Annotated in this window: 56 protein-coding genes (1 of these 56 cut by a window edge); 18 read left to right on the top strand and 38 right to left on the bottom strand. The window is 64.0% G+C overall.

The genetic code is table 11. The features are described 5' to 3' along the window. The 4 genes in view from Q0X62_RS00865 to Q0X62_RS00850 are tightly spaced (at most 25 nt apart) and all read right to left on the bottom strand, a layout consistent with a single transcriptional unit that may run on beyond the window. A protein-coding gene (locus Q0X62_RS00865; RefSeq protein ID WP_297730598.1) for a DUF1178 family protein crosses the window boundary here: on the bottom strand, positions 1–85 show its beginning. 338 nt of this gene lie to the left of the window's left edge; only the first 85 of its 423 coding nucleotides appear in the window; it begins with the start codon at positions 83–85; its stop codon lies off the left edge, out of view. A 25-nt stretch (positions 86–110) separates the two neighbouring features. Continuing rightward, positions 111–929: a carbon-nitrogen hydrolase family protein gene (locus Q0X62_RS00860; RefSeq protein ID WP_297730596.1), complete on the bottom strand. Its 819-nt coding sequence runs from the start codon at positions 927–929 to the stop codon at positions 111–113. A gap of 6 nt (positions 930–935) precedes the next feature. After that, positions 936–1,193, bottom strand: a complete 258-nt coding sequence (gene grxC / locus Q0X62_RS00855; RefSeq protein WP_297730594.1) for a glutaredoxin 3 — start codon at positions 1,191–1,193, stop codon at positions 936–938. Between the two features lie 22 nt (positions 1,194–1,215). Further along, entirely contained in the window at positions 1,216–1,974 is a 759-nt protein-coding gene (locus tag Q0X62_RS00850; protein ID WP_297730592.1) for a ComF family protein, read from the bottom strand. Positions 1,975–2,039: 65 nt separating this feature from the next. Between Q0X62_RS00850 and Q0X62_RS00845 the strand changes: the two genes are divergently transcribed. After that, positions 2,040–2,957: a methyltransferase domain-containing protein gene (locus tag Q0X62_RS00845; protein ID WP_297730590.1), complete on the top strand. Its 918-nt coding sequence runs from the start codon at positions 2,040–2,042 to the stop codon at positions 2,955–2,957. A 1,181-nt stretch (positions 2,958–4,138) separates the two neighbouring features. Here the strand turns inward: Q0X62_RS00845 and Q0X62_RS00840 are convergent. The 3 genes from Q0X62_RS00840 to Q0X62_RS00830 are packed head-to-tail and all read right to left on the bottom strand — an operon-like array spanning position 4,139 to position 5,642. Continuing rightward, complete coding sequence (locus Q0X62_RS00840; RefSeq protein WP_297730588.1) at positions 4,139–4,297, bottom strand: Flp family type IVb pilin; 159 nt, start codon at positions 4,295–4,297, stop codon at positions 4,139–4,141. Beyond that, entirely contained in the window at positions 4,297–4,713 is a 417-nt protein-coding gene (mutT, locus tag Q0X62_RS00835; RefSeq protein ID WP_297730586.1) for an 8-oxo-dGTP diphosphatase MutT, read from the bottom strand. The genes Q0X62_RS00840 and mutT overlap by 1 nt, the downstream gene beginning before the upstream one ends. 50 nt (positions 4,714–4,763) lie before the next feature. After that, positions 4,764–5,642, bottom strand: coding sequence for a peptidylprolyl isomerase (locus tag Q0X62_RS00830; protein ID WP_297730584.1), 879 nt, complete (start codon positions 5,640–5,642; stop codon positions 4,764–4,766). Positions 5,643–5,908: 266 nt separating this feature from the next. Between Q0X62_RS00830 and secA the strand changes: the two genes are divergently transcribed. Both secA and Q0X62_RS00820 read left to right on the top strand, forming a co-directional pair. Beyond that, positions 5,909–8,776: a preprotein translocase subunit SecA gene (secA, locus tag Q0X62_RS00825; protein ID WP_297730582.1), complete on the top strand. Its 2,868-nt coding sequence runs from the start codon at positions 5,909–5,911 to the stop codon at positions 8,774–8,776. Between the two features lie 18 nt (positions 8,777–8,794). Continuing rightward, on the top strand, positions 8,795–9,256 hold the full coding sequence (locus tag Q0X62_RS00820) for a GNAT family N-acetyltransferase (protein ID WP_297730580.1): 462 nt from the start codon (positions 8,795–8,797) through the stop codon (positions 9,254–9,256). Here the strand turns inward: Q0X62_RS00820 and Q0X62_RS00815 are convergent. Next, positions 9,253–10,158, bottom strand: coding sequence for a LysR family transcriptional regulator (locus tag Q0X62_RS00815; protein ID WP_297730578.1), 906 nt, complete (start codon positions 10,156–10,158; stop codon positions 9,253–9,255). The two genes, Q0X62_RS00820 and Q0X62_RS00815, sit on opposite strands and share 4 nt — an antisense overlap. Before the next feature lie 110 nt (positions 10,159–10,268). On the opposite strand from Q0X62_RS00815, the gene Q0X62_RS00810 reads away from it, so the two are divergent. Both Q0X62_RS00810 and Q0X62_RS00805 read left to right on the top strand, forming a co-directional pair. Then, on the top strand, positions 10,269–11,252 hold the full coding sequence (locus Q0X62_RS00810) for a cyclase family protein (protein ID WP_297730577.1): 984 nt from the start codon (positions 10,269–10,271) through the stop codon (positions 11,250–11,252). A gap of 5 nt (positions 11,253–11,257) precedes the next feature. After that, entirely contained in the window at positions 11,258–12,139 is an 882-nt protein-coding gene (locus Q0X62_RS00805) for an EamA family transporter (protein WP_297730575.1), read from the top strand. Between the two features lie 51 nt (positions 12,140–12,190). On the opposite strand, the gene Q0X62_RS00800 is transcribed toward Q0X62_RS00805, so the two are convergent. The 4 genes from Q0X62_RS00800 to Q0X62_RS00785 form a co-directional block, all read right to left on the bottom strand. Then, positions 12,191–13,162: an acetyl-CoA carboxylase carboxyltransferase subunit alpha gene (locus Q0X62_RS00800; RefSeq protein WP_297730574.1), complete on the bottom strand. Its 972-nt coding sequence runs from the start codon at positions 13,160–13,162 to the stop codon at positions 12,191–12,193. 92 nt (positions 13,163–13,254) lie between these two features. Then, entirely contained in the window at positions 13,255–14,226 is a 972-nt protein-coding gene (locus Q0X62_RS00795) for a site-specific tyrosine recombinase XerD (RefSeq protein ID WP_297730572.1), read from the bottom strand. Next, positions 14,223–15,872 (bottom strand): hypothetical protein, encoded by a 1,650-nt coding sequence (locus Q0X62_RS00790; protein ID WP_297730570.1) that lies wholly within the window; start codon positions 15,870–15,872, stop codon positions 14,223–14,225. The genes Q0X62_RS00795 and Q0X62_RS00790 overlap by 4 nt, the downstream gene beginning before the upstream one ends. Then, positions 15,841–15,981 carry a hypothetical protein gene (locus tag Q0X62_RS00785; protein WP_295695401.1) on the bottom strand — a complete coding sequence of 47 codons (141 nt, stop codon included), beginning with the start codon at positions 15,979–15,981 and terminating at the stop codon, positions 15,841–15,843. Before Q0X62_RS00785 ends, Q0X62_RS00790 begins: the two co-directional genes overlap by 32 nt. A gap of 107 nt (positions 15,982–16,088) precedes the next feature. Between Q0X62_RS00785 and Q0X62_RS00780 the strand changes: the two genes are divergently transcribed. Genes Q0X62_RS00780 through Q0X62_RS00770 form a run of 3 tightly spaced genes read left to right on the top strand, consistent with a single transcriptional unit; the run spans position 16,089 to position 19,011 of the window. Beyond that, on the top strand, positions 16,089–16,628 hold the full coding sequence (locus Q0X62_RS00780) for a shikimate kinase (protein ID WP_297730568.1): 540 nt from the start codon (positions 16,089–16,091) through the stop codon (positions 16,626–16,628). Next, positions 16,625–17,728, top strand: coding sequence for a 3-dehydroquinate synthase (gene aroB, locus Q0X62_RS00775; protein ID WP_297730566.1), 1,104 nt, complete (start codon positions 16,625–16,627; stop codon positions 17,726–17,728). Before Q0X62_RS00780 ends, aroB begins: the two co-directional genes overlap by 4 nt. Then, entirely contained in the window at positions 17,725–19,011 is a 1,287-nt protein-coding gene (locus tag Q0X62_RS00770; protein ID WP_297730564.1) for an HlyC/CorC family transporter, read from the top strand. The genes aroB and Q0X62_RS00770 overlap by 4 nt, the downstream gene beginning before the upstream one ends. Here Q0X62_RS00770 and Q0X62_RS00765 read toward each other — a convergent pair. Together Q0X62_RS00765 and Q0X62_RS00760 are read right to left on the bottom strand one after the other, a co-directional pair. Then, a complete protein-coding gene (locus tag Q0X62_RS00765) occupies positions 19,008–19,817 on the bottom strand; it encodes a hypothetical protein (protein WP_297730562.1) in 810 nt (269 codons plus the stop codon). The two genes, Q0X62_RS00770 and Q0X62_RS00765, sit on opposite strands and share 4 nt — an antisense overlap. Before the next feature lie 60 nt (positions 19,818–19,877). Continuing rightward, positions 19,878–20,147, bottom strand: a complete 270-nt coding sequence (locus Q0X62_RS00760; protein ID WP_297730560.1) for a BolA family transcriptional regulator — start codon at positions 20,145–20,147, stop codon at positions 19,878–19,880. Positions 20,148–20,212: 65 nt separating this feature from the next. Between Q0X62_RS00760 and Q0X62_RS00755 the strand changes: the two genes are divergently transcribed. The 4 genes from Q0X62_RS00755 (at position 20,213) to cobS (ending at position 23,552) form a co-directional block, all read left to right on the top strand. After that, positions 20,213–20,827: a DnaJ domain-containing protein gene (locus Q0X62_RS00755; RefSeq protein WP_297730558.1), complete on the top strand. Its 615-nt coding sequence runs from the start codon at positions 20,213–20,215 to the stop codon at positions 20,825–20,827. Between the two features lie 100 nt (positions 20,828–20,927). Beyond that, the gene (locus Q0X62_RS00750; protein WP_297730555.1) at positions 20,928–21,941 is read left to right on the top strand and encodes a hypothetical protein; all 1,014 of its coding nucleotides are present in this window, start codon (positions 20,928–20,930) and stop codon (positions 21,939–21,941) included. Between the two features lie 85 nt (positions 21,942–22,026). Continuing rightward, positions 22,027–22,446: a hypothetical protein gene (locus Q0X62_RS00745; protein ID WP_297730554.1), complete on the top strand. Its 420-nt coding sequence runs from the start codon at positions 22,027–22,029 to the stop codon at positions 22,444–22,446. A 119-nt stretch (positions 22,447–22,565) separates the two neighbouring features. Continuing rightward, positions 22,566–23,552, top strand: coding sequence for a cobaltochelatase subunit CobS (gene cobS / locus Q0X62_RS00740; protein WP_297730552.1), 987 nt, complete (start codon positions 22,566–22,568; stop codon positions 23,550–23,552). Here cobS and Q0X62_RS00735 read toward each other — a convergent pair. The 3 genes from Q0X62_RS00735 to Q0X62_RS00725 are packed head-to-tail and all read right to left on the bottom strand — an operon-like array spanning position 23,549 to position 26,612. After that, entirely contained in the window at positions 23,549–23,884 is a 336-nt protein-coding gene (locus Q0X62_RS00735) for a copper-binding protein (protein ID WP_297730550.1), read from the bottom strand. The genes cobS and Q0X62_RS00735 overlap by 4 nt on opposite strands. Next, complete coding sequence (locus Q0X62_RS00730) at positions 23,881–25,260, bottom strand: copper oxidase (protein WP_297730548.1); 1,380 nt, start codon at positions 25,258–25,260, stop codon at positions 23,881–23,883. The genes Q0X62_RS00735 and Q0X62_RS00730 overlap by 4 nt, the downstream gene beginning before the upstream one ends. Further along, a complete protein-coding gene (locus tag Q0X62_RS00725; RefSeq protein WP_297730546.1) occupies positions 25,260–26,612 on the bottom strand; it encodes a TolC family protein in 1,353 nt (450 codons plus the stop codon). The genes Q0X62_RS00730 and Q0X62_RS00725 overlap by 1 nt, the downstream gene beginning before the upstream one ends. A 48-nt stretch (positions 26,613–26,660) precedes the next feature. Between Q0X62_RS00725 and Q0X62_RS00720 the strand changes: the two genes are divergently transcribed. Continuing rightward, positions 26,661–26,957 (top strand): metal-sensitive transcriptional regulator, encoded by a 297-nt coding sequence (locus tag Q0X62_RS00720; protein ID WP_297730544.1) that lies wholly within the window; start codon positions 26,661–26,663, stop codon positions 26,955–26,957. On the opposite strand, the gene Q0X62_RS00715 is transcribed toward Q0X62_RS00720, so the two are convergent. The 3 genes from Q0X62_RS00715 to Q0X62_RS00705 all read right to left on the bottom strand — a co-directional run bounded on the left by Q0X62_RS00715 (position 26,945) and on the right by Q0X62_RS00705 (position 29,241). Then, on the bottom strand, positions 26,945–27,889 hold the full coding sequence (locus Q0X62_RS00715) for an FAD-dependent oxidoreductase (protein ID WP_297730542.1): 945 nt from the start codon (positions 27,887–27,889) through the stop codon (positions 26,945–26,947). The two genes, Q0X62_RS00720 and Q0X62_RS00715, sit on opposite strands and share 13 nt — an antisense overlap. A 67-nt stretch (positions 27,890–27,956) precedes the next feature. Then, positions 27,957–28,805: a flagellin gene (locus Q0X62_RS00710; RefSeq protein WP_297730540.1), complete on the bottom strand. Its 849-nt coding sequence runs from the start codon at positions 28,803–28,805 to the stop codon at positions 27,957–27,959. A gap of 157 nt (positions 28,806–28,962) precedes the next feature. After that, positions 28,963–29,241 carry a hypothetical protein gene (locus Q0X62_RS00705; protein WP_297730538.1) on the bottom strand — a complete coding sequence of 93 codons (279 nt, stop codon included), beginning with the start codon at positions 29,239–29,241 and terminating at the stop codon, positions 28,963–28,965. A gap of 179 nt (positions 29,242–29,420) precedes the next feature. Between Q0X62_RS00705 and cobT the strand changes: the two genes are divergently transcribed. Beyond that, positions 29,421–31,319: a cobaltochelatase subunit CobT gene (gene cobT / locus Q0X62_RS00700; protein WP_297730536.1), complete on the top strand. Its 1,899-nt coding sequence runs from the start codon at positions 29,421–29,423 to the stop codon at positions 31,317–31,319. Positions 31,320–32,172: 853 nt separating this feature from the next. On the opposite strand, the gene Q0X62_RS00695 is transcribed toward cobT, so the two are convergent. Further along, positions 32,173–32,742, bottom strand: coding sequence for an acyloxyacyl hydrolase (locus tag Q0X62_RS00695; protein WP_297730534.1), 570 nt, complete (start codon positions 32,740–32,742; stop codon positions 32,173–32,175). A 65-nt stretch (positions 32,743–32,807) separates the two neighbouring features. Beyond that, entirely contained in the window at positions 32,808–34,001 is a 1,194-nt protein-coding gene (locus Q0X62_RS00690; protein ID WP_297730532.1) for a phosphoserine transaminase, read from the bottom strand. Positions 34,002–34,090: 89 nt separating this feature from the next. Here Q0X62_RS00690 and Q0X62_RS00685 point away from each other — a divergent pair, with 89 nt between their 5' ends. Then, complete coding sequence (locus tag Q0X62_RS00685) at positions 34,091–35,239, top strand: aminotransferase class V-fold PLP-dependent enzyme (protein ID WP_297730530.1); 1,149 nt, start codon at positions 34,091–34,093, stop codon at positions 35,237–35,239. Next, a complete protein-coding gene (locus tag Q0X62_RS00680) occupies positions 35,236–36,138 on the top strand; it encodes a DMT family transporter (protein ID WP_297730528.1) in 903 nt (300 codons plus the stop codon). Before Q0X62_RS00685 ends, Q0X62_RS00680 begins: the two co-directional genes overlap by 4 nt. Here the strand turns inward: Q0X62_RS00680 and thiD are convergent. The 16 genes from thiD to Q0X62_RS00600 all read right to left on the bottom strand — a co-directional run bounded on the left by thiD (position 36,135) and on the right by Q0X62_RS00600 (position 52,177). Next, on the bottom strand, positions 36,135–36,944 hold the full coding sequence (gene thiD, locus Q0X62_RS00675; RefSeq protein ID WP_297730526.1) for a bifunctional hydroxymethylpyrimidine kinase/phosphomethylpyrimidine kinase: 810 nt from the start codon (positions 36,942–36,944) through the stop codon (positions 36,135–36,137). The two genes, Q0X62_RS00680 and thiD, sit on opposite strands and share 4 nt — an antisense overlap. 33 nt (positions 36,945–36,977) lie before the next feature. Continuing rightward, on the bottom strand, positions 36,978–37,859 hold the full coding sequence (locus Q0X62_RS00670; protein ID WP_297730525.1) for a tetratricopeptide repeat protein: 882 nt from the start codon (positions 37,857–37,859) through the stop codon (positions 36,978–36,980). Between the two features lie 68 nt (positions 37,860–37,927). After that, on the bottom strand, positions 37,928–38,785 hold the full coding sequence (locus tag Q0X62_RS00665; protein WP_297730523.1) for a hypothetical protein: 858 nt from the start codon (positions 38,783–38,785) through the stop codon (positions 37,928–37,930). A 139-nt stretch (positions 38,786–38,924) separates the two neighbouring features. After that, on the bottom strand, positions 38,925–39,815 hold the full coding sequence (locus tag Q0X62_RS00660; protein ID WP_297730522.1) for a LysR family transcriptional regulator: 891 nt from the start codon (positions 39,813–39,815) through the stop codon (positions 38,925–38,927). Between the two features lie 111 nt (positions 39,816–39,926). Next, entirely contained in the window at positions 39,927–41,003 is a 1,077-nt protein-coding gene (locus Q0X62_RS00655) for an ankyrin repeat domain-containing protein (protein ID WP_297730520.1), read from the bottom strand. Positions 41,004–41,070: 67 nt separating this feature from the next. Further along, positions 41,071–42,186 carry a glutathione S-transferase family protein gene (locus Q0X62_RS00650; protein ID WP_297730518.1) on the bottom strand — a complete coding sequence of 372 codons (1,116 nt, stop codon included), beginning with the start codon at positions 42,184–42,186 and terminating at the stop codon, positions 41,071–41,073. A 72-nt stretch (positions 42,187–42,258) separates the two neighbouring features. Continuing rightward, complete coding sequence (locus Q0X62_RS00645; RefSeq protein WP_297730516.1) at positions 42,259–42,483, bottom strand: hypothetical protein; 225 nt, start codon at positions 42,481–42,483, stop codon at positions 42,259–42,261. Between the two features lie 876 nt (positions 42,484–43,359). Then, positions 43,360–45,576 carry a 3-hydroxyacyl-CoA dehydrogenase NAD-binding domain-containing protein gene (locus tag Q0X62_RS00640; RefSeq protein ID WP_297730514.1) on the bottom strand — a complete coding sequence of 739 codons (2,217 nt, stop codon included), beginning with the start codon at positions 45,574–45,576 and terminating at the stop codon, positions 43,360–43,362. Beyond that, positions 45,576–45,833, bottom strand: a complete 258-nt coding sequence (locus Q0X62_RS00635; protein ID WP_297730512.1) for a hypothetical protein — start codon at positions 45,831–45,833, stop codon at positions 45,576–45,578. Before Q0X62_RS00635 ends, Q0X62_RS00640 begins: the two co-directional genes overlap by 1 nt. Positions 45,834–45,835: 2 nt before the next feature. Then, a complete protein-coding gene (locus Q0X62_RS00630) occupies positions 45,836–47,041 on the bottom strand; it encodes an acetyl-CoA C-acetyltransferase (RefSeq protein ID WP_297730511.1) in 1,206 nt (401 codons plus the stop codon). Positions 47,042–47,113: 72 nt separating this feature from the next. Continuing rightward, positions 47,114–47,719, bottom strand: a complete 606-nt coding sequence (locus Q0X62_RS00625) for an FMN-binding negative transcriptional regulator (RefSeq protein ID WP_297730509.1) — start codon at positions 47,717–47,719, stop codon at positions 47,114–47,116. Then, a complete protein-coding gene (locus Q0X62_RS00620; protein ID WP_297730507.1) occupies positions 47,719–48,144 on the bottom strand; it encodes a hypothetical protein in 426 nt (141 codons plus the stop codon). The genes Q0X62_RS00625 and Q0X62_RS00620 overlap by 1 nt, the downstream gene beginning before the upstream one ends. After that, the gene (locus Q0X62_RS00615; RefSeq protein WP_297730505.1) at positions 48,137–48,520 is read right to left on the bottom strand and encodes a hypothetical protein; all 384 of its coding nucleotides are present in this window, start codon (positions 48,518–48,520) and stop codon (positions 48,137–48,139) included. The genes Q0X62_RS00620 and Q0X62_RS00615 overlap by 8 nt, the downstream gene beginning before the upstream one ends. 2 nt (positions 48,521–48,522) lie before the next feature. After that, on the bottom strand, positions 48,523–49,689 hold the full coding sequence (locus tag Q0X62_RS00610; protein WP_297730503.1) for an acyl-CoA dehydrogenase family protein: 1,167 nt from the start codon (positions 49,687–49,689) through the stop codon (positions 48,523–48,525). Between the two features lie 146 nt (positions 49,690–49,835). Further along, the gene (locus tag Q0X62_RS00605; RefSeq protein ID WP_297730501.1) at positions 49,836–51,626 is read right to left on the bottom strand and encodes an acyl-CoA dehydrogenase C-terminal domain-containing protein; all 1,791 of its coding nucleotides are present in this window, start codon (positions 51,624–51,626) and stop codon (positions 49,836–49,838) included. Positions 51,627–51,694: 68 nt separating this feature from the next. Beyond that, positions 51,695–52,177 (bottom strand): MerR family DNA-binding transcriptional regulator, encoded by a 483-nt coding sequence (locus Q0X62_RS00600; RefSeq protein ID WP_297730499.1) that lies wholly within the window; start codon positions 52,175–52,177, stop codon positions 51,695–51,697. 133 nt (positions 52,178–52,310) lie between these two features. On the opposite strand from Q0X62_RS00600, the gene Q0X62_RS00595 reads away from it, so the two are divergent. Together Q0X62_RS00595 and Q0X62_RS00590 are read left to right on the top strand one after the other, a co-directional pair. After that, positions 52,311–53,957, top strand: coding sequence for a hypothetical protein (locus tag Q0X62_RS00595; RefSeq protein ID WP_297730497.1), 1,647 nt, complete (start codon positions 52,311–52,313; stop codon positions 53,955–53,957). A gap of 322 nt (positions 53,958–54,279) precedes the next feature. Further along, positions 54,280–55,921, top strand: a 1,642-nt coding sequence (locus Q0X62_RS00590) for a hypothetical protein (RefSeq protein WP_297730495.1), incomplete at its 3' end; no start/stop codon positions are given.

Here is a 55,921-nt window from a genome sequence, read left to right as displayed (position 1 = left end):
CCGCCTGATCGTCAAAGCCGTCAGAATTCGAGAACCAGGCCTCGAACTCATGGTCGGCATCACACAGGAGCGAATAGCGGATCATCTGGGTGGTCGTCTCTCAGCCGGCGTCACAGCGGGCCCGTCAATGCCCGGTCATGCTCCAGCGCCGGCACACGACGGCGGGCCTCGGCGACCTTGCGCAGATCGAGCGAGGCCCGCAGCAGGCCGGGATTGTCGTGATCGAGCTCGGCAATGGTCTCGCCCCACGGGCCGATGATGATGGAATGCCCCCAGGTCTTGCGGCCATCGGCATGGAGCCCGCCCTGGGCCGGTGCGAGGACAAAACTCCCCGTCTCGATCGCCCGGGCCCTCAAGAGCACGTCCCAATGGGCGCGGCCGGTCGGCCTGGTGAAGGCGGCGGGGACGGTCAGGATCTGCGCGCCTGCCTGGGCCAAACGCCGATAGAGATAGGCGAAGCGGATATCATAGCAGATTGACAGGCCGAGCCGGGCCCCGTCGACATCCTGTACCACCAACCGGTCGCCGCCCTCGTAATTATCGCTCTCGCGATAGGTCTCGCCCTGGCCCAGCCCGACATCGAACATGTGCGCCTTGTCATAGGTCGTGGCGATCTCGCCAGCGGGTGAGAAGAGATAGCTGCGATTGGCGGCCCGGCGCTCGGCAATGCGCACGGCGAGCGACCCGATCAGGAGCCAGATGCCCAATTCCTTCGCCAGGGCGGCGAAGACCGGTATGGCCGGGTCGGTCTCCGGCGTGCACATGACGGCGAAGGCCGCATCGGCATCCTTCTGGACCAGATGGGTGGTTTCGGGCGTGGCAATAAAGGTCGCACCATCGGCAGCGGCCGCACGGATCAACGCGCTGGCCGTGGCCACATTCTCGGTCGGGTCGATGCCCGAGCGCATCTGGACGAGGGCGACTTCCATGCCGGATCAGGCCTTGAGCAAGGCGTCGAGCTTGTTGCCACGCTCGAGCGCCATCAGGTCGTCGCAGCCACCGACATGCATGTCGCCGATGAAAATCTGCGGGAAGGTGCGACCGCCGTTCGAACGCTGGATCATTTCCTGGCGCTTGGACTGGTCAAAGCCGGCATCGATCTCGTCAAAGGTGACGCCCTTCTGCTTCAACAGCGAAACCGCGCGCGAGCAATAGCCACACATGGGGCGGGTATAGATGGTTATGTCAGCCATGAATCACTCCAGATGATCCGTCTTAGATAGTCGGATCGGTTTCGCGTACAACTCGGCACAATGCCACAACACGCACCGAGGCGGCACCGGCCCGTTTCAGCTGCCGTGCACAGGCCGACATCGTGGCCCCGGTCGTGATCACATCATCGATGAGAACGAGGTGGCGGTCGCGGACCTGCGCGGGGTCCGGGACGTGAAAGGCGGCCGCCATATTGCGCCGTCTCATGCGGGCTGTAAGACCCGCCTGACTCGGCGTGGCGCGGCGGCGCAAGAGGCTATCGGTCCAGACTGGCAAACCGGTCAGTTCACCCAAGGCTCGCCCGAGCAGGGCCGACTGGTTGTAGCGCCGCGAGACCAGGCGCCGCCAGTGCAAGGGCACGGGGACCAACGCGTCGGCCCCGTCCAGACAAGCCTCCCCCGCCCGCGCCATCCAGCGGGCAAAGGGCGCGATCATCTCGCGCCGGTCGCCATGCTTGAAACCGACCACGAGCGGGCTGGCGGCTTCGTCATAGGCCAGCGGCGCCCGGGCCCGGTCATAGCGCGGCGGGTTGGCGACACAATTGGCGCAGATCGCCGCGGCGCTACCACCTGCCCCACCCGGATAGGGAAAGGGCCAGCCACACAGATCGCACCAGGGCGCGTCAAGAAAGGTCAGGCGCGACCAGACCGGGGGCGAGACATGTCCGACCCGGTCGACCGGGTCGCCGGCCAGCGGGCAGACCGGTGGCCAGACCAGATCCGCCAGGTAGCGGCCCGCTCCGTTCAGCCCTCGCCAAGCCATCGCGCCCTCCCCTTTTAAGCAGCGCCCCTCTTTTCCTGACCCGGGCTTGGGGGCATATCCGCTGCATGACACCGCAAGCGCCTCCCGCCCTGTTCGACCGCACATTGCTGCGCCAGCGCCGCAAACGATCAGCGGGCAGTGTGTCAGATTACAACTTCCTCGCGCAACGGGCTTTCGAGGATATTGGTGACCGGGTGGCTGGAATCACGCGGAATTTCGACCGTGGCGCTCTTCTGGGTGGCGGCCCGGGTCTGATGTCTGCCCCTGCCGGCGCGTTGGTCCGGGGGAAGGTCAGCTGGCTGTGTCGCGCCGACCTTGCTCCCTCCATCGCCGCGCAGCTGACCGGCCCGGCACTCACCCTCGACGAGGAGGCCCTGCCCTTTGCCAGTGAGAGCCTGGACATTGTCCTCGCACCCTGGGGCCTGCACTGGACCAATGACCTGCCGGGCGCCCTGGTCCAGATCAATCACGCCCTCAAGCCGGACGGTTTCTTCGCCTGCGCCCTGCCGGGCGGATCGACCCTGACAGAGCTGCGCCAATGCCTGATGGCCGCCGAGAGCGAGCTGACGGGTGGTGTCGCGGCGCGTGTCTCGCCGCTGGCCGGGACTTTCGACCTGGCCGCCCTGCTCCAGCGCGCGGGCTTTGCCATGCCGGTGGCCGATGTCGACCGCGTCACCGTGCGCTATGATCATATCTTCGCGCTGATGGCGGACCTGCGCGGCATGGGCGAAACCTCCATCCTCGCCGACCGTCCCCGGACCCCGGCCACCCGCACCCTCTTCGCCCGCGCCGGCCAGATCTATGCCGAACGCTTTGCCGATCCCGACGGCCGCATCCGCGCCAGTTTCGAAATCATCCACGCCGCCGGCTGGACCCCGCATCCGGACCAGCCGAAGCCAAAGCGACCGGGGTCTGCCACGCACCGGCTTGCGGATGCGTTGGGGGTTCAGGAAAAATCGCTGGGTGAGAAGGCGGGGGGTTAGGGGGTTGGCGTCGCTTGAATTTTAGACGGTGAGCCACTTCGAATAAATCCAACTTCACCCAAGTGAATCGCTTGCTCCCATGCGACATTTCGGCCCACCTCAACAGGGCAAGGCCTATTGAGGTGGGGCACTTATCCTGTCGAAAGCCCCACTCTCCGAAAATCTCAGCTGGAGAACCCCAGCACGTTGGCCCCGCCGAGCTGCGGGCAACCGAACAAGGGTGTTGCCCACCTCTTTCCAAAGTTCCGTGGCGTCAGTAGTGTAAGAGACGCTCATTAGACGCGTATAGGGATAGGTGTTGAGATGGCTCAGCCATAGATACTCGCCGTTCACGACAAGGGTGTCCTCAGCTACGCGCCCATCTTCGGTGTAGACGCGAATGACCCCATGAGAGCGCGGCTCCTCAGGCCTGACATCAGCGCTTTGCAGCTCCCACGGATAGTTACAGATAACGCTTGCAAACGTGGGGGAGCGGCCAAGGTCGATAGATATCTGGTCGGGATTGAGGCACTGGAACTGGTCCACCATATCATAGCCCTCCGAAGAGCCGTAACCAACGCGAACATTAGAGCGAAGCGGCTGTTCGTCCGGGAAATCAGTACAAACCTCGAAATGGTCCGTCGCAGGCGCAAGCCGCGAAGCATAGTGCTCTTCGAGACAGTTGACTTCGTGTTGGCCTACAAGTTCGGCGAGTTGCGGTTGCGGCGACATTTCGTCATCCGTCCGGCTAGATACGTTGCAAACAATGGTCCAACGCCCACAGTCCAGCGCCAACCAGAATGAACCCACTGCAGCGATAGCTCCGAGAGCGGTGAACGCAAGAATGGCTCGTGACATAGGCTCTCCCGTAGATGCGAAGCATTGTGCTTCCACATTGCCACGATGCAAGCCGGTTTAATCGATAGCGTGCAGAGGAATAGGGGGCGCGCGCGGGCCCTCATTTTGTTAAAGGCGCTCTAATCTTAGACAAAAAATAGGCCAGCCTGAAGTACAAAATCGATCGAGCATCAGCATGTACCGCGAGAGGTCAGCGCACTTAACATCCCGAAATAAATATGCTATTCACATCCCTTCGACTTCGGCGCGACCTTCTCCTGAGCACCATCCATGAGCCGCACCGAATATGAAGACAGGCACGCGCCTCAGACCACAATCAAATCTAGAATCGTGAAGCCGCCCGCCTAGAACGGCGCCTGCGCGTTCGTGAACATGTCCATCACGGCCGGGCCGATGACCGCCAGCGCACCGATCCCGATGATCGAGACAAGAACCGCAATCATCGCATACTCGATGGCTGTGGCGCCGCTCTGTTCGCGGGCGAAACGGGCAAGAAGTTTCATCACAGACGATCCCTCAGCTCGGCGGCCAGGGAGATGTCCGCGGCGGACATCTGATAGTCGCGCAGTCGTTCCTTGCGGACCCAGGCCAGTTCCTGGCCTTCATTGGGGTGCGGGAAGCCGTCCCAGGTGCGGCACAGGAAGAGCGGCATGACGATGTGGAAGTCGTCATAGGGGTGCGAAACAAAGGCAAAGGGGTGCAGACACCGTTCGCACGGCTCGACACTCAGCTCTTCGCGCAATTCACGCACCACAGCCTGCTCCGGTGTCTCTCCCGGCTCGATCTTGCCGCCCGGGAATTCCCAAAGCCCCGCCATGGCCTTCCCTTCGGGTCGCTTGGCGATGAGGATGCGGCCATCGGCATCCAGCAAGGCACAGGCGGCAACGAAGAGCACCGGTTTGGGGCTACAAGCGGTCATATTCCCACATCTCCCTTAAGGACGGGTGCAGAAAGGCGGTTAATACGCACCTAGCCAGGCTGGTCGGCATTCAGGTTTTCTTCAGCGCCCGCAGTCGCCTCGTCTCCGGACATGTCCAGTGCGCCATCCTCCCCCTCCGGGGCAAGCGTGAGCGACAGGTCGGGACGCTCAATGACCGCATTGGTACGCAAGCCGTCAATCAGGGCCTCGATCTGATCGAAGGTGTAGAAGCGTGTGATATTCGGGCGCAGCGCCTCCAGCGAGGGCGGAGGCTGCCGGCGCCGATCCACAACGGTCAGCAAATGCCACCCGAACTCGGTTCGGAACGGTTCCGACACCGCGCCCTCGGGCGTCGCAAAGGCCACCGCTCCGAAGGCTGGCAGGATACCCTGGCGCGAAAAATAGCCCAGATCCCCGCCCTCCAGTCGGGTCGCCTGGTCCTCACTGAGGGCAACGGCAAGTTCCGCGAAATCCCGGCCCTGGTCGATCAGATCCTTGATGGCGACCGCCTCATCCTCGGTCTGCACCAGAATATGGCGCGCCCTGACCTCCTCACCCAGGGGAATCAGCCGGATCTGTTCCTCATAGATGCGCTGGATTGTCTCTTCCGGCACGGCCTCATCCACCGCAGTCTCGACCAGGACATTGGCCAGGATGCGCTCCTCGGCCAGCGCCAGACGGCGGCGGGCAATCTCGGACTGGTGCAGGCCGCGACGGCGCGCTTCCAGGGCCAGCAGGCGCTGGTCAACCAATTCGTCGAGAATACGATCGAAATCCTCGCTGCCCATTTCCGGCACCGGCTCACCGGTTTCCGCCGACTGGGCGGTCGCTTCACGCGTGACATCAGAGCGCCGGATCAGCGTACCGTCGACCCGCGCAACGACCGGATCCGCTTCATCGAGGGACAGGTTGGGCGCTTCATCGGACAAATCCTCCACCGTCCGCCGCGGCTCGGGGCCACAGGCGAAGCAAGTTGCAGTCAGCACAAAAATGCAAAAGAGCCTGAAAACAGACACCTATAGCGCCTCACCTGTTGAAGTGGCGGGACTTGATTGCCGCGCCGCTTGATTGACAGTTACACCCCTCATCCTTAAGTCACCCTGACGTTTCAAAGCAATGCTGTCGTCCCCGGCGAACGGAACGAAACCTGGGCGCCGGACGCCAGCTGCCCAGTAGTTCGCAAAGCCTGAGCCACATGCTGTCCATTGCCCGCAAGATCTTCGGTACCGAAAACGACCGTAAAGTCCGCCGCCTGCGTCCGATCGTTGAGAAAATCAACGCGATGGAGCCGGATTTCGAAGCGCTCTCGGATGACGCGTTGAAAGCCAAGACGGTCGAATTCCGCGAACGCCTGGAGAAGGGCGAAAAACTCGACAATCTCCTGCCGGAAGCCTTTGCCGCTGTTCGAGAAGCGTCAAAGCGCGCCCTCGGCCTGCGCCCCTATGACGTCCAGATGATGGGCGGTGTCGTTCTGCACGAAGGCGCCATTGCCGAGATGAAGACCGGTGAGGGCAAGACCCTCGTCGCCACCCTGCCTTGCTATCTCAACGCGCTGGAAAACAAGGGCGTGCACGTCGTCACGGTCAATGACTATCTGGCCACGCGCGACAGTGAATGGATGGGCCGGGTCTTTGCCCAGCTCGGAATGACGACCGGCGTGATCGCCCACGGCATGACCGATCCGGAACGCCGCGCCGCCTATGCCTGCGACATCACCTACGCGACCAATAACGAGCTCGGCTTCGATTATCTGCGCGACAACATGAAATACTCGACGGACGAGATGGTGCAGCGCGGCCATGGCTTCGCCATCGTCGATGAGGTCGACTCCATCCTGATCGACGAGGCGCGCACGCCGCTGATCATTTCCGGCCGCACCGAAGACCGCACGGAATTCTACAAGACCATCAATGAGCTGATCCCGCTTTTGGGCGAGGATTGCTATGAGATTGACGAGAAGGCCCGCTCGGTCCTCCTCACCGAAGACGGCAATGAGGAAATCGAGCGCCTGCTGAAAGAGCGCGAACTCCTCGCGGAAGGCGATCTCTACGATGTCGAGAACATCCAGGCCGTCCACCACGTCAACCAGGCCCTCAAGGCGCACAAGATCTTCGTGCGCGACAAGGATTACATCATCAAGGACAATGCCGTTGTCCTGATCGATGAATTCACCGGTCGCATGATGCCGGGCCGCCGCCTCTCCGATGGTCTCCACCAGGCCATCGAGGCCAAGGAAGGCACCGAGATCCAGCCGGAAAACCAGACCCTGGCCTCCGTCACTTTCCAGAATTACTTCCGCCTCTACAACAAGCTGGCCGGCATGACCGGTACGGCGCTGACCGAAGCGGACGAATTCTTCGACATCTACAAGCTCGGCGTGGTCGAAATCCCGACCAACAAGCCGATCGCGCGGATTGACGAGGAAGACGAAGTTTATCGCACGCTGGAAGAGAAATACGCCGCCATCATCGACGAAATCGTCGACTGCAAGGAGCGGGGTCAACCTGTCCTCGTGGGCACGGCCTCGATCGAGAAGTCCGAAGTCCTCGACCGGCTGATGAGCGACAAGGCCCTGTTCAAGAAGATGTTGGGCCATCTCTATCCGAAAGACGAAGCGGCGAAGGCCGAGTTCGAGAAGTCGGCCCGCCCGTCAAGCCGGACCCTGCCGGAAATGCTCAAGCTGATCCCGCTTGACCATCAGGTGCTCAATGCCCGCTACCATGAGCAGGAAGCCTTTATCGTCGCCCAGGCCGGTGTGCCGGGTGCAGTGACGATCGCCACCAATATGGCCGGTCGCGGTACCGATATTCAGCTCGGCGGCAATCCGGACATGCGTCTGGACGCCTGGAAGGCCGAACAGGAAGAAGCCGGCAAGACCCCGACCCAGACCGAGATCGACCGCGAGATGGACGCCATCAAGGCCGACATCGCCGAGAAGAAGCGAAAAGCGCTGGATGCGGGCGGGCTCTACGTGCTCGCCACCGAGCGCCATGAAAGCCGCCGCATCGACAATCAGCTGCGCGGCCGGACCGGTCGCCAGGGCGATCCGGGCCGTTCGAAATTCTTCATCTCCGTCCAGGACGATTTGCTGCGCATTTTCGCGCCGGAGCGTCTGGACGGGATCATGCGCACGCTGGGCATGAAAGAGGGTGAGGCCATCCAGCACCCCTGGATGTCCAAGGCCCTCGAGACCTCGCAGCGCAAGGTCGAGCAGCGCAATTTCGACATCCGCAAGAATGTCCTGAAATACGACGACGTGATGAATGACCAGCGCAAGGCGGTCTTCGAACAGCGCATCGATTTCATGCTGTCGGACGACGTTGCCGACGTCATCAAGGACATGCGCCAGTCCACCGCCGAAGACCTGGTCACGGCCCATATCCCGCCCAAGGCCTTTGCCGACCAGTGGGACATCACAGGCCTCAAGGAAGAGCTGAAGAATACGTTCGGGCTCGATTTGCCAGTGGAAGCCTGGGCGGACGAAGAAGGCATTGCCGACGAAGAAATCCTTGAACGCATCAGCGATGCTGCCGACAAGGCCTATGCCGAGAAAGCCGCCAATGCGGGCCCGGACCTGATGCGCCGGATCGAAAAATCGATCCTGCTCCAGGCCATCGACATCAATTGGCGCGAACACCTGCAAAATCTCGACGCGATGCGCTCGATGATCGGCCTGCGCTCCTACGCCCAGCGCAATCCGCTCAACGAGTTCAAGACCGAGGCCTTCAACCTGTTCCAGCGCATGATGGACAATCTGCGCGGCGAAGTGACCAAACAGCTCATGCTGATCCGCTTCGAGCGGGCCCCGGCGCCGCCCAAGGCTCCGGAAGACATGACAGCGACGCATATCGATCCACGTACCGGTCGCAATGAAATGGCCGATCCGGGTGACGGACCCGTCGCACCGCGTGTCTCGCCGACCCAACGCCGCGTCTCCACACCTGCGCATCCGAACAAGCCGGAGACCTGGGGCCGCGTCGCCCGCAACGCGCCCTGCCCCTGCGGTTCCGGCAAGAAGTACAAGCAGTGCCACGGCGCCATCAGCACCGCGCCCGGCGCCTGATCCGGCAAAGGTGACGCGATGAGCGAGGTCCGCCTTCGTCCTGCCTGTGCCGGTGAGGAAGATGCGCTCTCTGAACTCTGCCTGAAATCCAAGGCGCATTGGGGATATGACGAGGCCTTCATGGCCGAAGTCGCGCCCTATCTGCGTGTCACTGCCGAAGCCATCGATGCGGGTCTGACCACCGTCGCGGAGCTCGAGGATGGCACGATGCTGGGTGTGTGCCAGATCGATCCGGGCGGGCACCACGGCACGCTGGACCTGCTCTTCATCACCCCCGCCGCCATCGGCAAGGGCGTCGGCCGCGACCTCTTCGAGGATGCCAAGGCCAAGCTCAAGGCCCGCGGCGAGACAGTAATGACCATCCTCTCCGACCCCTATGCCGAAGCCGCCTATATCCATATGGGCGCCCGCCGTGTTGCCATGCGCCCCAGCGATGTCTTCAAGGGCCGCGAACTGCCCTGGTTGGAAGTGACGCTCTAATCGCGACCCAGCGGGCGATTGCGGTAGGACTCCACCAGAAAGTCGATCAGGGCCCGTACGCGCGCCGAATGCTCGCGATGGCCTGGATAGAGCACATGCAAGGCGCGCGGCTCGCTCTCCCAGTCGGCCAGAACCCGTACCAGTTTGCCTTGTGTCATTTCTTGCTCCGCAAGAAAGGCCGGCACCAGACCAATGCCCTGGCCCCGGGCCAGAGCCCTGACGATGGCGATCGAGTTACTGATCCGCATCGGCCCGGAAAATCCGACTTCGACTGCTCGGCCAGCTCGATTGAAGCGCCAGACATCCGGTGTTGCCGCATGGCTGTAGGCCAGACACGCATGCGCGGTGAGTTGGTCCGGCGAGGCCGGTGTTCCGTGCGCTTCCAGATAGCCCGGTGAGGCGAGTAGCCAGCGGTCCATCGGCGTCAAACGGCGCCCGTGCAGGGAGGAATCCGCCATCGGGCCCGCCCCGCGTATGGCCAGGTCCAGTCCGTGCTCGACGAGGTCGACCTGGCGATCATCAAGCAAGACATCGAGTGTGATGTCGGGATGCCGCTCGCGGAAGTCCACGAGCCGGTCGGTCAGATCAGCCAATCCCAGCGACATCGGCGCGGTCATGCGAATTCGCCCGCGCGGCGCAATGCCGGCCAGACCGGCCTGATCATCCGCCTCCGCGAGCGCCTCGAGAATGTGCACCGCATTGCGATAATAGTCGCGCCCGGCATCGGTCAGGCTCAGCCGTCGCGTCGTTCTGACCAGAAGCGCGACCCCCAGCCGGGCCTCAAGCTGGGCGACATGCTTGGAGACCGACGCGTTGGAGAGGCCCAAATCACGCGCGGCGGCCGCGAAGCCGTCCAGTTCGACCACACGTCGAAAGGTTTTGAGCACAAGAAAGCGATCCATTATTCACTCTTACGAAACATTGAGGTGAGTAATTACCCAATTATTTAATCCATGCCAAACCCGTATCTCTCCCGGCAATGCTGCCCCGCCGCCAGCCAAAGGAGAGTCAAATGCGCCTATCCCTTACCCCGCCCCGCCTCGCCAGCCTCGCCCTGTTCGCGCTTGTCGCCACATCGGGCGGGCAGGCCCAGAATGCTGGTCAGAGCCCCTGGGGCGCTGACGACGAGATCGGTCGGCTCAATCAGATGACCGAGACAAGCCGCGCCGCCATCCTCTCGCGGATTACCGGCGGGGCAAGCTATGACCTGTCGGTGGAATATTTCATCGGCATGCCCAGCTGGCAGGCCGCCGGCGATCCGCACTATCGCCTTTGGATGACACACACACCGCACGGCACCACCGTGGATGATCCGCTGGGCGTTGGTGGGAGCGTGAACGCCCATGTCAGCTATTCCGGCTCGGCCATCAGCCTCTACACCCACACCGGCACCCATATCGATGCGCTCAGCCATTTCGGACTCAACGGCCAAATCTGGAATGGTTTCAGCGCCGACGAACATCTCGGCGATCGTGGCTGGCATCGCGCCGACGCCGGAGCCCTTCCGCCCATCATCGCCCGTGGTCTGCTGGTCGACCTTCCAGCCCTGTTCGACGTGGACAGGCTGGAACCGGGCTATCGGGTGACCACCGCCGATATCGAGGCCGCCCTGGAGCGGGCAGGTCTGGCCATCCATACCGGCGATGTTGTCCTGGTGCGGACCGGCTGGATGCAGGATTTCGAAGACGCAGACGCCTATATGGGCAATGCGCCCGGGCTCGGCATGGACGCCGCCCGATATCTCGCCGAGGCCGGCGCCATGGTCGTGGGAGCCGATAATCTGAGCTTTGAAGCTTTCCCGTCAGAGGTCGACGGCAATTACGTCCCGGTCCACACCTTTCTGTTGGCCCAATCGGGAATACCCATCCTGGAAGTGGTCAATCTTGAGGGCCTGGCCCGTGACGGTGTGCAGGAGTTCGCCTTCATCGCCGCCTCCCTGCGCCTGCGCGGCGCCGATGCCGCGCCGATGCGGCCCATCGCCCTGCCGGTGGAGTGATCGTCATGCCGCGACTGTCGGATATCGCGCTCACGGCGCTCGCCCCGGCGATCTGGGGCTGTTCCTACCTCGCCATCACGCTGAGCTTGCCGCCAGGCCACGCCCTGGGGATCGCCGCCCTGCGTGCCCTGCCGGCCGGCCTGCTCCTCCTGATGCTCGTGCGGCGCCTCCCCCGTGTCGACTGGGTCGTGAAGCTTTTCGTACTCGGCGGACTCAATTTCACGATCTTCTGGAGCCTGCTCAACATCGCCGCCTATCGCCTTCCAGGCGGCGTGGCTGCGACGGTCGGTGCCATTCAGCCCCTGCTCGTCATCGGGCTCGCGCATTTCGCGTTGGCCAGCACGATCCAGCTCAGGCATGTCCTCGCCGGTCTGGCGGGTCTGGCGGGTGTGGCACTTCTGGTCATGACAGGTGAGGCCCGGCTGGACGCGTTCGGTCTCATGGCGGGACTGGGCGGCGCGGCGGCGATGGCGGCCGGCAGCGTGCTCACAAGGCGTTGGCATTTTCCGGTCTCACCGCTGACGCTGACAGCCTGGCAATTGACCGCGGGGGGCCTCCTGCTCCTCCCCCTTGCCTTGCTGACGGAGGGTGGGCTGCCACCGATCACGCCAACCTCGCTGACCGGCCTCGCCTGGCTGGCCATCCCGGGCGCCGCAATGACCTATTGGGTCTGGTTTCGCGGCCTCGCGGTGATCGGCCCCGCGCGAGCGACACTGCTCGGCTTTCTCAGCCCGATGACCGCGGTTTGCCTGGGCTGGATCGTGCTCGGCCAGACCCTGTCCGCGCTGCAGATCGCGGGGGTTCTGATTGTGTTCGCCAGTCTGTGGTTGAGCCAGGCATCCGCGCCTCAGAGCGCGAAGCCTGCCAGTCTCGTCACGAAGTCATGAGATCAGGACGTCTGAACGAACCAACCGCGCCGGACCGCGCAATGTCGGGGCTCAGGCCCCCGGCAGGGTCCGGCCGATGGCGAGGAAGCGCTCGCGGCGTTGCTGGCGCAGGGCCTTGGCATCCATCTGCTCGAGCTGGCCGAGATGTTTCTCGATGGCATTGCCGACAGCAGTCATGGTCGCCTGGGCGTGACGATGGGCACCGCCGACCGGTTCGGGAATGACCTGGTCGACGATCTTCATCGCCAGAAGGTCCGGCGCGGTGATTTTCATCGCTACAGCGGCATCCTTGGAGCGGGTTGAATCATTCCACAGGATGGAGGCACAGCCTTCCGGCGAGATCACCGAATAGATGGAGTGTTCCAGCATCATCACCGTATTGGCACTGGCCAGGGCCACAGCCCCGCCGGAGCCACCTTCACCGGTAATGGTGGAAATCAGTGGCGTACCCAGCGTCAAGCAGCGCTCGGTCGAGCGGGCGATGGCTTCGGACTGGCCGCGCTCTTCCGCGCCAAGGCCCGGATAGGCGCCAGCCGTATCGACAAAGGTCAACACTGGCAGGTTGAACTTCTCGGCCAGATCCATCAGGCGGATCGCCTTGCGATAACCTTCCGGGCGCGCCATGCCGAAATTGTGCTTGATGCGGGTTTCGGTGTTGTGGCCCTTCTCATGGCCGATCACGACCACGGACCGCCCGCGGAAGCGGCCCAGACCCCCGACAATCGCGGGGTCTTCGGAGAAACGGCGATCTCCGCACATTTCCTCGAAATCCTCAATCAGCGCCTTGCGATAATCACGGAAATGCGGCCGCTCGGGATGGCGGGCGACCAACGTCTTGCGCCAGGGGTCGAGCTTGGAATAGAGCGCGGCGAGCTGTTCGCTGGCCTTTTGACGCAGGCGCGCCGTCTCTTCCGCCGTATCGGGAGCGTCATCACCCGCGAGGGATTCGAGCTCTTCAATCTTGGCTTCCAGCTCGGCCAGCGGCCGTTCGAAATCGAGATAGGTACGAGTGGGGTCGGACATGTCCTGCCAACGCCTGTGATCACAAAAGTGGAGGGCAACCTAACGACCCCGCACCGGGGCTACAAGCCTCAAAAGCCGCACTTACGCATACGTCAACCGGCGCTCCCATCCTCGCCGCGCCGGGCCAGGGGGTGCGCCGACTGGACGAGGGATTTCAGCCTTTCATCAAGCACATGCGTGTAGATCTGCGTGGTCGAGACATCGGCATGACCGAGCAGCATCTGGACGCTGCGCAGATCCGCGCCTCTCGCGAGAAGGTGTGTCGCGAAGGCATGGCGCAGAACATGCGGTGACACCTTTGTCGGGTCCATTCCCGCCGCCAGGGTCAGTTCACCGAGTATCTGGGCGAAACGTTCCCGGGTGAGGTGCCCGCCTTTCGCGGTTCGCGAGGGAAAGAGGAAGCGGCCTGCCTTGCCGGCCTTGCTCTTGTCGGCAGGCAGGTGAGCCTCACGCACGGCCTTGTACGCCGCCACAGCGTCGAGCGCGGCCTCGGTCAGCGGAACCAGCCGCTCGCGTCCCCCTTTGCCGGTGATCTGGATACAGCGCTCGGCCCGCACGAATGCCCCCAGCGGCAAGGAGACCAGCTCGGTCACCCGCAACCCGCCGGCATAGAGCAATTCCATCAGCGCCCGGGTTCGCGCCCCGGCCGGACCGGGCAGATCGGCGGCTGCCGTGAACAGCGCATCGACATCGGCCTCGGAGAGAATCTTCGGCAGGGCGCGACCCTGTTTCGGCGCTCGCAAGGGCGTGGCCGGATTGTCGGTGCGGACACCATCGGACAGCAGGAAGCGGTAGAAGCGCTTGATCGCTGAAAGGCGCCGCGCGGCGGTGGAGGCGGCCAGGCCGTCGGCTGCAATACCGGCCAGAACGGTCTCGAGATTCGGCGTCGTGGCCGACTCCAGCTCCACGCCCTGGCCGCTCAGCCGCCCGGCGACATCCATCAGGTCCCGCCGGTAGGCATCGAGCGTGTTGGCGGCGGCGCCGCGCTCGGCCGCCATCATGTCGAGAAAGAGTGCGATCAGGGTCCGGTCCTGGGACCGGCGTGCTGACGGCGCGTCACTCACCGCGCCCTCGCGATCACCCGCTCCAGAACGAGAGAGAGGGCATTGCCGCGCAGACCAGCCGCGTCCAGCGCCGCGATGGCGCGACTGAAGGCGACCGGGTCGGCGGCGGTCTCCGGGCGGTTGAGCAGGCTGACCGCCAGCATCGCGGTCTCCGCGCGAGCGCCGGCCCGCTGACTCATCTCCATGGCGGCGAGTTCCGACGAGGCGACCGGCGCGTCAAGGCCGAGAACCGACAAACGGGGCGAGGCGGTCAATTGCGCGCCGAGTTCGGCAAGGGCCAGGCGTTCGCCGAGCGCCTCATCGCCCTGGCTTTCCAGCCAGGCGGCCAGGACCGCATCGAAATTCCCGCCGCCCAGCGCATCGCGGGCGATGGCCAGGGAGAGATCAAGCGCAACCATGCGGCGCGGCGACGGTGCTTCCCAATCGATTTGCGGCTCGACCGCATCGACCGGCGTGCCATCGGCATAGACCAGCTGACCATCGGCTGTTTCCAGGATTGGCTGACCGACCCGCTCGGCCGGTCCGGGACGTTGGGGCGGACCGTCAATCAAGGCATCGCGCCAGCGCACCGCGGATCGCAAATCGCCGATGATCACCGCCGCCAGGGCGATGTCATAGCCGTGCTCGAGCGTGGCCGCCGTCACCGGCAGGGTTTCGATTTCACGGCCATGATGACGCGCGACATGGATAAAGCGGGCGGCTTCACTTTCATCGGACAGGAGATAGCCAAGCGCCTGACCGGCCAGCTCGCGGTCACGGGCCCGGGCCATGAGATCTTCCAGCGCGTGATGCCGGTCGCGACCGGATAGGGCCAGCGCCGCGTCAAGCGCCGCTGCGCCGTCTTCAACCGGCACGGGTTCATACATCGGCCGGTGAACCAGCGAGGCCAGCCAGGCCGGCGCACGGTCGGCGACTTCCGGCATGAAAGCTTCCGGATCGACCAGATAGCGTGACATTGCGAAATCCAGCCCGCTATCCGGCGCGGAGACGCTATCCGCGACCGGGGTTCCCAGCGTGATGGCAAACAGACGCGCGTCGAAATCATCATCCTCGGAGCTCGCCCGCGCCAACTCCGCCGTCAGTTCGGCTGCGGCGCCCTGGTCATCGAGCGCAAGGCAGAAGGCGCGTCGCCGCAGCCAGTCCGGCGCGTCACGGTTTTCGATCAGCGCATTGGTGGTCTGGCAGGCACGATCCGTGTCCCCCAGGGCAAAGCCAAGTTCAGCATGACGCTCTGCCAGCGCCGGACGGCGATGAATGCCCGGCGTGCGCTCGAGCAGGTCAAAGGCATCATGCGGTCCGCCCGCTGCAAGCAGCCGGTCCACGCGCAGTTCGGCGAGGCGAGCATCGCCGCGGCCCCCGACCGGCGGACGACCACCGGTCAACAGGATGAGCCGGGCGATATCGCCGAGCGCTTCGCTGGCATAACCATTGTCACCAGTCCCGGGCAAACGGGACAACACGGCTTCGGCCATGTCCCGGTCGGAGCGGGACCATAGCCGGTCACCCAGACCTCGATCGGTCAGCGAGACCTCAAGTGGGTCCAGCGCATCCAGTTGCTCGACTTCGATCGGGTTTTGGGCTGCGGCGGTGCCGCACAGAAGCGCTGCCAGCAGGCTAGCGCGGGAAATCGTCTTCCAGCTCGACACGCACATTCTCCCGGGTCGGTTCAAGGCCGTTGGCAATCAGGACCAGCGTGCCGAATCCGATCGCGACGAGACCGGCGATAACCGCCACACCCACCAGAAAACCACGCATGAAACCGACTCCTTGACCCCGTGAAGACCCGCCTTCGCACTGCGGGTCGTAGCGCGCACGAGCCTAACCCTGATTGCGGCGATTTCCAGACCGTTTATACCGCTAGCATGTCGTGCGTTCACAAACCGCAGAAATCGCTGGTCCTGATCGGCCTGATGGGGGTGGGAAAAACGACCGTTGGTCGCCGCCTCGCGCATGCGCTGAAGCTGGACTTCCGCGACGCCGATGAGGAGGTCGAACAGGCCGCCGGTCGCAGCGTGTCCGAGATCTTCGAGGATTTCGGCGAGGCCGCCTTTCGCGATGGCGAGCGCAAGGTGATCGCCCGCCTGCTCGAGGAACCGCCCATGGTTCTGGCCCTGGGGGGCGGCGCCTTTGTCGATCCGGAAACCCGCGCACGGGTAAAGGCCGAGGCGACTTCGATCTGGCTGCAGGCCGATGTCGAAACCCTGGTCAAACGCGTCTCCAAGCGCGATACCCGCCCGCTTTTGAGAGAAGACGATCCGGAAACCGTGCTGCGCGCCTTGCTCGACAAGCGTCAGGCCGCGTATGCAGAGGCCGACATCCATGTGGATGCCTCCGGCGGCTCGCACAATTTGACGCTGGATTTGATTTTGCGGGCGATTGAGGCCCGGGAGACGTCAGCGTGAGCGAGATCTTGCGGGTCAATGTCGGTCTGGGTGAGCGCGCCTATGACGTGCTGGTCGGGTCCGGGGCCCTCGCGGCGGCAGGCGCTGAGCTGGGCGAGCGCTTTCCGCGGGGCCGGGCCATTCTGGTGACTGACCGCCATGTCGCCAACCTGCATCTCGAACGCGTCAGCGATCAGCTTGCCGGCCTTGGCCTGCGTGTCGATCCGATCATTGTCGAACCGGGCGAGACCTCGAAAAGCTGGGCCGGGCTGGAAAGCGTCGTCGACGCCCTGCTGGACCGCAATGTCGAACGCTCGGAAGCCATCATTGCGCTGGGCGGCGGTGTTATTGGCGATCTGACGGGCTTTGCCGCCGCCGTGACCAAGCGCGGCGTGGACTTCATCCAGATTCCAACCACGCTATTGGCCCAGGTCGACAGCTCGGTCGGCGGCAAGACCGGTATCAATACGCGTCACGGCAAGAATTTCGCCGGTGCCTTCCATCAACCGCGCCTGGTGATCGCCGACCGCGACTTGCTCGCCACCCTGCCCGATCGCGAACGCCGCGCCGGCTATGCCGAGATCGTCAAGGCGGCGTTGATCGGCGACGCCCCGCTCTTCGATCGCCTTGAAGCGGCGGGCAAGGACGTGCTCGACGGGGCCGCCCTGGACGCCGCCGTCGCCGCCGCCATCGCCTTCAAGGCCCGCATCGTCGCCGAGGATGAGCGTGAAGGCGGGGTCCGCGCCCTGCTCAATCTCGGTCATACATTCGGGCACGCCTTCGAAGCCGACGCCCCGAAAGACATGATCCGGCACGGGGAAGCCGTCGCGGTCGGCACCGCGCTGGCCTTTGCCTATTCCGCCCATCGCGGCGACTGCCCTGCGGTCGATGCCAACCGCGTGAGCGCCCATTTGCGCGCCGTCGGCCTGCCGGCCAGCCCGGCCGAGCTCGCCCATACCGATTGGGATGCCGCAAGCCTTGTTGACCGCATGCGAGACGACAAGAAAAACCGCGACGGTCGTATCACCCTCATTCTCGCCCGCGCCATCGGCGATGCCTGGATTGACCCGGCCGCTGATGAAGCCGACCTTCTTGCCTTTATGGAGACCCAGCTCTCATGAGCCTTGACTGGACGATTATCGGACCGGCCCTGACCATTGTCGGCCTGCTCCTTCTTTCAGCCTTCTTTTCCGGTTCCGAGACCTCGCTGACGGCGACCTCACGGGCCCGCATGCTGCAGCTGGAGCGTGACAAGAACCCGGCCGCGGCGCGGGTCAATATCCTGATCTCCGACGGGGAAGGCCTGCTCGGCTCTATCCTGCTCGGCAATAATCTCGTCAATATCCTGGCCTCGATGATCGCCGGGCAATTGTTCGAAACCCTGCTGGGCGGCAATAGCGTCGTCTGGGCGACACTGGTCATGACCATCCTGGTCCTGGTCTTCGCCGAGGTCATGCCCAAGACCTATGCCCTGTCCAATCCGGAACGCTTTGCGCTCGCGGTTTCTCGCCCCATCCTGCTGGTCGTCCGCGTCTTTGCGCCCGTAGTCGGGGCCGTGCAATTCGTGGTGCGCAATGTGCTGCGCACTTTCGGTGCCAATGTCGACGGGCCGGTCCTGTCCTCGCATGACGAATTGCGCGGCGCGATCGCCCTGCATCACGAAGAAGGCGGGGTGGTCAAGGATGACCGCGACATGCTCGGCGGCGTGCTCGACCTGCGTGACCTGACCGTCGACGACATCATGGTGCACCGCAAATCCATCCTGATGATCGACGCCGACAAACCCTCCGAGGCGATCGTCACCGAAGCCCTGCACTCACCGCATACGCGCCTGCCGATCTACAAGGGCGACACCGAGAATATCGTCGGCATTCTGCATGTCCGCGACATTGCCCGCGCCCTTCATGAGGCGGACGGCAATGCCTCGGTGATCGATATCGATGCCCTGCGCCGTGAGCCCTGGTTCGTACCGGAGACGACAGAAGTCCTCGACCAGCTCAATGCCTTCCGCGAAAAGCGCGAGCACTTCGCCCTGGTCGTGGATGAGTATGGCGCCCTGATGGGTCTGGTGACGCTGGAAGATATTCTCGAGGAAATCGTCGGTGCCATCGAGGACGAGCACGACGTCACCGTCGAAGGCATCCAGCCCGATGGCGATGCGGTGTGGATTGTGGATGGCACGCTGCCGATCCGCGATCTCAACCGGGCGCTGGACTGGGAATTGCCGGACGAAGAGGCTGTCACCATTGCCGGCCTCGTCATCCATGAAGCCCAGACCATCCCGGAACGCGGCCAGGTCTTCGGCTTCCATGGCGCCCGTTTCGAAGTCGTCGAACGCCGTCGCAACCAGATCACCAAACTGCGTGTCTCGGTCAGCCCGGATGATGTGGGAACGGGCGGTTAAGCCGGCGACATCTCCGGCTGGGGCGCGATCTCCGCGTCGATCAGCTCGCGATACGCATCGCAGGTCCCGCGCGGCGTCTCGGACTCGACCACGTCCTGGCCCGCGCGGGCTTCTGCCACCAGATCGCCCAGCGCATCGGCGAACACGCTGGACAGGTCCATGACATCGGCCAAGTTGGTAAAAGCGTCAGGGCCGTCCAGGATGGTCGTGACGCCGCCGCCCGAAGCGAGATGGTTGCGCGACGCCCAGCGGATCGCGGCGACCTGACGGCCTTCGCGGTCGAGGATTTCCGCCTCGACACCCAGAGCCCCGATCCCCAGCGGGACGCGCGGATTGAGCGGACCCGGCACGGCCGCACCGAGAAGGCGCGAGACGCCGGTCGTCGCGACATTATTGCGGCGGATGCCACTGACGGATGCCAGGACCTCGCCATCAATCTCGACATCGGGCATCTCGCCGCTTTCACCCGCTTCTGTCGGCACCGGGCGAACATCAAAGCCGGCCCGCGCCAGGCGCTGGCAGACATCTTGTGACAATTGCCGCCGCACATCATCCAGCCGGGCCGGTGGGATATCGCCATCGATATCAGCTTGTGGGGCGATACTGACCGGCGGCAGATAGAGCACGCCCATCTCGGCCAGGGCGGCGCTGTCGGCATATTCCTCGACAGCCAGAAGCCGCCGCTCACCGGCCGCCAGACGCTCGGTCGAGGACAGGGTGGTGGGCGTCTCGAAACTGGTGCTGCAAGCTGTGCTGCCAGCGGCGACAAGCATTGGAAGCGCGAGCGTGCGCAAAGAGCGAAGCATGTGTCAGTCCCCGATTGCGAAGGCGCCGCCTCGCCTGACCCGGGACTTGGCACCTGTGGCTTATTCGGTGGAACCGCGCGCCCGGATCACCAGGGCATGGACCGGACCGGCCAGTTCCTCGGCGAGGGCCTCATTGACCAGCCGGTGACGCGCGACCCGGTTCAGGCCATCAAACCGGCTCGCGGCGATGTCTACGGTGAAATGGCTTTGACCGCCGGGCCGCGCACCGGCATGACCGGCATGCAGATGGCTGTCATCGGTCACCGTCAGGGTGGTCGGCGTGAAGGCTTTTTGCAGCTTGCTCTCGATCCGCGCGGCGACGTCGCCCATATTCACACCTCTTTGTTCATCGGCTTCATTGCCGCTTTACTGACGCATGACCATAATTGGGGATCATGTCGGAAGCTTACAATTACAAACCGCGGTTCAAAGACATCCGCATCAAGCCGCCCAAGGACGAGCCGGCGCCGGAAGAGCGTGTCTGCGAGTGGCCGGGCTGCCGCAAGCATGGCGACAGCCGGGCGCCGAAGGCGAATGACCGGCTGAATGACTTTTACTGGTTCTGCCAGAGCCATGCCTCGGAATACAACAAGTCCTGGAATTTCTTCGAGGGCATGGGCGAGCAGGCGGCCCAGTCCTTCCGTGAGAGCGCGGCCTATGGCCATCGCCCGACCTGGAATTGGCGCAATACGCATTCCGCCTCCGCCAAGGCTTCTCGCGCCAGTCGCGATTTCGCAGACGGGTTTAACGACCCTTTCGGCATGTTCGGCGACCGCAAGGACCCCCACAAGGAAGCTCCGCGGGAAAAATCCATGGGCCGACTGCAGACCAAGGCACTGGAAACCATGGCGCTGGATCCGGACGTGAAACCGTCCATCGTGCGCAAACGCTATGCCGAACTGGTCAAGCAATTCCACCCGGACGCCAATGGCGGCGACCGTTCCAGCGAGGAGCAATTGGGCCGCGTGATCGCCGCCTATCAGATACTCAAGAGTGCCGGGATGGCCTGACGCCGCCGTCGGCGCTGAATTACAGCCACTTCATCACTGTGAAACACCGCAGCAATCCCGGATTTGCATGCTGCGCCATGTTTGGTTTGGGGAATGACACATGGTGGACTGTGGAGCGATCGCGGCGGCATTGCTGGCGCTGAATGCACAAGGGGGCACGGATTATGCCTGCAAGGCCAGCCCGGCGGGTCTCGCCGTGGCACGGGATGCAGACCAGGCCAATCACTATCTTGCCGCCCTGGACAGTGGTCACGCGGCCTTTGTCGCACAATTCGGCGAAACACCGGGTCCGGCCGCCATCATTCAGGGCAATCAGGCCCGCGCCGCGCTAGCCGGGCCGCTGGAAGCCGCTGGCTATGGACGTGTCCTGCCCTGGGTCGATGCGGTCGAGGAAGCACAGCGGCGGCGCGACCGCATCCGGGCCCAGATTGAAGACCAGGCTCCGGGTTTGCCGGAGGCGCAGCTGAATGCGCTCGTTGAACGCGCCCTGGGCGGCCAGGGCGCGACGGACGAGCCACTCGATCCGGCCGTCGAGCAGGCCGCGATTGCCCACGAGCTTGGCCATCTCTGGTATATTGACGCCTTCTGGCCGGACGATCGCGATGCCCCGGCCCATTATGGCGGTCACGCGCCGGACTGGCTGGACGAGATGGCCGCAGTGGCCATGGAAGAGGGCCCCCTGCTGGAAACCCGGCGCGAACAATTGCGCGATGCCGACGGTGAAACCCCGATCGCCCTGGATGCCTTCCTCGCGATGGAACACCCGCTGGCCAGCCTCGGCCAGGCGGCGCGAGCCAATCTGGCCGATCGCAATAACTCAGCCGACACGGCAGCCAGCGGCGGGATGCAGGTCTTGCGACTGAGCGGCGAGGAGGCGGATGAGTTCCTCTCCCAGGCCGCCATCGACCCCGGCAGCTATTACGTCATGGCACGCGGCTTTCTGGACTATCTCACCGCCCGGGCCGGTGCAGCGCCGCTGGGCGAGCTGTCCACCTGGATGCGAGGTGGTGGCACGATGGAAACCTGGCTGGCCGAACACGGTGCCGCCCATGGCCTGCCCTCGAATACCGACTTGCTGGTGGCCGATTGGCAGGTCTGGCTGGACGGGGCGTGAGTGCGAACCGGCGCGGTCGTCCTCCTAACCCTTTATTTGCCAACTGCGTAGAAGCTGTACGTGGGCAACGTATCGGGGCGACGTCATGAGCAATGAGGACAAGGGTTTCGGCCCGGTTCGTATTATCGCGTTCGTGCTGGTCACCCTTCCCCTGCTTTATATGGGTCTCTGGTCCGCGATGATCATTGGCACTTTCAGCGGTCTCTGGCGTCCGGTTCTGGGCGAGGTCGATGTCGGAACCGCGATTGCCCGGTCCGAACCGATCGAGATCATCGGGTTTGCCGTGATGAGCCTCGCCTGGCTGGCCGGTGTGGCCCTGCTGGCCCTGTCGCGGCGGGCTGCCGTCTACGCCCTGGCAGCGGGTTCGCTGGTTCATATCGCGGTGTGGCTGAAAATCACCGACGGACAGTATTATGCCGGCCAGTTCGGCATGATCATCATCATGCTGGAAATGCTGGCGATAACCCTCGCCCACTTTGTTACCCGCGGTCGCCGACTGATCTGAATTGCTTGCAGCAACCGGCCTTGACTTGAAGGCGGTGCGGACGTGCGATACCTCCCATGTGTCCGATGATCACGCACCGCAGCAAATGACGTGTGCGTCCAGCCATAAAGACCGGTTCGATGAGCGATAATTTCCCCCTTGCCCTGCCCGACGCCAAAGCCGATTGCAAGGAGCTGTTCGGCTTTGATCCGGGCTTCGAGGTGGCGATGTTCTCGACGCCGGACGAACACACGCCCATCCTGGACCCGGACTATGTTTTCGACCCGGCGACCACACGCGCCATCCTGTCGGGCTTTGCCTTCAATCGCCGCGTCATGGTCCAAGGCTATCACGGCACTGGCAAGTCGACCCATATCGAACAGGTCGCGGCGCGCCTCAACTGGCCGATGGTCCGGGTCAATCTGGACAGCCATGTCAGCCGGATCGACATGGTCGGCAAGGACGCCATCGTCTTGAAGGATGGCAAGCAGATCACGGAATTCCAGGAAGGCATCCTGCCCTGGGCCCTTCAGCGCCCGGTCGCCCTCCTGTTTGATGAATACGATGCCGGCCGACCGGACGTGATGTTCGTGATTCAGCGCGTGCTGGAAGCCTCCGGCTCGCTGACCCTTTTGGATCAGACCAAGGTGATCCGGCCGCACCCCTCCTTCCGCCTGTTCGCGACCACAAACACGATCGGCCTGGGCGACACGACCGGCCTCTATCACGGCACCCAGCAGATCAACCAGGGCCAGATGGACCGCTGGTCTATCGTCGCCACGCTGAACTATCTGCCGCGCGAAACCGAAAACGCCATCGTGCTGGCCAAGATGAAAAAGCTGGCCGCCACCGAAGACGGCCGCAAACAGGTCGCCGACATGGTCAAGGTCGCCGACCTCACCCGCGAAGCGTTCATCAATGGCGATATCTCCACCGTGATGAGCCCGCGTACCGTTCTGACCTGGGCGGAAAACCAGGAAATCTTCGGCGATCTCGGCATGGCCTTCCGCCTCACTTTCCTGAACAAGTGCGACGAGCTGGAACGCCCGGTCATTGCCGAGATGTATCAGCGCGTCTTCGCCGAGGATTTGCCGGAAGCCCCGGTGAAGAGTGTCAGCGCGGCTTAGCCCACGCTCTCATCGACTTCAGCCGCGATCACCACCAACTCGCCATCGCGGCGGGTCACGGTGACGATCAGTGCGGCGCCCGGCTGGAACAGCTCGATTTCCACGCCCTCATCGATCGCGAAGGGCATGACCATGGCGCCCATGCCCAGTTCCGGCATGGCTTCATGTCGCAGGAGCGTGGTGCGGGCCTCTGTGTCGACCGTGCGAACATCAGCGGAGACGATTGACTGCGCCATCGCTTCGGCATCGGCCATGGCGTGACCGCCATGATGGCCATGATGATCAGCGGAGGCGGTGGCAAGCAGGAGGCTGGTGGCGAGAAGCGTGATCATGGGTGATGTCCTTGATGCGGGTTGGCGGAGGCCGGAGCCTCCGAAGCCGTCGTGTTGATGCCGTCGCGGCTGAGTTCGTCAGCACGAGCCAAGCGGGCCTCGCCCTCGGGATTGTCATACCAGCCCGGATCGCCATCGCCGGTGAGACGGTCGCGGACTTTCAGGATGGTGAACATGCCGCCCATGGTGATGTAATCGCGCGGGCCGGGAGCCCCGACCATGGGCAGAGAGTTTTCCGGCACCGGCATATGGCCCATCTCGATGTGCTGGCCCATCTCGCCCATCCCGTCCTGGCCCATCGTCATATAGGTCGGCAGGAGGGCGCCGACGGCGCGGTCGATACGGCGGGCATTGACGCCGGTGAGATTGGGAATGCCATGGCCCATCTGGTTCATGACGTGATGGGTCATGTGGCAATGCATGGCCCAATCGCCCGGATTGTCGGCAACGAAGTCGACTGTCCGCGTCGACCCCGTCGGCACCAGCACGGTGGTGTCGGGATGACGCGCCGAGACCGGGATCACGCCGCCATCGGTTTCCGTGATGGTGAAGGCATAGCCGTGCAGATGGATCGGATGATGATCCATCGCCGACAGATTTCCGAAACGGATCCGCACCCGTTCGCCGCGCTCGGCGATGAGCGGCGAAGTGCCGGGATAACAGCGCGCATTCATGGTCAGGATGTTGAAATCACCCATCGCGTTGGGATCGGGCCGCTCGGCACCGGGATGCAGCACCCATTCCGACAGCATGATCGCATAATCACGATCCGGGCGCGGACCGACCGGCTGGCGCGGATGAACCACGATCATCCCCATCATGCCCAGCGCCATCTGGGTCATCTCGTCATGATGCGAGTGGTACATGAAGGTGCCGTGCTGGCGGAAGGTCCACTCATAGACGAAGGTCTCGCCGGGATGGATGGCACGCTGGTTGAGACCGCCCACCCCGTCCATGCCGGAGGGCAGGATGACGCCATGCCAGTGCACGGTCGTCGGTGCCGGCAGACGATTGGTGACATAGACCCGCACCCGGTCACCCTCGACGGCCTCGATTGTCGGCCCGTGCGTGCGGCCATTATAGCCCCAGGTCTTCGCATTGAGGCCCGGCGCGAAACTGTGCTCGACCTCTTCGGATATGAGGTGGAAGACCTTCACCCCGTCGACAATCCGGTAAGGCAAGGTCACACCGTCCGGTGTGACCACCGGCGTGTAGTCGCGGCCGGGCCGCCCCGGCGAATAGGTCCGGTCATGCGCAACTGAGGCGCTGTGGGCGCGCGGCGCAACCGGCTGAGCCGAGGCCGAACCGGTGGCCAGTCCGGTCGCGGCAAGGCCGGCAGACCCGGCGAGCAAGGCATCCCGTCTGGAAATTCCCATCAATGGTCTCCCTCGCCCCGGCTCGGAGCTGTATCCGAGGCCTCACTGACCGCCACCATCGCCGGAGACCCGCCAGAGCGGATCTGGTCGAGCGCGATCCGGGCCCGGTGCCAGTCCGCCAGCGCGTCAACATAGGCCTGACCGGTCCGGCTGCGCATCTGCACGGTCGCCATCAGATCAAAGACGCTGACCTGCATCGCATTATACTGGCGCATCGTCGCATCCATCAGACGCTCACTGGTCGGCAGGGCGTCATTTTCAATATGCGTGACACGCCGCTGAGCCAGCGTCGCCACGGCCTGGGCGGATTCCAGGGCATTGCGGATTTCATAGGCCAAGGCGGCATGGCGATGGATCGCCTGTTCCGCCCGCAGCTGCGCCGCCGTGCGACGGGCCGATCCGGTATCGAAGACCGGCAGGGCAAATTCCAGCATCCAGCCTCGCGACCAGTCGCCGTCCTCGCGCTCGAACACCCCGCCCAGTTCAACATGCTCGAGCAGGCTGGCCCAGTTTTCCAGACCGGCCTCGCCAGCGGCAGCCTCGACATTGGAGCGCGCGGCGGCCAGCGGCAGGCTGGCGCTCAGCGCCGTTTGCGCATCAAGCGGCGCCAAAGGCCCCTCACCCGCTTCCAGCCGCGTGGGCAGCTGGTCTGCCGACACCGGAACACCCAGCTGGCGTGCAAGGGCGAGCCGGGCTTGCAGAGCGGCGTGTTCCGCATCCAGATAATCCAGCTCGGCCTGCTGGGCGAAAATCCGCTCACGTTCAAGTTCAAGCACCGGTGCATTGCCGGCCGCACGCATTTCCTCGGCCACGACCAGGCTTGCCGCCGCCGCGTCACGGATGCGCTGTTGCAAGTCCAGACGCTGGCGGGCCGCGACTGCCTCGACCCAGGCAAGCCGCGTTGCGGCCACGAAGTCCAGCGTCGCCAATACGGTCTCCGCCTGCCGGACCTCATAGCGATCCTGAGCGACCGCCGCCCGCCAGGGCGTAGCGGCAATGCCAAGCAGGGAGGCGCGCAGATCAACGTCCCAGATGCGCCCATGACCATCGCCCGGCAAGGTCACGACCTCGACGATCGGATTGACCGGACGCGACGCCATCACCTGGTCGGCCCGGGCCAGACCCGCTTCGTTCAGACGTGCCAGCAAACGATGATTATTGGCGAGGGCCAGAGAGACCGCCATGGCCTCGCTGACAGTTTCACCCTCGCGCGGCAGGACCGGATCGGCGACCGGGCCGGTCCGCTCGGTCAGGCTCGCCATCACTCCGGCTCGCTCTGCGGCCGGATCGACCGTTGTGCAGGCCGAGACGATGAGAAGGCCGGCCAGCACCGGCAAGACGTTCAAACGCATTCGTGTCATAGGCTTGCGCTAGCATACCCCCCGGGGGTATACAAGCGCATGTCCGATCTCCACACGCCCCTCACCCCGGCTCGGGAAAAATCACTGTCCCGCCTCAAGCGCATTGAGGGTCAAGTGCGCGGCATAGGCCGCATGCTGGAAGAGGATCGCTATTGCATTGACGTGCTCACACAATTGTCAGCGGTGAAGTCAGCCCTGGCCGCAGTCGAAGGCGAAATCCTGCGCGATCATGCCGGCCATTGCGTCGCCCACGCCATCGAAAGCGGCGATGCCGAGGCCCAGAAGGTCAAGATGGACGAACTGATCGGATTGCTGGCCAAGCATTACCGGCTCTGAGTCGCCAGCATGCGCCCGGCCAGGGCGCGCCCGGACAGATACGCCGCTTCGACCCGCGGACCAAGACACCAGTCGCCGGCCAGGCCGATACCGGCCTCACCATCCCACAGACAGGGCGCGTCGAGGGCTTTGAGGACACGGGCATAGCGCCAGCGGTGGACCTGGCTGGACCGAATATCGGGCAAGGCGCCAGCCCAGGACTCAAAGGCGTCGTGAAGCAATCGGCTGACGGTATCGGAGGAGTCCTCGAGATGGATTTCGCTCCAGCCCGGCCCGGCCTGAATCACCCAATTCTCCCCGTCTGCCGCACGGCCCGGCTTGGAGGAGTCGCAGGCGATCCAGGCACAAGGCCCGTCCGAGGCGCGATAGACGCGCGGGGCGGTCTCCAGCGGTTCGGCGAGCGCGACCATCAGGGTCCAGCAAGGCGCATAGCGCACGACATCAAGGCCATCGGCGAGCGGCGTCACGCCGGCGAGAAGCGTCGCGGCCTGGGGCGCCGGGATCGCGATGGCGAGGTGATCCGCCTGGACAATCTCATCGCCCTCACACGCAACCGTCCAGCCCGGCGCGTTGCTCCGAACCGCCTCGACGCGGCAGGCCTTTCGGACGTCGAGCCCCTCAGCCAGCGGGGCGACAATCCGGCTCATGCCCGGGGTTCCGACCCACCAGGTCCGGTCCACGCCCAATTGCTGCCAGGGCGCGGCCGAGCTCGCGAGCTCGGCTTGATCGAGCCAGGCGGCAAAGCCAGGGTTTCGGGCGGTGATATACTGGGCGCCATGATCAAAAGCCCCATACTCGCTGCGTCGGGTCGCGAGGCGGCCGCCCAGCCCCCGCCCCTTGTCGAGCACGATGACATCCTGCCCCGCATCGGCGAGGTGACGGGCACAGGCCAGGCCGGCCATGCCGGCTCCGATCACAATGGTTGAAGTCACGCTACCCGCTCCGCCTGTTCGACCGCTCAGATAGAGCGGCCATCCAACAGCGACAAGCCGGGCAAGCTTACTGGAAGAAATTGAGAATGACGCGCGGCGCCTGATTGGCGATCTGCAACGCCTGAAGGCCCAATTGCTCGCGCACCTGGAGCGCCTGCAGCCTGGCGCTCTCGCGGCCGAGATCCGCGTCGACCAGATTACCGATGCCCGCGCTCGTCGCATCGCTCTGCTTGACCAACAGCGTCTTCTGGATTTCCAGCGAGCGCAGCCCGACACCCAGGCGCGAGATCGCGGAATTGACGTCCGTCATGGAGCTTTCAAACGCGGTTACATCGGCCGAGGTCGGCTGGGTGACGACGGTGCTGTTATCGCTCTGCGGCAGGGTCGCGGCGAGGCCGGCGTCAAAGATACCGCCGCCATCGGTGAGGTCTTCGGCCGCGATTGTCAGGGTCTGATCCGGTCTGGCGCCGATAAGGACGGACAGGTCTTCACCGCCACTTTCCAGCAGGTTGAGGTCATTGAAGCTGGCATTCTCGGCCAACCGGACCGCCTGATTGCCCAGCTCGATATAGTCCGTCATCAGGCTGCGCCAGCTCTGTTCGTCCAGCGTCGTATCGGTTGCGGCGACAAGTTTGGAATGCATCTCCACCATAAGATCGGAAATGCCTTCGGAGGCCGCCAGGGCCGTCTCGACAACGCCGGTTCCCAGATCAATGGATGTGAGGGCGCTGGCCCGGGACTCATTGTCCGAGCGCATGACCTGGGCCATCGCCCAGACCGTGCCATTATCACTGGCACTGCCAACCTTGAGCCCCGTCGCGATCCGGTCCTGCACTGCGGCAGTCTGGCTTTGCAGCATGCTCATATGCTGCAGCGCGGAGTTCACGGAGGCCATGGAATGGACCGAAAAGGTCATCCTGCCGACACTCGCCACCATCGTTACGGCCCGGCAGGCATTTTTGCCTGTACGGGTCCGGGTTCGAGTTTTCCACGATTGGGTTAGCGAGAGGTTGACGCCGCGATCCCGCTTTAACCTGCGCATGCTCCGGCAGCACGGTACAGGGCGGCGCCTGTCAGGACACGCCGTTTTGCTTGTTGGCGGTACCCGTCCGGTCGCCACCATCATCGCCCAGCGACTCAAGCGCCAGGGCCACCCGGCGTAGCAGGGTCGGCGTTTCACCCGACATGCCCTCCTCGACCGCCACGGCTTCTTCATGCGCGGCGTATTGCCAGCGTCGCAGGAGTTCGATCTTCTGGTTGCGGCTCAGTTCAGCGCTTTCCAGAACAGCCTCCGGCGTTGCAAAAACATCCGCCGGATCGAGAAGCGCGTCTTGATAGTCCGATTTCGACATCAGCCTAACCCCTCTCATCTGCATGCCGGCAACTGGCCGACATGAAGGAGGAGGATAACGCAGATCGGACGGGAAAGCACGGGAAGTCGGCAAAAACTTGGTCTCCGCGCCTGTGCCAGCTGTGGTTTTTGCGGTTGTCCGCACTCGCAATTCCGCCTGAATGAATTACCCTTGCAGCCATGAGCCAACCGCCTGCCGATCCGGACGCGTTCAAGCGTGCCCTGTCCATCACCACCCGCGCCATTGCCGGCGACCGGGAGCTCGACGTGCGCTTTGGTGGCGAGATTGCCGGCCTGTCGGGCGGGCGCATGGTCCTGCCCAATCCCGGCAGTGAACCCTCGCCGGAGGCGGCAGCTGCCGTGCGCGGCCGGGCCGATGCCCTGGCCCTGCGCCTGGCCCATCATGACGAGGCCGCCCATGTCCGTGTCCTGCCGCCGGGCGCGACCGCACGCGCTATCTTCCATGCGGCCGAACAGGCCCGCGTCGAGGGTCTGGGCGCCCGGGACATGCGCGGTATGGCGGGCAATCTCGAAGCGGCCCTGGCCATGCGCTGCAAGCAGAAGGGCTGGCAGCGGGTCGAGGACCGGCAGTCTGCCCCGATGGAGGAGGCCCTCGCCCTTCTGGTCCGCGAACGCATCACCGGTCAGCCCTCCCCGCGCGAAGCGGATGGCCTGATGAATCTCTGGCGCGACCAGATGGAAAGCGTGGCCGGCCTGTCGCTGGATGCCCTGGCCGAAAACGCCGACGACCAGACCGCCTTCGCCGATCTGTTGCGCACGGTCATCCAGGATCTCGATCTCTCCGACGAACTCGGCGGCGATCCCGATCAATCGGAAAATCCCGAAGACGAGGATGAAGGCGTCGATCGCGAGGAACGCACCGGCGATGATGCCGAAGGCGACGACCAGCAGGGTGACCAGCCCGACACGCCTGATGCGGCCGGCACCGCCGGCGATGAAGACGAGATCAATGCCGACACGGATGATGCCGAGACCCGTGTCGATGCGATGGATGATGAGGGCGCCGCACAAACGGCCATGCGTCCGAACTGGCAGCCGGCCAATGATCCCGATGCCAAGTTCTACAAGGTCTTCACGCGCGAGTTCGACGAAATCATCCAGGCTTCCGATCTGTGCGAGCCGGACGAACTGGAACGCTTGCGCAAATATCTCGACAATACGCTGAAAGGCCTCGACCAGGTCGTCGGCCGCCTGGCCAACCGGCTGCAGCGCCGCCTGATGGCGCAGCAGGAACGGGCCTGGAATTTCGACCTCGAGGAAGGCGTGCTGGACGGCTCCCGCCTCGCCCGTGTCATCGCCGACCCGACCCTGCCGCTCTCCTACAAGCAGGAGAGCGATACCGAATTCCGCGACACCATCGTCACCCTGGTGCTGGACAATTCCGGCTCCATGCGCGGTCGGCCGATCATGGTCGCAGCGGCCTGTGCCGACATCCTCGCCCGCACGCTGGAACGCTGCGGCGTGAAGACCGAGATTCTCGGCTTCACCACCAAGGCCTGGAAGGGCGGGCGCTCGAAGGAAAAATGGCTGGCCGAAGGCAAGCCGCCGCATCCGGGCCGGCTCAATGATCTGCGCCACATCATCTACAAGGCGGCCGACACACCCTGGCGCCGCGCCCGGGTCAATCTCGGCCTGATGATGCGCGAGGGCCTGTTGAAGGAAAATATCGATGGCGAGGCCCTGATGTGGGCCTGGAAACGCATGGCCGCCCGCCCGGAACAGCGCCGCATCATGATGGTGATCTCGGACGGCGCCCCGGTCGATGACGGCACCCAATCGGCCAATTCCGCCGGCTATCTGGAACGCCATCTGCGCGAAACCATCGCCATGATCGAAACCCGTTCGGAAGTCGAACTGCTCGCCATCGGCATCGGCCATGACGTCACCCGCTGGTATCGCCGCGCGGTGACGATCAATGACGTCGAGCAACTCGGCGGCGCCATGACCGACCAGCTCGCCGCCCTGTTCGAGGAAGACGGCGGCAAGGGCACCGGCTTTTCCAGCGGTAAGCAGGGCATGAGCCGGACGGACTTCTCCTCAATCGCGGGGCGTGTTTAGGGGACAGGTATAATTAACGCGCGGCTCGCACCGACCTGCGCCACGGCGACGCGTTAATTATACCTGTCCCCCGTTCAGCGGCCGTCCCGCCCGCCTGGCGACGCAAGTGCGTCAGACAGGAATTGCCAGCGACGGGCGGGAAGGCGCGCCAGTGGGGCTCCTTTCCTGTGTTTGAAGTGATCGACAGGTTTGCCCGCGCCATGACGATTTCGCCTGGCGGTGTGGGCCGTAGAGGGGTGCGAGGTGCCTTGCCGGTGCCTTGCTATGGAATTTGTGTAGGTGGCGCCGGGGGCACCTCGCACACGGAGATTTACTCAGGGCCGTTACCGGCCCCGTCTCGAAACCGATGGGAGAAAGCAGTCGAGCTTTGTGCTGCCGTCCCATCGATGGCCACGCCGGGTCGGGTGGTGGTCAACTCCACCAAACCGGACGAGCTCCGTCCTCCCCACGCCCCCGGATAACCAATCCGGGCCTCAGGTGACGCGGGAACTGGAGGATTATGGGGCGGGCCGGATGGGGTGCGGATAAGTTTTATGCCCCAAACACCGTCATCCCGGCGCAGGCCGGGACCCAGCTTGCGATGCAAGTTGTTGCCGGGATTGGCGAAATCGGCCCTGCGAGACTGGGTCCTGACTTTCGTCAGGATGACGGGTGTGTGTGGTAATCGCGGGGATAAATGCCCGGTTTTCGAGCTTGTCATCCCGGCTAAATGTCCGGCGAAGTCCGGACGCAGGACGGGGACCTAACTCGTTGCAATCATATAGGTCCCTGCCTTTCGCCCCGCCTGCGCGGGGCGTCCATCAGGGATGACAAAATCGCTGTGATACTGCGGGGTTTTCCCCCGGCCCGCACCCTAATTCCCGAAGCGATAGCCCAGGCGGATGCCGGCATTGTCGAGCGCCTGGTTGCGGCCGGAGGCGAGGATCTGGCCGTGCGAAATGTGCTCGTAATAAACGCCCACAGACCAGCGGTCATCGAGGTCGTAATCGAGGCCGATGGCGTTGTGGAAGAGGATTTCATTGCCCATCAGCGCGCGCGTGGTCGCCAGGCGAATGCGCGTCGGGTCGCCCGGGGGCGAGTTGGGATCAATATCCTCGACACCGTCATTATAGGACAGGCCGGAGCGGAATTCGAAATTGAGATTCTCGGCGACCTCGAAATCCCAGGCCAAACCCGTGCCACCGAAATTGGTCAGGCCATTCGTGTTGAAGGAGCCGTAGAGATAGGGGCGCGGCGACCAGATCGCGTCGAGAAAATCCGGTGAGGCAAAGAGCAGATCGACGGTGATGTTCGGGCCATCTTCGACATGATCGGCCAGATCATGCGCGGTCACACCGAGGCGGAATTCCATGCCACGATCATCGGCAAGACCGGCTCCGGTGAGCAGGGCAAAAGCGGCGGTGCTCGTCAGGATATGTTTCATGATGTCCCCTCGAGGTCGCACGCGCGACCGGTCTGTTGTCGGTAGCTCACGGGATAAAGCGTGTCTCAACCCGCGTCCAGCGCTTCGCGATAGGCCCAGTCGAGCCAGGGACCGAGTGCGGCCAAATCATCACGCTCGACCGTCGGCCCGCACCAGATGCGGATACCCGGCACCGAGGCGCGATGCATATTGATGTCGAGCGCGGCATTCTCGCGCTCCAGAAGCGATGAGATTTTCTTCGTCAGATCCCATTGGGCGTCCTCACCCGCCGCAATCACGGCCGGGTCGGTATATTTCAAGGTCACCGAAACCGGCGAGCGGTGGTCCGGATTCTCGCACAGATAATCGATCCAGTCGGCCTGGTTGACCCAGGCGTCCAGGGCCGCGAAATTCTCTTCGCGACGCCGGATGAGCTCCGGAAGGCCGCCAATGCGCGAGGCCCATTTCAGGGCGGCGAGATAGTCCTCAACCGCCATCAATGACGGCGTGTTGAGGGTCGAGCCCTCATAGATGCCCATATTGGCCTTGCCCTTGGCGTGCAGCTGCAACAGGCCCGGGATCGGCCAGTCCGGACGCCAGGTGTTGAGGCGCTCAATGGCGCGCGGGCTCATCACCAGCATGCCGTGCTGGGCTTCGCCGCCCATGCATTTCTGCCAGGAGAAGGTCAGCACATCGATCTTCGACCAGTCGATCTCGACCGCGAAGGCGGCGGAGGTCGCATCACACAAGGTCAGCCCCTCACGATCGGCATCAATCCAGTCAAAGCCCGGAATCCAGACCCCGGCGGCCGTACCGTTCAGCGTGAAGATCGCATCGCGCTTGCCATCATACTGATCAATATCCGGCAGCACGCCTGGCTCGGTCTGGAAGACGCGAAGGTCTTGCAGCTTGAGCTCGTCGCGGGCGTCATAGGTCCAGCGATTGCCGAATACATCCCAGGAGAAAACATCGGTGCCGCGCTGGCCCAGGAGCGACCACATCGCCGCTTCCATGGCGCCGGTATCCGAGCCCGGCATGAGGGCGACATGATAGCCCTCGGGCAATTCGAGCAGGGCATGGGTGCGTTCGATGGCTTCCTTGATCCGGGCGACCGGCGCCCCGGCGCGGTGAGTGCGCGACAATGGCGCGTCGGCCAGCGCATCCCAGGACCAGCCCGGATATTTCTTCACCGGCCCGCAGGAAAAGCGCGGGTCGGCGGGACGCAGGACAGGCTTGGGATTATTGCTGCGGGTCGCGGTGGGCGTATCGGTATCAGCCAAGTCGGTCTCCGGGGAATCGCGGGCGGCGGGACAGGTTATGTTGCAGCGCACGTTGACGCCCTGACCGGCGCGGGGCAAGAGCTTTCGCCATGAGTTCCACCTCCCTGATCCCGCCGCAGCGCGACCGGTTCGAGCTGCCGCGCGAGACCTGCTATCTCAACGCCGCCTATATGGGCCCGATGCCGAGCGCCGCGGTGGCGGCCGGACAGGCGAGCTATGCCCGCAAGGGCCAACCCTGGCGCTACTCCGTGCAAGCCGATTTCTTCGACGCGCCGGAACAGCTTCGCCGGCAGGCGGCCCGCCTGTTCGGCGCCAGCCCGGACGATATCGCCCTGGTCCCGGCCGCCTCCTACGGGCTGGCCAGCGCCGCGCGCAATCTGGCGCCCGATGCGAAGAGCGAAATTCTCGTTCTCGATGAGCAGTTTCCGTCCAATGTCTATGTCTGGCGCGAGCTCGCCGCCGAACATGGCGCCCGCCTGCGGACCGTGTCCCGCTCGGACAATCAGAGCTGGACCGAGGCCATGCTGGCGGCCATATCGCCAGCAACGTCGATCGTCGCCTGCCCGCACGTGCATTGGGCTGATGGCGGTGCGCTCGACCTGGCGGCGATCAGCGATGCCGCGCGCCGTCAGGGCGCGGCCCTGGTTCTGGACCTCACCCAATCGCTGGGCGTCATGCCCTTCGACCTCGTCGCGATCCAGCCGGATTTCGCGGTCGCGGCGGCCTATAAATGGCTGCTCGGCCCGTATGCGATGGGCTTTCTCTATGTCGCGCCCCACCATCAGGCCGGCGAACCGCTGGAGCAGAACTGGATCGTCCGCGACAAGGCCGAGGATTTCGCCCGCCTGGTCGATTATGCCGACGACCACGCGCCCGGGGCACGCCGCTTCGACATGGGCGAGCGCTCGAATTTCCAGCTCGTCCCGGCGGCGATCGCGGCGCTGGACGCCATGCTGGATTGGGGCGCTGACGATCTCGCCGCGACCCTGGGCGCGAATAACAGCAGACTGGCCGAGCGTCTGCAGCCGCTGGGTCTGACCGAGACGACACCGGACCGGGCCGCCCATTATCTCAGCCTGTCCCTGCCGTCGGGCGCACCGGCCGATCTGGTCGCCCGACTCGCCTCACGCAATATTTATGTCTCCCAGCGCGGCGACCGGATCCGCATCACACCCCATGTCTATAATGATGAGGCAGACTTCCAGTCTTTCGCCACGAGCCTGGAAGATCTGCTTTGACCACACCCCATACGCCCCACCAGGTTGGCCTGAAAGACTGGGCGGCCCTGCTTTTACTGACAGTCCTGTGGGGCTCGGCCTTCGCCTTCATCAAGCATGGCGTCCAGACTCTGCCGCCCGGCGCCCTGATCTTTGTTCGCCTGAGCCTTGCCGCCCTTGTACTGACCATCTGGGCCTATGCCCGCGGACGTCGCCTGCCGCCCCTGTCAGACAGGCGCTGGCTGTGGATGGGCGGGCTGGGCTTTTTCGGCAATGCCCTGCCCTTCTTCCTGGTCAGCTGGTCGCAGCAATTCATTGACAGCGCGCTGGCCGGTATTCTGGTCTCGACCATGCCCTTGGCGACGATCGCACTGGCTCATGTCTTCGTGCCCGGTGAACGCATGACCATGCGCGCCGTGCTGGGACTGATCGTGGGCTTCGCGGGTGTCACCCTCCTGCTCGGGCCCTCGGCGCTAGCCGGACTGGGTGGCGCGGACACGCTCGCCCAGCTGGCCATTATCGGGGCCGCGATCTGCTATGCGATCAATGCTATCCAGGCCCGCCTGCTGCCAGAAACCCCGCCCTCCGTCTCCGCCGCCGGCATGCTGATCATGGCCACCATCTTCACCTTGCCGCTGGGGATCTGGGATCTGATGCAGGTGGAGAATGTGGCCGGAAGCGCCTGGGCCGCCGCCGCCTGGCTGGCGATCGGGCCGACCGCCTTCGCCTCGGTCATCCTGATGCAGGTTGCGCGGACCGCCGGCCCGAACTTCCTCGCCATCGCCAACTACCTGACCCCGATTGCCGCCCTCCTCACCGGCTTGCTGATCGGCGAGACGATCGGCTGGACGGTACTGCTTGCGCTGGTCGTCATTCTCGCTGGTGTCTGGTTGGCCCGCAGCGGTCAGCGGATCGACTAGGGCCGCATGACCCAGGCGTGATTGACCGGGCCGTGGCCGGCACCGAAGCCGGGCGCGCGGGCGATGGCCTCATGCAGATAGTCACCGGCCCGCCGCACCGCGTCCGGCAGGGCAGCGCCATCGGCCAACAAACCGGCGATTGCCGATGCGAGCGTGCAGCCCGTGCCATGGGTGTTGCGTCCGGGCAGGCGCGGTCGTTCCATCAGCTCCATCCCGCGTGACGAGACCAGGACATCGGTCACGACATGGCCTTTCAGATGGCCGCCCTTCACCAGCGCGGCACGCGCCCCCATCCCGACGAGCCGATTGGCCGCCTCGAGCTGACCGGCAATATCCTCAATCACCAGGCCGGTGAGCTTTTCCGCTTCCGGAATATTCGGCGTGACCAGATAGGCGAGGCGCAAAAGCCGGTCCCGGATAGCCGCCTCGGTTCCCTCATCGACCAGGGCATCGCCCGAGGTCGCAACCATCACCGGATCAAGCACCAGCGGAATGGGCGGGTCGCAGGCTTCCAGACGCTCGGCAACGAGGGTGACCACATCCGCCGTGCCCAGCATGCCGGTCTTGATAACATCCGCCCCGATATCATTCAGGACGGCGTCGATCTGGCCCTTGAGAATGTCGAGCGGGATCGGGTGAATGGCCGAGACACCGAGCGTATTCTGCACGGTGATCGCGGTGATCGCAGTCGCGGCATACCCGCCCATCGCGGTGATCGCCTTGATGTCCGCCTGGATGCCGGCGCCGCCGCCACTGTCCGAGCCGGCAATGACGAGCACGCGGCCCTTCGGTTCGCTGATATCCATGAGTGATCCGTCCGCTTGGCTGACTTCGTCCGCCTATTGCTCGCGCAAGGCCCGCAGCCGGGCCCGCGCCCGCGCCGCTTCGGCATCGGATATCGCATGCGAGGCCGCCTGGTCATAGAGGTCGCGTGCGGCCTGGTTGTCGCCCTGCTCCACCCGGATCTCGGCCAACGCCACCGTCGCGCGGAAATTTTCCGGCTCGAAGGCCAGCATTCGCTCATAGATCGAAGCGGCAGAGGCGAGATGGCCCTCCGCGCTGAGGCAGGCCGCCTGGGCGTGCAGCAAGTTATCATCCCACGGGCTTTGCTCGACCGCCTCTGCCTCGGCGACGCAAGCACCGGGCGGCGCGACGGCCGAATTGCCACGCGCCGACGCATCCCGCTCTTCGAACAAGGGGGTCGGCGTCTGTGTAGTCGGCTCGCTTGGTGCCGAAGCCGTGGGCGCTCCGGAGTCTGTGCCCATTGGATCGGTCGTCTCATTCAGGGCTGTTTCGCCGAGGGTGGAGCCGGCCGGCATGACCGCGTCACGCTCCGCCACGACCACATCAATCGGCGCGGCCTGGTCGATTTCCATGCTGACCAGGATGCCGCCCTGGCGCAGCTCGGCCCGGGCACCGGTCCAGGCCCGGCTGGCATAGAGATGAATGACGCCGCCCTGCTCGATCGGGTCAACGGACACCGCCGCCACCAGCGTGTCGGAGGCTGGCGATATGGCCCGGCCGCCCACCTCGACGCCGGTCACGGTCAGATTGAGCCCGGTTTCCGTCACTTCCGTCGTCAGGCCGGAGGGTTGTTCGTCGAAGGCGATCCATATTCGACCATGCCCGTCATCAAGGCGGGCACGCAGATCGACGATCTCGGCCGCGACGGGCGCGGTCAGAACAAGGCTGGTCAGAAAGGGAAGAAGAATGGCACGCATGCCGATGGCCTTGCTCTGCTTCGCGTAAAGACCCGGTTAAGCCCACACGCGCCGGGTAAAGCCCGCATTCAGCCCACCTCGGGGTCCAGGGCGGCGACCGGACCGGCATCGCAGGCATCGAACCCGAACGCCCCGATCAGCGTTTGATCCGCCTCGCGCACCGCCTCATAGACATAACACCCCTCGCCGAATGTCGGCAGCTCGCCACGCACGAAGATCGGGTCGCCCTCGCCAAACATGGCGTCAGCGGCATCGAGTGGGCGCACGGAATTGATCGCCGTGCCCTGCTCGCGGGTCGCGCATTCCCAGGTGCGCGTGTCGAGATCGACAATGCGTACGCCGGTTTCGCCACCACTCATCGTGTAGGCGATCGAGACATGCTGGGCCCGGTCCCGAAACTCCGCCAGGCAGAGATCAATCACCGGCAGATAATCGATCAGGTAATTCGACCAACGATCGTGCTCCCCGCCGACTTCGCGCCCGCAACCGCTGGCCGTACGCCGTCCGATCGACATGTCGGCAAAATAGATCAGCGTATCGCCGCTCTGGGTCCGGCACGGCCCGGCCTGGAGTTCGAGATGGATGAGGCGACCTTCGCTGTCCTCACCGTTGAACTGGCGCAAACCGCCATCAAGATAGGGCATGGCAATATCAAGATAAGCCCGCACTTGCCGCCCGTCTGCATAACTCATCTGCAACAGGGCCCGCGCGTCGCCTTCATCATCGACATAGCCTAGCTGACCGGTCCAGTCGCCACCGCGCAGGTCATAGCCCGCGCCGGTGACTGGCGCCCGCCCCGACGGCGCGTAATTGAAGGCCGAACTGGCCAGCCCGCCGCCCGCCGCGCCGCCCGTATGAGTCGTGGTCGAGGCACACGCCGCCAGGCTGGTACCGATCAATGCAAGAAAAAGAACACGCAAAAGCATCTGGTCCAATGCCCCCTGATTTGTCCGGGCCCCGGCCGCGCAACCCGACCCCCTCGTCCACGCTTGCCCTTTTTCAGCCTAACACATGAACACAAGCTGAGTGCGAGAATTCGGGACGACCGGGCCTGACGTGAGCGGATCAGATCCGTTCGGGGAAATGCTCGGCCAGGAAATCGACAAAAAGACGTACGCGATGGGCAAGATACCGATTGGAGGGAAAGACCGCCCACAGGAAGCGCTGTTCCGCCTCCCAATCCGTCAGAACTTCAACGACGCGCCCATCGGCGAGCGCCTCTTCGGCTGCCCAGCGCGGAGAACAGGCTATGCCGACACCGGCAGCTGCGGCGCTGACGGCAGCGACGGCACCATTGAGAGTCAGCCGACCATTGACGCGGACATCCACCTCCTCCTCGCCACGGAGGAATTTGAGCATGTGCGGCGCCGGTTTGTTGCGGTCAATCACCACTTCATGTTTCGCCAGATCCGAAGGGTGTTCAGGCCTGCCCGCGCGAGCGAGATAGTCCGGCGACGCCACGACCGTCATGCAGGCCGCCGCCAGGCGTTTCGCAATCAGGGCACTGTCGGGCAGGTTACCGATCCGCACGCCAACATCGAATCCCTCATTGACCAGGTCGACCATGCGGTCCGCGAAGGAGAGACGCACCTCCACGCCCGGCCAGTCATTCATGAATTCCGTGACGATTGGCAAAAGCCGACGGGCGCCGAAATCGACCGGTGCCGCGACGCGCAGCACACCGGCCGGTGCCGATCGCGCATCCGCAACGCCCTGCTCGAGACCGTCATACTCATCCAGCCAGGGCCGGACGCGATCGAGCAAGGCCTCCCCCGCATCCGTCAACCGAACGGACCGCGTCGTCCGCTCGAACAGACGGGCCTGCAGGCGTTGTTCGAGCGCGGTGATCTGCTTGGACGCCGCGCCCGGCGTCATGGCCTCGCGCTCGGCCGCCTTGGTGAAGCTCTCCAGCTCGGCGACCGAGCAGAAAAGGCGAAGGGCATCAATCCGGTCCATTTATTCCCCAGCAGAAAGAGACGCGCTCGTTGCAGCTTATTTATCTTAAAGCGCGCACCATTCCTATGGGCATTTCAATGAGGTCCCGCGACGCCCTGTTGACCGGGCGGATCAATCTGCCGCGCGCGGGCCAAGTCGTGCCGCCACATCCGGCCAATCCAGCATCTCCGCAACCGCATGAAAGTCCGGCGTGCCGTCGGGGCGGATGTCGCTATCCGCGCCGGCATCGAGGAGGGCAAGCACGGCCTCCCGCTGCCCCTCGAAGGCCGCCCAGTAAAGCGGCGTCGCACCCGCGACATCCTGGACATCAGGATTCGCCCCGGCAGCGGCCAGCGCCGCAATGATATCGACATGGCCGGCGATCGCCGCCACATGGGTCGCGGTCAGCGCCATGCCGTTTTCCCCGGCGACATGATCGGGGTCAGCCCCTGCACGAAGGAGGCGGCCCACCGCCGCTCCATGTCCCTCACGCGCCGCTTCGAAGAGCGCGGTGAAGCCGATCGCGTCAACCGCATCAATCTCGGCCCCGGCCTCTATCAGGACGTCCAATCCAGCCTCGTGACCAACCCGCGCGGCCGTGTGAAGAATTGGCCGCCCGGCCCAATCGGTGACCGCGTTGACCTCCGTCAGTGCGAGCAGGGACAGGAATAGCTCGCGCTCATTGCCGAGCAGGGCGGCCTCCAGGGCCGCATGGGCGGCCGACCTTAGCGGCCCCGGCCTTTGCGGATCCTGCGCTGTCGCGTCAAGCGCGAGGGCAAGCACGTCCTGATGACCGCGGCGGATGGCGATTTCAGCGACCGTACCATGACCGACCTGTTCGCCGCTCGCACCGGCCCGGAACAGCTCGGCCACAACCGCGGCATGGCCATAATAGGCGGCCCAGTTGATCGCCGGATCACCGGCCGAGTCCGGCGTATCGACTTGCGCGCCAGCGGCGATAAGCATTCTTGCAAGAGCCGGGTCCGGATTGGACGCGGCCAGCATCAAGGCGGTCGCCTCCAGCCCCGTCTCCGCTCGCGCGTCGGGGTCGGCGCCGGCCTCCAGTATGGCTGCCAGCGCGCTGGCATCACCGGCCTGCAAGGCGGCCTGCATGTCGGGCGGGATCTCCGCATCAACGGCCGTGGTCGCGAGCAGCCCCGATACCGCAATAACAAGCCCGGTCCGAAAGCGGGATATAAGTGTGCGCATGATGTCCTCCCGTGCCAGCGGCAAGGTTAGACCGCGCACCGGAATGCTGCGCCCAACATCTTTGTGATCAGTCCGCGAGGGCGAGCTTGAAATTGCGCCGCTGGAGGCGCACTGGCAGCCGGAAATCAATGAGATCCGCGGCACCAATGCTGCGCAGCATTTCATCCACAGACTGTCGCGCCTCACCAGCCAGGCCTTCACGATAATCCGTGACGCGCTGGAGCATCCAGAGCGCGTAGGGGATGATGGCGCGGTCGGTGGTCACCGTCGCACCGCCATGCCCCAGTTCAACCTTGTGAAAGCCCAGTATACGCGGGATTTCAGACCCGGGCGCCTGCTCGCTCGACCAGGCCTTGAGGGCCTCGCTGGTGGCTTTCAGGACCGGCCATTGCTGCGCAGCAAAACGCTGCAGCATTTCCATGACGCCAACCGGAATTTCATCCCCCTCAAGGAAGTCGCCGGCCAGGCAATGCTGCGGCGCATGCGTGTATTCCGCCCAGGCGGCAACACGCGGCGCCAGCCGCCGCATCAGCTCGCCCGATTTGGGATCGCGCAGCAAATGCGCATAGAGCGGGCCAAGCAGACCATAGTCGGCAATAGATGGTCGGCCGCCGAAGAGGAAGGGCTGTTCGGCCAGATGCGCGTCAAAGACGCCGAGGAAGTCCTCATAAGCAGCCTCGATCGCGGCAACACTGTCCGGATTGACGCCCAAACCACCGACCGAGCCGGAGAAAAAGCCGACGGCCTTCTCGGCCGCGGCGAATTGTTCCTCCGGTGCGAGATGGGGATGGCTGCTGGCGCCGAATTCCTGCTGCGCGAAATCGCGATTATAGGCCCAGCGGTAATGCATGGCCGGGATCACCAGCCACTCATCGCCGAATAGCTCCAGGATGAGCGAAGCCAGACGCTGCCGCGGCGTGTCAGGATAGATGGACGGGCCGGGTTCACGGGCCTCGACATGATCGATGATCTCGGTCGTGTCCTGCAGCGTCTCACCCAGCTCGCTGTCATCATGATGGATGACAACCGGAATGACCGACCAGCCGACACGCGGCAGGATGTCAGCCTTGTAGACCTCACGCGTCGACAGGCGCTCGGTGAAGGCGACATTCTTCCAGCGCAGATATCCGCGCACCTTGCCGGTATAAAGCGATACCGGCGCTCCGATCAGGGTGTAGGTCAAAGCACTCTCCTCGTTGCGGCCGAGCCTAACGAGGTTTGCGGTGACGAAAAGCGTGAAATTACGGCGCGGTGATCAGCGCCGGGCGCTGTAGATCTCGCGCACCTTGACGACGATGCCCGCTTCGTGACGCGCCACAACGCGGTCGACATTCTCCGCGGCGGTATCAAAGGCCGACCAGGCGGACCAGCCCATGACGCCGGTCATCAGAACCGCCGCCGCCCAGCAAACGAGCGCGATGGACCGTGCATAGCTGGTCCACGTCGTTAGCTGCCAGCGATGTGATCCCGAGAGAAACATGGGTCCAGAAACCTTGTGCGCCGAGGCAATTTAACCTCGCCCCGCATTCTGCCGATGAACAGCGTTAACGCATCTCATATTTGATTAACATCTTGTTCAATAATCGCGCCAAGCGTGTTTTGGCGGAAATCTCAACACCTTACCACATCGGTTGTGGAGGATGACGAACACAATATTCGCGTTTCAGGAGAATTGGGCGAATTTTCGCTGATGATTCCAAGGGGAGTGACCTGACCGCGCCCCGGCGGGCGCGAATGCGCGTGTCGCCCAAACCCCAAACGCACCAACCGCCCGTCCCTGACCTGGCAAGAGGTGAGGAGGCGGGCGGCCGTGTTGCGTCCGGGTCGGGTTTTGACACCTCTCCCTTCAGCGTCCCCTTTCTTTCGATCAGGGCAGCACCGCGGTGAGGCAGCGCTGGCATCTTGGCGGCCTGGTCCCCGGCCTTGCGGTCGGTTCAGTCCCTCCGGTTCGGCGAGCCCTCCGCGCCGGTCCTTGCAGACCCTTGCCTTGGAACCTGACCTGAATTTCGGGCCCCTTGCGGGTCCTTTTCTTCCGGCCTGCTGTCCGGAACCGGTCCTTGCGAACCTGCTCCTTCGAGCCACCTCTCCGGCGATCCCCGGTCCTTTCGGACCACTTCGGTCGCTGTCGATGATTGAAGTAGAGCAGGCCGGACCCGCCTCTGCAACGCACGGAAAATGCGTTTTCGTGGACAAGTCGCCGGACTTGGTGGAAAACCTTCCACTTTCCGTGGAAAAGCTGGTGAAAACTTTCAACAGCCTGATTTCACGCCCTGATTAGCGCAGGTGCGGACAAGAAAAAACCGGCGCGAACAGTGCCGCGCCGGTTTCTTGCAGTCGCCGTGAGGCGTGAGGCGGATTACTCCGCCGCCACTGCCGCCGGAGCGCCGAAGCGGCCGTAGAAGGTCTCGCCCTTCTCGGCCATTTCGACGAGGAGGTCCGGCACCGCGAACTGGTCGCCATAGGCGGTTTCCAGTTCCTTGGCGCGGGCCACGAAGGCCTTGGCGCCGATGGTGTCGATGTAGGACAGCGTGCCGCCGGTATAGGGCGCGAAACCCCAACCGAGGATCGAGCCGACATCAGCCTCACGCGGATCCTGGACGATGTCCTCACCCATGCAACGCGCCGCTTCCAGCGCCTGGGCGTAGAGGATGCGGTCCTTGATCTCGTCGGCGCTGGGCTGCTCGTCGGCATATTGGCCGCCGGGCGCGAACTGCTCCAGCTCCGGCCAGAGACGCTTGGGCTGACCCTTTTCGGCCGGGTAGTCGTAGAAGCCCTTGGCATTCTTGCGACCGAAGCGCTCATATTCCTCGACCATCTTGAACAGGATCGGCTCGGTCTTGGACGGCTTGTGCGCGTCACCCAGATCGGCCTTGGTCTGCTTGATCAGCTTCACGCCGAGATCCAGCGCCACTTCGTCCTGAAGCGACAGCGGGCCAACCGGCATGCCGGCCATCCTGGCGGCATTCTCGATCAGGGCCGGCTTCACGCCCTCGGCAAGGAGGTTCATGCCCTCACCGATATAGCGCATCACGCAGCGATTGGCGTAGAAGCCGCGCGTGTCGGAGACGACGATCGGCGTCTTCTTGATCTTGGTGACGAAGTCGATCGTGCGCGAGAGGGCATAATCGCCCGTCTTCTCACCCATGATGATCTCGACCAGATTCATCTTCTCGACCGGCGAGAAGAAGTGGATGCCGATGAAATTGTCCGGACGGGCCGACGCCTTGGCCAGATCGGTGATCGGGATGGAGGAGGTGTTCGAGCCGAACACCGCCGTGGTGCCGATCTGCTCTTCCGCCATCTTGGTGATCTTGGCCTTGAGTTCGGAATTTTCGAACACCGCCTCGACGACCAGATCGACGTCCTTGATAAGGGTATAATCCGTGGTCGGCGTGATCAGGGCGCCCAGCTTGGCCGCCTTCTCTTCGCTCAGCTTGCCGCGGGCGACGCCCTTGGCGAAGTGGTCGGTGCAATGCGTCTTGCCCTTGTCGGCGCCCTCTTGCGTGGCATCGATGAGAACAATCTCGATCCCGGCCTGGGCCGAGACCGTGGCAATGCCCGCACCCATGAAGCCGGCCCCGATGATGGCGATCTTGTTGATCTCGCCCTTGTCCTGACCGGCCGGACGGCGTCCGCCCTTGTCCAGGTCCTGCTTGGACAGGAAGATCGAGCGGATCATGTTGCGGCTTTCCGGGCGCAGCAGAAGCTTGGTAAAATACCGGCTCTCGATGCGGATCGCCTGATCCATATTGACCTGGCTGCCTTCATAGACGCAGGACAGGATGTAACGCTGGGCCGGGTAATTGCCATAGCTGGTCTTGCGCAGCATGGGCGAGGCGGCGCCAAACATCTGGCCACCGGCGGGATGGTAGGGACCACCGCCCGGGAAGCGGAACTTGTCGCCATCCCAAGGCTGTTTGGCACCCTTGGGGTCTTCCTTGACCAGGCCCTTGGCCTTGGCCACCAGCTCGTCGAGCGGGGCCAGGGCATCAACAATGCCCTGCTGCTGTGCGGTTGCAGCGTCGAGCTGCTTGCCCTGCAAGAGGATCGGCGCGGCATTCATCAGTCCGACCAGGCGCGGCAGACGCTGGGTGCCGCCACCGCCGGGCAAAACGCCGACCATGGCTTCGGGCAGGCCGAGCTTGGCGGAGGGATTGTCCGACGGCATGACCCGGTAATGACAGGCCAGGGCGATCTCGAAGCCGCCGCCCAGGGCGAGGCCGTTGATCGCCGCGGCTATCGGCTTGCCGCAGGTCTCCAGGGCGCGGAAGGTCTTGTTGAGACGGAAGCACTGCTCGAACAGCTTCGTCTTCATGTCCTCTTCCGGCAGCTTGGCCAGTTCGGAGGACGAGCTGCCCAGTTCCGACAGATCGGCCCCGGCGCAAAACGCCTTCTTGCCCGAGGTGATGACCACGCCCTTGATGGCATCGTCAGAAATGATCTTGTCGGTCAGCGCGTCGAAGTCATCCATGACCTCGGCCGAGATGACATTCATCGACTTGCCCGGGCTGTCAAAGGTGACCAGGGCAATGCCGTCTTGATCGATTTCGAGTGTGAAGTTTTTCAAAGACATCAGGATTTCTCCTCTTCGGACGCGTCGCCAGTGTCGGCGGCGTCCTGCTTTTTCTTGAGTTCTTTCGCCTTGGCAGCGCCGAAGGCGAGCGACATGGAGACAGCAAAGGCGACGCCCATCGACAGGCCCAGGGCGAAATTATCCAGCGCCACGCCCATGGAGACACCCAGGGCGATGCCGACCGGCAATCCCAGGGGCAGGCCCAGCTTGAGAATATTGGCTTCGCCTTGCGGCTTGTCGTTCGGGTCGTCGCTCATGGCTAGACCCGCTCGATGATGGTCGCGGTGCCCATGCCGCCGCCGACGCAGAGCGTGGTCAGGGCGGTTTGCTTGCCCGTGCGCTCCAGTTCGTCGAGGACGGTGCCCAGGATCATCGCGCCGGTGGCGCCCAGCGGGTGACCCATGGCGATGGCGCCGCCATTCACATTCATGATGTCGTGGTCGATGTTGTAGGCCTGCATCAGGCGCAGCACGACGGCGGCGAAAGCCTCGTTGAGCTCCCACAAATCGATATCGCCTGCTTCCATGCCGGCCTTTTTCAGGGCCTTGGCGGTGACCGGGACCGGGCCGGTCAGCATGATGGTCGGTTCCGAACCGATCGAGGCCATGGAGCGGATCCGCGCCCGCGGCTTGAGACCGGCACGCTCGCCCGCCTCTTTCGATCCGACCAGGACCATGGCCGAGCCGTCCACGATGCCGGAGGAGTTGCCGCCGGTATGGACCCAGTTGAGATATTCGACTTCCGGATAGCGCTGGGTGGCCACCGCTTCAAAGCCGACAAAGTCGGACATGTCCTTGAAGGCCGATTTCAGCGAGCCGAGGCCCTGCATGTCGGTGCCCGGACGCATGTGCTCGTCATGGTCGAGAATGGTCGTGCCCAGCTGGTCCTTCACGGAAACGACCGACTTGGCGAAGCGGCCCTCTTCCCAGGCCCGCGCCGCACGCTTCTGGCTTTCCACGGCATAGGCGTCGACATCGTCGCGCGAGAAGCCGTATTTGGTGGCGATCAGGTCGGCAGAGACGCCCTGCGGCACGATGTAATGGTCGAAGGAAATTTCCGGATCGACACCCATGGCACCGCCATCGGAGCCCATCGGTACTCGCGACATGGCTTCCACGCCGCCGCCGATTGCGAAATCGGCCTCGCCGGACATCACCTTGGCGGCTGCGACATTGACCGCTTCCAGGCCGGAGGCGCAGAAACGATTGAGCTGATAACCGCCCGTGGTCTCGGCATAGCCGGCATTGATCACGGCCGAGCGCGAAATATTGGCGCCCTGCTCACCAACCGGCGAGACGACCCCCATGATCACGTCATCGACGAGCGCGGTGTCGAGATTATTGCGGTCACGGATCGCGGCGAGCTGCTGGGTGGCCAGCTGCAGCGCGGTGATCTCGTTGAGCGCTCCATTCTTTTTCTTGCCGCGCGGCGTGCGCGTGGCGTCGAAGATATAAGCTTCTGTCATGGTCACTTCCTTTCCCTTGGCGGGGTGGTTCCCTTTATCGACGTAGTCATCTGATGAGGGCGGGGCGCGGGACTAGTCATCCTCTTCCGCCTCGTCCTCGATCATGTGGTAGGCGACGGCATGTTCGCCGCGTTCATTGAGGGCGTGGGCGATGCGCAGACGCTCCTCCAATGGCTTGTTCTGGGAGAGCTTGGCCTTGCCCTCCAGGCGGTCAATCTCGAGCTCGAAGGGCTGGATGGCCATTTCCAGCATGGCCCGGCGTTTCTCTTCCAGCTGGGTGATCCGCCACTCGCTTTCAAAATCGGCGATCTGCGAGGACAGCGCCCGTTCGGCCTCAACGCCCTCAAGCGGCACCAGCGAGCCGAAAGCATGCACGGCGACATAATTCCAGGTCGGCACATTCTCGTGCGGCCGCGAATACCAAGTCGGTGAGATATAGGCATGCGGACCGGTGAAAACGACCATCGCCTCCTTGCCCGCCTTGATCGCGGCGGAGGCCGGATTGGCCATGGCGACATGACCGATCAGGACCAGGCGTTCATCGGCCAGCTTGAAAGGAATATGCGTGGCCGCCAGATCAGGCTCGCCCGGAATCAGGAGCAGACCGAAATCATACGACCGCATCACCGCCCGCATCTCGCTCTCGTCTTCCATTTTGAAATGTGTGGGCGTGTACATCAGGCGCGTTTCCCGGAAACGAAGACGAGGGCGACAAGGAAGGCGGCGCTGGGTGCCAGAAGGGTCAGCACCATCGGCACCAGCGAGACCAGGCGCAATTGCGCGAACTCGCCCGGATTATCCCCGCCGAGCAGGAGATGGGCGGGGATGGAGATCAGGATGGGCGCCGTCGCGATCACCCAATAGCCGATCAGCGCGGCCAGCACGCGCAGGCGCGAGCCGAGCAGAAAGGACACCCCCAGCGCGAACAGGGTCGCGATGGCGGGCGGCAGGGCCAGGCCCAGCCATTGCGGATAGTTCTCGAGCGCGAAACTCGCTCCGAACCAAATGCCGGACCCCAGACGCGCCGAAATCACGGTCCCCGCCCCGCCCGCAAGGGCGGCGACAAGGAGCGAGCGCAGGGAGTTGTCGCGGGGGTCAGTCATGCGCGTGGGCCCTCTCGCAGCGATAATCGGCGGGCGGATAGCCGGAGACACTGTCACCGACCAGGCGCGTGTCGTCCTCGATGATCCAGACCTCGGTTTGGCGGTCGGTCGCATCGCCAGTTTCCGGGTCGCGGCATTCCCAGGTCAGGCGGAAACCGCCGGTATGGGGATCGCGGATGAGATAGGTGAATTCGCATTGATCGCCATTGGCGCGGGTAAAGCCGGTTGAGGCATAGCTCTGACCCGAGGTGCAGGCCTCTTCGCCCCATTCGCCCGCCAGGCAGGCGTCGAACTGGTCTTCCAGCGCGCCCTCGCCGCCATAGCCGATGCAGCCGGGCTGAGCGGTGAGGAGCATGAAGGCGAGAGTGGACAACATCCCTACAGCGTCCTCGCAATCAGCAGCTTCATGATCTCGTTCGTCCCGCCATAAATCCGCTGGACGCGGCTGTCGGTCCACATTTTCGCAATGGGATATTCGCGCATGTATCCATAGCCGCCATGCAGCTGGACGCATTCGTCCATGACCTCGTTCTGGGCTTCGGAGACCCAGTATTTGGCCATTGAGGCGGTGGCGGCGTCGAGTTCGCCTTTCATCAGGCGTTCCGAGCAATGATGGGTGAAGACCTCGGCCAGGGTCGCCTTGGTCTTGCATTCGGCGAGCTTGAACTGGGTATTCTGGAATTTCAGGATCGGACGGCCAAACGCCTCGCGTTCCTTGGTGTAATTGATCGTCTCGTGCAGGGCGCGCTTCATCGCGCCGACACCCTGGACGGCGATCTGCAGGCGTTCCTGGGGCAATTGCTGCATCAGCTGGATGAAGCCCTGCCCTTCTTCCTGGCCGAGCAGCGCGTCAGCGGGAACCCAGACATCCTCGAAGAAGAGCTCGGCCGTGTCCTGGGCTTTCATCCCGACCTTGTCGAGCAGGCGGCCGCGACGGAAGCCCTCGACCTTGTCGGTCTCGACCATCAGCAGGGAGACGCCATCATAACCCTTTTCCGGGTCGGTCTTGGCGACGACGATAATGAAATTGGCCGAACCGCCATTGGTGATGAAGGTCTTCTGGCCATTGATGCGATAGCCATTGCCGTCCTTGATCGCGGTGGTCTTGACGCTTTGCAGGTCGGAGCCCGTGCCCGGTTCGGACATGGCGATGGCGCCGATCAGATCACCGGAAATCATGCGTGGCAGGACGGATTTTTTCTGATCTTCCGAGCCGTAATGGGTGACGTAGGGGGCGATGATGGAATTGTGCAGGCCGACACCCCAGCCGCCGGCGCCGATCTCGGCACCTGCCGTGTGGAAGACGTATTCATGGCCCCAATCACCACCGGCGCCGCCATATTCCTCGGGCACGGACGGGCAGAGAATTCCCGCCTTGCCGGCCTTGGTCCAGATCTCGCGATCGACCATGCCCTGGTCTTCCCAGCGTTCGGCATTGGGCACGCATTCCTTCGCCATGAAGCCGCGCACCGAGTCCTCGAACATCCGCACATCCTCGCGTTCGAGAAAGGCCGGACGGGGTACATTGAGTGGATCCTGAAACATGAAACGTCCTCCCCAGACGTGTCGTCTTGTTGGTCTTGAGACCGGGCCTGACCGCCTGTCGGTCCTCGCCCTTTATCAACCGGAATGGTGTGGCGGGCCGGTCTCTCTTGCCGGACCGGTCCCGCCGATATGTCGTCAGTTGGCGCCTAGAAGGCGTCGGCTTCCAGCGCCATCATCGAGTCGGCACCGGCCTCGACCTTGGCCAGATGCATGGCCGCTTCCGGCACCCAGCGGTCGAGGAAATAGCGGCCCGTGGTGAGCTTGTTGGCATAGATCGGATCACTGTCACCAGCGGCGACCTTGGCCGAAGCGACCTTGGCCATTTTCGCCCACATATAGGTGAGGCAAGTCAGGCCGAAGAGGCTGAGATAGTCATGGCTGCCCGCGCCGGCATGATCGAAATTCTTCAGCGCATTATTCATCAGCCAGTCAGTCGCCTGCTTGAGCTTGCCCTTGGTCTCAGCCACCGCATTCACGAAGGGCTGGGTCTCGTCATTGCCGCCCTCAGCCACAAAGGCATCGAGCTCGGCGAAGAAGCTGGTGATCGGGCGCATGCCATTCATCGCCAGCTTGCGACCGACCAGGTCGAGTGCCTGGATCCCGTTCGTGCCTTCATAGATCAGGGTGATGCGGGCATCGCGCAGGAGCTGGGAGGCGCCCCATTCCTCGGTGAAGCCGGACCCGCCATGGATCTGCAGGCCGGACGAGACCATGTCATAGCCCTTGCCGGTCAGATAACCCTTCACGATCGGGGTCAGCAGCGCCATGTAATCGCCGGCCTTCTCGCGCATGGCCGGATCGGACGCCTTCTCCTCGAGATCACCCTGCAGGGCGGTCCACAGAGCAAAGCAACGGGCCGCTTCGACGAAGGACTTCTGGTCCATCAGCATGCGGCGGACATCGGGGTGGACGATGATCGGATCGGCCGGGCCGTCCTGGTTTTTCGGTCCGGTCAGGGAGCGGCCCTGGAGACGGTCTTTCGCAAATCCGAGCGATTGCTGATAGGCGGCCTCGGCGACGGCATAGCCTTGCAGGCCGACACCCAGCCGCGCCTCATTCATCATGATGAACATGATTTTGAGGCCCTTGTTTTCTTCGCCGACGAGCCAGCCGGTCGCCTCGTCATAGTCCATGACGCAGGTGGCATTGCCGTGAATGCCCATCTTGTGTTCCAGGCCACCGCATTTGAGCGAGTTGCGTTCCCCCGGATCGCCATTCTCGTCGGGAATGTGCTTGGGCACGACGAAGAGGGAAATGCCTTTCACGCCTTCCGGCGCGCCTTCGATCCGCGCGAGAACGAGATGGATGATATTCTCCGCCATGTCGTGTTCGCCGGAGGAGATCCAGATCTTCTGGCCGGTGATCTTGTAGGAACCATCGGCCTGCGGCACGGCCTTGGTGCGCAGGAGACCGAGATCGGTGCCGCAATGCGGCTCGGTCAGATTCATCGTCCCGCCCCACTGGCAGGAGATCATCTTCGGCAGGTAGAGCGCCTTTTGCTCGTCCGAGCCGCCGGTCGCGAGCGCCGCTGCGGCACCCAGGGTCAGGCCCGGATACATGCCAAACGCCATATTGGCCGAGGAGACCATCTCGTTGAAGGCGAGATTGAGGACATGCGGCAGGCCCTGACCGCCATATTCCGGATCGGAAGAGAGGGCCGTCCAGCCCCCTTCCGACATCTGCTTGAAGGCATCCTTCCAGCCGGTCGGCGTCTTGACGTTGCCGTCCGCGTCACGCGTACAGCCTTCCTCATCACCGACCTTGGAGATCGGGGCGAGCACGCCCTCACAGAATTTGGCACCTTCCTCGAGGATGGCGTCGACCGTATCGGCATCGGCATCGGCAAAGCCGGGCAGATCGCCATACTGGCTGATATTGAGCACGTCATGCAGGACAAAACGCTGGTCACGAACCGGGGCACGATACGGGGTGGTCATGATGGGTCTCCGGGGAGCGGGTGTGGATTGTTGTGATTGTGAATGTCAGGTCGGTGCAGCCCTGCCGGTCATCCCGGCGACAGGCCGCTCCAGTCTTCCAGATGGGCATTGGCCAGGGCCTCGAAGGCCCGGGCGCGGCGTCGGACATCATCCGGCGGGGTACGGTCTTCCAGGCGCTCGCGCATCCAGTCGAGGCCGGCGGTGAGTTCGGCCAGGGCGCGCTCGACATCCTCGCGCTGCTGCTGCAGCACGGTAATGCGATGTTCGAACCGCTTGATCGCCGGCTCGAGCCGCTCGCGGCCACCGCGGTCAATCGCCTGCAGATCGAGGATTTCCTTGATCTCGTCGAGGGCAAAACCAACCCGCTTGCCGCGCAGGATCAGCTCGATACGGGCCCGGTCTTCGGCGGAGTAGACCCGGGCCGCGCCACGACGCAGCGGATGGATCATGCCCTTCTGCTCATAGAAGCGAAGCGTGCGCGGCGTGATGTCGAACTCCATGGCGAGTTCGCGAATGGTGAATTCAGTATCGGGGGCGACAGGCTTGATCATGGAGTGAATGGTGTTCACGAAGTTACGCGAACGTCAACGTCAAATATATGACAATGGGGATTTCCCTGTGAGAACCGGCACTGCCGGTTTTGCCCCCTTTCATTGTCACCGCAGGCGCGGCAAAGTCCGGCCCATGTTGCGTTTCCTTGTCCTGCCCGCCCTCGTACTGGCCCTGCCCGGCCTGCCTGCCCATGCCATGAGCCAGGCGGGACAGCCCGACCCCGGCTTTTCGATACTCGCCGAACCGGAGCCGACACCGGACACAATTCCCGCCCCGACACCCGACCGACCAGCACCCGACCTCTCGGACGAGACCTATACGGTGATCGGCCCGCATCTGGACCGCGACTCCTACCTGGCCCTGCGTGGCAATCGGGACGACCAGGTGCTGCGGACACGCTGGCAAATCACACGCACCGCGCTGGACGGCACGGAACTGGGCGAGGAACAGCGCGAGATTGTCATCGGCGACGGTTATGTCACCGAGACTGGCGAGACCGAACGCGTCATCCAGGACTTCGTTACCAGCCGCACGCTGACCCGTGTGCCTGCGCTGGACGGACCGGTCATGCGCAATGAGCCCTTCGTCTCCCATGTCCATCGCCAGATGAATACCTTCGCCTATTATACTGAAGGCGGCACGCTGGAAGAGGTTACCGGACCCGGGGGCACCTCCTTTGACCGCTTCTGGATCGAGGCCGCCATGGGCGTGCGCCTGGGCGAGGCCCAGCTCATCTCGACGATGACAGATGAGGCGGTCACCGAAGTGCGCCGCAGCGCCGAAGGCTCCCCCGTCCTGACGCACCGCGATGACGGGCTGGGTGCCGGGCGCGCGGCCGCGCTGTTTCGGGGCTGGCTGCAGCATGCCGTCCCGATCCATCCCGACGCCCTGGCCACCCTCAATGCCGAGACCGGCATTCCCGAGGCGTTCAGCTTCCTGGTCTTTTCGCCATCAAGCCCGGACGGGCGCCGGGAAAGCTGGACCCGTCTGAGCTCGCATGAAGACGAAGCCGCCTTCCCCTGGCCGGAAGGCCTCTCACCGGCCCGGGCCGATAGCTACCAGATTGATGACCCGGCCGTGCGCCGGCTGCTGCAGGCCGGGCTCGAAGCCGCCGCCCGCCCCTCGGCCACGCCGGAGGAAGCCGATTTCCTCGCCGCTGCCGAAGCGGCTCAACGTCGGGCCGATCCGTCCGGGGCCTATCTCGCTCTCTACCAGATATCCCATCACCGCGGCCCCTGCCGCGCCGATTCGACCTCGCCGGTCTGCGGCCGAATGAGCCAGGTCACCGCATCCGGCATCGGCAATGCCGGTTTTGAAGCCCTGATGGGCGGGATCAGTCGCATGCAGAGCGACCGTGCTGCCGCGCTCAACGTGCTGAAAGACCATTTGCATCGCGACGGTCTGGAAGGGGCCGCCGCCAATCTGCTGGCAGCCCAGGCGCTGGCCGCGCTGCGCAGTACGCAGCCGACGGCATTCCCGGAGCTCAACCTTCAGACCCTGTTTGCGAATGCGGCGGTGGCTGACCCCTATGCGCCCCTTGCCTTCTGGCACGCGGGCCGCTTCATCGCCAGCCAGAGCGATGTCGAGACAGCCTGGCTGCTCTTCGATATCGCTCGCGCGCTGCCCGCGTCCCGCAGCCTTCCGCCATCGCGCGAAGCCGTGGCCATGAGCGAGCAGTTACAAACGCTTGCACCAGGCTTCTTCGTAAGCGTGCCGGAGACTCCATCGGACACCGGGGATGATAATCTCGACGCGGATGAGACCGACCCGCCGGAGTGACGGCGCGCGAGTGCGGGCAAAATCCGGGCAAAAACTGAGTCGCGACGCCAACTTATCCACACATTTTACCCACCATTAACCGAGTCAGAGCCTTGTTCAGACTCAGGATTTCGCGGCTTTGCGGCTCGATCTGAGATTTGGTGTGGAAACACTACATATTGGGTCTCCACCCTTGGTTTACACTATATTAACTGCGGAATAGCCTTCCGCAGGTTTGGCTGGGAGTGCGAATCAGATGTCGTCTTTGGGTGGTCCATGGAGCGTGAAGGGGATTGATCCCCGCGCCCGGGCGAGAGCCAAGACGGCTGCGCGCAAGGAGGGCATGACCCTCGGCGAATGGCTCAATCGCGTCATCCTCGAAGACAATGACCCATCCTCCCCGCACTGGGACGACGCCCTGGAAGCCTTTCCCGGCTTTGGCGGGCAACAATCGCTGAGCGAGGACGAGGACAAGCTGCTGCGCGCGATGGTCAATCGCCTGTCCGATCGTCTGGAGAACACCGAACAGATGTCGGCCCGAACACTGGGCGGTATCGACAAGGCGCTGACCCAGCTGGCGGAAAAGATCACCAAGACGGGCGAGCGGACCAGTGGCGAGCTGAGCGCAGCGCGCGACAGCATCAGCCGGGTCCAGAAAGCCCAGGACGAGTTGGGCGATCGCGTCCGCTCGCTGGAATCCGGCACGGGTGGCGGTGCCTCACCGGATACGGTGAAGGCGGTCGAAACCACCATCATGAAGCTGGCCCGGCGCCTCTATGAACACGAGAATGACACGGCCGCCCGCGTGCATGAGGTCGATGCCGACACCAAACGCCTCGCCGAAACCCTGGAAGACCGCCTCGCCCGCCTGGAAAACCGGGCCGAGGACTTTGCCGACCTGACCAAGAAGCGTGAAGACCGCACCGCCGAGACACTGAACGGCCTGCATACCTCGACCGAAATGCTCAAGGCGCGCGTCGAAGGGTCCGAGCGTGTCACCAATGATGCCGCCCGCCTGCTCGAGACCTCCTTTTCGCGGCTGGATGACCGTTTGCGCCAGCTGGAAACGCGCAACTCCTCCGACACGGTAGAACTTGAACGCCGCTTCGAACGCCTGACCGATGATGTCGCGCGCACCATTGCCGAGACCCGCAACCAGGTCAGCCAGGCGCTCGACAAGGCCGCTGCAGAGCCGCGTGTCGATCGCCTCGAGGACGCGCTGGCCAAGGCGCTCGACCGCATTGACCGCGCCGAGCGCCGCCAGGGCGACAACATGTCCCGTCTGGGTGGTGAGATCACCAAGCTCGCCGGCGCCATCGACCGTCGCCTGACCGAGAGCGAGCGACGCTCCGCCGACGCCCTGCGTGAAAGCCAGTCGGAACAGAAGCTCGATCGCCGCCTCGACGAAGTCCGCCAGGAACAAAAGGACTCCATGAAGCGCATGGGCGAGGAGGTTACCCGCCTCGGCCGCGCGCTCGGTGAGCGGATCGTCAAGTCCGAAGAACGCTCGGCATCCATGGTCGAGACCGCGACCGACCGCATGGCCCAGATGATGGACCGGCTGGAACAATCCGGTCGCGAGGACAATCTGGAAGACCGCCTGCGCCAGTCCGAGGAACGCACCGCCCAGCGCATCGAGGACGCCCTGGCCGGCGTCAAGGATCGCATGAGCGCCGTCCGCGCCGAGACCGAACAGGCCCTGTCCCCCGTCCAGCGCGCCATGTCGGCCCTCGCTGACCGCCTCGAAGCGATCGAATCGCGCGGCAAACCGGTCGAACCCGAGCCGGAAGCATCGGATAGCGCCAGCGACGCCCCCGTCACAAGCGCTGACGACGACATCGACTTTGACACGCCGCTCTCGCCGCCACCCCAGGCCGAAACGCCGTCGGGTGGTTTCGATATTGATGGCGATGACCCTTTCCTGGCGACGGCGGAGCCCGTCGCGCCGACGCCACGCGCCGCCCCCCGGGCCGCGACACCGGTCG

Origin of the sequence: uncultured Maricaulis sp. (assembly GCF_947259345.1) — a bacterium.
Taxonomy (GTDB): domain Bacteria; phylum Pseudomonadota; class Alphaproteobacteria; order Caulobacterales; family Maricaulaceae; genus Maricaulis.
This window is presented reverse-complemented; position numbering and strand designations above follow the sequence as displayed.

Excerpts from the sequence above, each read along its gene's own strand:
- Q0X62_RS00800 (WP_297730574.1), bottom strand. The coding sequence starts at position 13,162 with ATGTCCGACCCCACTCGTACCTATCTCGATTTCGAACGGCCGCTGGCC.
- Q0X62_RS00620 (WP_297730507.1), bottom strand. The coding sequence starts at position 48,144 with ATGACTGACCCCCGCGACAACTCCCTGCGCTCGCTCCTTGTCGCCGCC.
- Q0X62_RS00780 (WP_297730568.1), top strand. The coding sequence starts at position 16,089 with ATGTCGTGCGTTCACAAACCGCAGAAATCGCTGGTCCTGATCGGCCTG.
- thiD (WP_297730526.1), bottom strand. The coding sequence starts at position 36,944 with ATGGATATCAGCGAACCGAAGGGCCGCGTGCTCGTCATTGCCGGCTCG.
- mutT (WP_297730586.1), bottom strand. The coding sequence starts at position 4,713 with ATGACCGCTTGTAGCCCCAAACCGGTGCTCTTCGTTGCCGCCTGTGCC.
- Q0X62_RS00725 (WP_297730546.1), bottom strand. The coding sequence starts at position 26,612 with ATGCGTTTGAACGTCTTGCCGGTGCTGGCCGGCCTTCTCATCGTCTCG.
- Q0X62_RS00760 (WP_297730560.1), bottom strand. The coding sequence starts at position 20,147 with ATGGGCGACGTCGCCGCGCGGATCGAGAGCAAGCTGCAAAAAGCCTTC.
- Q0X62_RS00660 (WP_297730522.1), bottom strand. The coding sequence starts at position 39,815 with ATGGACCGGATTGATGCCCTTCGCCTTTTCTGCTCGGTCGCCGAGCTG.
- Q0X62_RS00860 (WP_297730596.1), bottom strand. The coding sequence starts at position 929 with ATGGAAGTCGCCCTCGTCCAGATGCGCTCGGGCATCGACCCGACCGAG.
- Q0X62_RS00815 (WP_297730578.1), bottom strand. The coding sequence starts at position 10,158 with ATGGATCGCTTTCTTGTGCTCAAAACCTTTCGACGTGTGGTCGAACTG.
- Q0X62_RS00710 (WP_297730540.1), bottom strand. The coding sequence starts at position 28,805 with ATGACCTTTTCGGTCCATTCCATGGCCTCCGTGAACTCCGCGCTGCAG.
- Q0X62_RS00850 (WP_297730592.1), bottom strand. The coding sequence starts at position 1,974 with ATGGCTTGGCGAGGGCTGAACGGAGCGGGCCGCTACCTGGCGGATCTG.
- Q0X62_RS00805 (WP_297730575.1), top strand. The coding sequence starts at position 11,258 with ATGCCGCGACTGTCGGATATCGCGCTCACGGCGCTCGCCCCGGCGATC.
- Q0X62_RS00720 (WP_297730544.1), top strand. The coding sequence starts at position 26,661 with ATGTCCGATCTCCACACGCCCCTCACCCCGGCTCGGGAAAAATCACTG.
- Q0X62_RS00745 (WP_297730554.1), top strand. The coding sequence starts at position 22,027 with ATGAGCAATGAGGACAAGGGTTTCGGCCCGGTTCGTATTATCGCGTTC.
- Q0X62_RS00705 (WP_297730538.1), bottom strand. The coding sequence starts at position 29,241 with ATGTCGAAATCGGACTATCAAGACGCGCTTCTCGATCCGGCGGATGTT.
- Q0X62_RS00625 (WP_297730509.1), bottom strand. The coding sequence starts at position 47,719 with ATGTACACGCCCACACATTTCAAAATGGAAGACGAGAGCGAGATGCGG.
- Q0X62_RS00605 (WP_297730501.1), bottom strand. The coding sequence starts at position 51,626 with ATGACCACCCCGTATCGTGCCCCGGTTCGTGACCAGCGTTTTGTCCTG.
- Q0X62_RS00655 (WP_297730520.1), bottom strand. The coding sequence starts at position 41,003 with ATGCGCACACTTATATCCCGCTTTCGGACCGGGCTTGTTATTGCGGTA.
- Q0X62_RS00615 (WP_297730505.1), bottom strand. The coding sequence starts at position 48,520 with ATGTTGTCCACTCTCGCCTTCATGCTCCTCACCGCTCAGCCCGGCTGC.
- Q0X62_RS00845 (WP_297730590.1), top strand. The coding sequence starts at position 2,040 with ATGACACCGCAAGCGCCTCCCGCCCTGTTCGACCGCACATTGCTGCGC.
- Q0X62_RS00685 (WP_297730530.1), top strand. The coding sequence starts at position 34,091 with ATGAGTTCCACCTCCCTGATCCCGCCGCAGCGCGACCGGTTCGAGCTG.
- Q0X62_RS00665 (WP_297730523.1), bottom strand. The coding sequence starts at position 38,785 with ATGCTTTTGCGTGTTCTTTTTCTTGCATTGATCGGTACCAGCCTGGCG.
- Q0X62_RS00735 (WP_297730550.1), bottom strand. The coding sequence starts at position 23,884 with ATGATCACGCTTCTCGCCACCAGCCTCCTGCTTGCCACCGCCTCCGCT.
- Q0X62_RS00840 (WP_297730588.1), bottom strand. The coding sequence starts at position 4,297 with ATGAAACTTCTTGCCCGTTTCGCCCGCGAACAGAGCGGCGCCACAGCC.
- Q0X62_RS00635 (WP_297730512.1), bottom strand. The coding sequence starts at position 45,833 with ATGAGCGACGACCCGAACGACAAGCCGCAAGGCGAAGCCAATATTCTC.
- Q0X62_RS00820 (WP_297730580.1), top strand. The coding sequence starts at position 8,795 with ATGAGCGAGGTCCGCCTTCGTCCTGCCTGTGCCGGTGAGGAAGATGCG.
- Q0X62_RS00730 (WP_297730548.1), bottom strand. The coding sequence starts at position 25,260 with ATGGGAATTTCCAGACGGGATGCCTTGCTCGCCGGGTCTGCCGGCCTT.
- grxC (WP_297730594.1), bottom strand. The coding sequence starts at position 1,193 with ATGGCTGACATAACCATCTATACCCGCCCCATGTGTGGCTATTGCTCG.
- Q0X62_RS00810 (WP_297730577.1), top strand. The coding sequence starts at position 10,269 with ATGCGCCTATCCCTTACCCCGCCCCGCCTCGCCAGCCTCGCCCTGTTC.
- cobS (WP_297730552.1), top strand. The coding sequence starts at position 22,566 with ATGAGCGATAATTTCCCCCTTGCCCTGCCCGACGCCAAAGCCGATTGC.
- Q0X62_RS00755 (WP_297730558.1), top strand. The coding sequence starts at position 20,213 with ATGTCGGAAGCTTACAATTACAAACCGCGGTTCAAAGACATCCGCATC.
- cobT (WP_297730536.1), top strand. The coding sequence starts at position 29,421 with ATGAGCCAACCGCCTGCCGATCCGGACGCGTTCAAGCGTGCCCTGTCC.
- Q0X62_RS00600 (WP_297730499.1), bottom strand. The coding sequence starts at position 52,177 with ATGATCAAGCCTGTCGCCCCCGATACTGAATTCACCATTCGCGAACTC.
- Q0X62_RS00670 (WP_297730525.1), bottom strand. The coding sequence starts at position 37,859 with ATGCGTGCCATTCTTCTTCCCTTTCTGACCAGCCTTGTTCTGACCGCG.
- Q0X62_RS00595 (WP_297730497.1), top strand. The coding sequence starts at position 52,311 with ATGTTGCGTTTCCTTGTCCTGCCCGCCCTCGTACTGGCCCTGCCCGGC.
- Q0X62_RS00765 (WP_297730562.1), bottom strand. The coding sequence starts at position 19,817 with ATGCTTCGCTCTTTGCGCACGCTCGCGCTTCCAATGCTTGTCGCCGCT.
- Q0X62_RS00785 (WP_295695401.1), bottom strand. The coding sequence starts at position 15,981 with ATGCGTGGTTTTCTGGTGGGTGTGGCGGTTATCGCCGGTCTCGTCGCG.
- Q0X62_RS00695 (WP_297730534.1), bottom strand. The coding sequence starts at position 32,742 with ATGAAACATATCCTGACGAGCACCGCCGCTTTTGCCCTGCTCACCGGA.
- Q0X62_RS00640 (WP_297730514.1), bottom strand. The coding sequence starts at position 45,576 with ATGTCTTTGAAAAACTTCACACTCGAAATCGATCAAGACGGCATTGCC.
- Q0X62_RS00630 (WP_297730511.1), bottom strand. The coding sequence starts at position 47,041 with ATGACAGAAGCTTATATCTTCGACGCCACGCGCACGCCGCGCGGCAAG.
- Q0X62_RS00645 (WP_297730516.1), bottom strand. The coding sequence starts at position 42,483 with ATGTTTCTCTCGGGATCACATCGCTGGCAGCTAACGACGTGGACCAGC.
- secA (WP_297730582.1), top strand. The coding sequence starts at position 5,909 with ATGCTGTCCATTGCCCGCAAGATCTTCGGTACCGAAAACGACCGTAAA.
- Q0X62_RS00610 (WP_297730503.1), bottom strand. The coding sequence starts at position 49,689 with ATGTTTCAGGATCCACTCAATGTACCCCGTCCGGCCTTTCTCGAACGC.
- Q0X62_RS00770 (WP_297730564.1), top strand. The coding sequence starts at position 17,725 with ATGAGCCTTGACTGGACGATTATCGGACCGGCCCTGACCATTGTCGGC.
- Q0X62_RS00750 (WP_297730555.1), top strand. The coding sequence starts at position 20,928 with ATGGTGGACTGTGGAGCGATCGCGGCGGCATTGCTGGCGCTGAATGCA.